The organism is Shigella sp. FJ200513 (genome assembly GCF_040495915.1).
Taxonomy (GTDB): Bacteria; Pseudomonadota; Gammaproteobacteria; order Enterobacterales; family Enterobacteriaceae; genus ECMA0423.
Genome location: NZ_JBDYCV010000007.1, coordinates 1 through 57,671 on the forward strand (window position 1 = coordinate 1; position 57,671 = coordinate 57,671).

Annotated in this window: 55 protein-coding genes and 2 pseudogenes (1 of these 57 running past the window's edge); 14 read left to right on the forward strand and 43 right to left on the reverse strand. The window is 52.2% G+C overall.

Features of this window, described 5'->3' with window-relative positions:
- The 4 genes and pseudogenes from ABZJ92_RS02820 to ABZJ92_RS02835 all read left to right on the forward strand — a co-directional run.
- Positions 1 to 62, forward strand: a 62-nt coding sequence (locus ABZJ92_RS02820; RefSeq protein ID WP_071528444.1) for an IS1 family transposase, incomplete at its 5' end; no start/stop codon positions are given.
- Positions 63 to 77: 15 nt separating this feature from the next.
- A pseudogene (locus ABZJ92_RS02825) lies at positions 78 to 308 on the forward strand (deubiquitinase); the annotation flags it as partial.
- A 416-nt stretch (positions 309 to 724) separates the two neighbouring features.
- Positions 725 to 1,342 (forward strand): annotated as a pseudogene (locus ABZJ92_RS02830) (zinc-binding metallopeptidase family protein).
- Between the two features lie 102 nt (positions 1,343 to 1,444).
- Entirely contained in the window at positions 1,445 to 1,768 is a 324-nt protein-coding gene (locus ABZJ92_RS02835; protein WP_000525371.1) for a DUF1877 family protein, read from the forward strand.
- 66 nt (positions 1,769 to 1,834) lie between these two features.
- On the opposite strand, the gene nuoN is transcribed toward ABZJ92_RS02835, so the two are convergent.
- The 14 genes from nuoN to lrhA all read right to left on the reverse strand — a co-directional run bounded on the left by nuoN (position 1,835) and on the right by lrhA (position 18,428).
- Positions 1,835 to 3,292, reverse strand: coding sequence for an NADH-quinone oxidoreductase subunit NuoN (gene nuoN, locus ABZJ92_RS02840; RefSeq protein ID WP_000156718.1), 1,458 nt, complete (start codon positions 3,290 to 3,292; stop codon positions 1,835 to 1,837).
- A 6-nt stretch (positions 3,293 to 3,298) separates the two neighbouring features.
- Positions 3,299 to 4,828 (reverse strand): NADH-quinone oxidoreductase subunit M, encoded by a 1,530-nt coding sequence (gene nuoM, locus ABZJ92_RS02845; protein ID WP_000926446.1) that lies wholly within the window; start codon positions 4,826 to 4,828, stop codon positions 3,299 to 3,301.
- A gap of 163 nt (positions 4,829 to 4,991) precedes the next feature.
- Positions 4,992 to 6,833: an NADH-quinone oxidoreductase subunit L gene (gene nuoL, locus ABZJ92_RS02850; RefSeq protein ID WP_001056596.1), complete on the reverse strand. Its 1,842-nt coding sequence runs from the start codon at positions 6,831 to 6,833 to the stop codon at positions 4,992 to 4,994.
- Positions 6,830 to 7,132, reverse strand: a complete 303-nt coding sequence (gene nuoK / locus ABZJ92_RS02855; protein WP_000612644.1) for an NADH-quinone oxidoreductase subunit NuoK — start codon at positions 7,130 to 7,132, stop codon at positions 6,830 to 6,832. The genes nuoL and nuoK overlap by 4 nt, the downstream gene beginning before the upstream one ends.
- The gene (nuoJ, locus tag ABZJ92_RS02860) at positions 7,129 to 7,683 is read right to left on the reverse strand and encodes an NADH-quinone oxidoreductase subunit J (protein WP_000393511.1); all 555 of its coding nucleotides are present in this window, start codon (positions 7,681 to 7,683) and stop codon (positions 7,129 to 7,131) included. Before nuoJ ends, nuoK begins: the two co-directional genes overlap by 4 nt.
- Before the next feature lie 11 nt (positions 7,684 to 7,694).
- Entirely contained in the window at positions 7,695 to 8,237 is a 543-nt protein-coding gene (gene nuoI, locus ABZJ92_RS02865; protein ID WP_000172749.1) for an NADH-quinone oxidoreductase subunit NuoI, read from the reverse strand.
- A 14-nt stretch (positions 8,238 to 8,251) separates the two neighbouring features.
- Positions 8,252 to 9,229 carry an NADH-quinone oxidoreductase subunit NuoH gene (gene nuoH / locus ABZJ92_RS02870; protein WP_000118509.1) on the reverse strand — a complete coding sequence of 326 codons (978 nt, stop codon included), beginning with the start codon at positions 9,227 to 9,229 and terminating at the stop codon, positions 8,252 to 8,254.
- On the reverse strand, positions 9,226 to 11,952 hold the full coding sequence (gene nuoG, locus ABZJ92_RS02875) for an NADH-quinone oxidoreductase subunit NuoG (RefSeq protein ID WP_005046953.1): 2,727 nt from the start codon (positions 11,950 to 11,952) through the stop codon (positions 9,226 to 9,228). Before nuoG ends, nuoH begins: the two co-directional genes overlap by 4 nt.
- A gap of 52 nt (positions 11,953 to 12,004) precedes the next feature.
- Positions 12,005 to 13,342, reverse strand: coding sequence for an NADH-quinone oxidoreductase subunit NuoF (gene nuoF / locus ABZJ92_RS02880; RefSeq protein ID WP_000789502.1), 1,338 nt, complete (start codon positions 13,340 to 13,342; stop codon positions 12,005 to 12,007).
- Complete coding sequence (nuoE, locus tag ABZJ92_RS02885; RefSeq protein WP_000545042.1) at positions 13,339 to 13,839, reverse strand: NADH-quinone oxidoreductase subunit NuoE; 501 nt, start codon at positions 13,837 to 13,839, stop codon at positions 13,339 to 13,341. The genes nuoF and nuoE overlap by 4 nt, the downstream gene beginning before the upstream one ends.
- A gap of 2 nt (positions 13,840 to 13,841) precedes the next feature.
- Positions 13,842 to 15,644, reverse strand: a complete 1,803-nt coding sequence (nuoC, locus tag ABZJ92_RS02890) for an NADH-quinone oxidoreductase subunit C/D (RefSeq protein WP_000247878.1) — start codon at positions 15,642 to 15,644, stop codon at positions 13,842 to 13,844.
- Positions 15,645 to 15,737: 93 nt separating this feature from the next.
- A complete protein-coding gene (gene nuoB, locus ABZJ92_RS02895) occupies positions 15,738 to 16,400 on the reverse strand; it encodes an NADH-quinone oxidoreductase subunit NuoB (protein ID WP_000386733.1) in 663 nt (220 codons plus the stop codon).
- Positions 16,401 to 16,415: 15 nt separating this feature from the next.
- Positions 16,416 to 16,859 (reverse strand): NADH-quinone oxidoreductase subunit NuoA, encoded by a 444-nt coding sequence (gene nuoA, locus ABZJ92_RS02900; RefSeq protein WP_000062997.1) that lies wholly within the window; start codon positions 16,857 to 16,859, stop codon positions 16,416 to 16,418.
- 630 nt (positions 16,860 to 17,489) lie between these two features.
- Positions 17,490 to 18,428 (reverse strand): transcriptional regulator LrhA, encoded by a 939-nt coding sequence (gene lrhA, locus ABZJ92_RS02905; RefSeq protein WP_000622289.1) that lies wholly within the window; start codon positions 18,426 to 18,428, stop codon positions 17,490 to 17,492.
- A 918-nt stretch (positions 18,429 to 19,346) separates the two neighbouring features.
- Between lrhA and alaA the strand changes: the two genes are divergently transcribed.
- Both alaA and yfbR read left to right on the forward strand, forming a co-directional pair.
- A complete protein-coding gene (alaA, locus tag ABZJ92_RS02910) occupies positions 19,347 to 20,564 on the forward strand; it encodes an alanine transaminase AlaA (RefSeq protein ID WP_000074527.1) in 1,218 nt (405 codons plus the stop codon).
- A gap of 83 nt (positions 20,565 to 20,647) precedes the next feature.
- Positions 20,648 to 21,247: a 5'-deoxynucleotidase gene (gene yfbR / locus ABZJ92_RS02915; RefSeq protein WP_000813851.1), complete on the forward strand. Its 600-nt coding sequence runs from the start codon at positions 20,648 to 20,650 to the stop codon at positions 21,245 to 21,247.
- A 58-nt stretch (positions 21,248 to 21,305) separates the two neighbouring features.
- Here the strand turns inward: yfbR and ABZJ92_RS02920 are convergent, their stop codons facing one another.
- The 4 genes from ABZJ92_RS02920 to yfbV form a co-directional block, all read right to left on the reverse strand.
- Positions 21,306 to 23,138 carry an SLC13 family permease gene (locus ABZJ92_RS02920; protein WP_001012912.1) on the reverse strand — a complete coding sequence of 611 codons (1,833 nt, stop codon included), beginning with the start codon at positions 23,136 to 23,138 and terminating at the stop codon, positions 21,306 to 21,308.
- A gap of 86 nt (positions 23,139 to 23,224) precedes the next feature.
- Complete coding sequence (gene hxpA / locus ABZJ92_RS02925; protein ID WP_001203399.1) at positions 23,225 to 23,875, reverse strand: hexitol phosphatase HxpA; 651 nt, start codon at positions 23,873 to 23,875, stop codon at positions 23,225 to 23,227.
- A gap of 10 nt (positions 23,876 to 23,885) precedes the next feature.
- A complete protein-coding gene (locus ABZJ92_RS02930) occupies positions 23,886 to 24,380 on the reverse strand; it encodes a YfbU family protein (protein ID WP_000426116.1) in 495 nt (164 codons plus the stop codon).
- An 82-nt stretch (positions 24,381 to 24,462) separates the two neighbouring features.
- Positions 24,463 to 24,918: a terminus macrodomain insulation protein YfbV gene (yfbV, locus tag ABZJ92_RS02935; protein ID WP_000106622.1), complete on the reverse strand. Its 456-nt coding sequence runs from the start codon at positions 24,916 to 24,918 to the stop codon at positions 24,463 to 24,465.
- 337 nt (positions 24,919 to 25,255) lie between these two features.
- Between yfbV and ackA the strand changes: the two genes are divergently transcribed.
- The 3 genes from ackA (at position 25,256) to yfcC (ending at position 30,387) form a co-directional block, all read left to right on the forward strand.
- On the forward strand, positions 25,256 to 26,458 hold the full coding sequence (gene ackA / locus ABZJ92_RS02940; RefSeq protein ID WP_000095706.1) for an acetate kinase: 1,203 nt from the start codon (positions 25,256 to 25,258) through the stop codon (positions 26,456 to 26,458).
- 74 nt (positions 26,459 to 26,532) lie between these two features.
- Positions 26,533 to 28,677 carry a phosphate acetyltransferase gene (gene pta, locus ABZJ92_RS02945; protein WP_000086722.1) on the forward strand — a complete coding sequence of 715 codons (2,145 nt, stop codon included), beginning with the start codon at positions 26,533 to 26,535 and terminating at the stop codon, positions 28,675 to 28,677.
- A 189-nt stretch (positions 28,678 to 28,866) separates the two neighbouring features.
- Complete coding sequence (gene yfcC / locus ABZJ92_RS02950; RefSeq protein ID WP_001274496.1) at positions 28,867 to 30,387, forward strand: putative basic amino acid antiporter YfcC; 1,521 nt, start codon at positions 28,867 to 28,869, stop codon at positions 30,385 to 30,387.
- 32 nt (positions 30,388 to 30,419) lie between these two features.
- On the opposite strand, the gene yfcD is transcribed toward yfcC, so the two are convergent.
- Genes yfcD through yfcF form a run of 3 tightly spaced genes read right to left on the reverse strand, consistent with a single transcriptional unit; the run spans position 30,420 to position 32,271 of the window.
- Positions 30,420 to 30,962 carry an NUDIX hydrolase YfcD gene (gene yfcD, locus ABZJ92_RS02955; RefSeq protein WP_000437938.1) on the reverse strand — a complete coding sequence of 181 codons (543 nt, stop codon included), beginning with the start codon at positions 30,960 to 30,962 and terminating at the stop codon, positions 30,420 to 30,422.
- 57 nt (positions 30,963 to 31,019) lie between these two features.
- A complete protein-coding gene (yfcE, locus tag ABZJ92_RS02960; RefSeq protein WP_005046975.1) occupies positions 31,020 to 31,571 on the reverse strand; it encodes a phosphodiesterase in 552 nt (183 codons plus the stop codon).
- Positions 31,572 to 31,626: 55 nt separating this feature from the next.
- Positions 31,627 to 32,271: a glutathione transferase gene (gene yfcF, locus ABZJ92_RS02965; RefSeq protein ID WP_000042440.1), complete on the reverse strand. Its 645-nt coding sequence runs from the start codon at positions 32,269 to 32,271 to the stop codon at positions 31,627 to 31,629.
- Between the two features lie 135 nt (positions 32,272 to 32,406).
- On the opposite strand from yfcF, the gene yfcG reads away from it, so the two are divergent.
- Genes yfcG through ABZJ92_RS02980 form a run of 3 tightly spaced genes read left to right on the forward strand, consistent with a single transcriptional unit; the run spans position 32,407 to position 34,387 of the window.
- The gene (gene yfcG / locus ABZJ92_RS02970) at positions 32,407 to 33,054 is read left to right on the forward strand and encodes a GSH-dependent disulfide bond oxidoreductase (protein WP_000566464.1); all 648 of its coding nucleotides are present in this window, start codon (positions 32,407 to 32,409) and stop codon (positions 33,052 to 33,054) included.
- A 56-nt stretch (positions 33,055 to 33,110) separates the two neighbouring features.
- A complete protein-coding gene (folX, locus tag ABZJ92_RS02975) occupies positions 33,111 to 33,473 on the forward strand; it encodes a dihydroneopterin triphosphate 2'-epimerase (RefSeq protein ID WP_000068457.1) in 363 nt (120 codons plus the stop codon).
- A 20-nt stretch (positions 33,474 to 33,493) separates the two neighbouring features.
- Positions 33,494 to 34,387 (forward strand): TIGR01777 family oxidoreductase, encoded by an 894-nt coding sequence (locus ABZJ92_RS02980; protein ID WP_001028345.1) that lies wholly within the window; start codon positions 33,494 to 33,496, stop codon positions 34,385 to 34,387.
- Positions 34,388 to 34,434: 47 nt separating this feature from the next.
- On the opposite strand, the gene rpnB is transcribed toward ABZJ92_RS02980, so the two are convergent.
- The 16 genes from rpnB to pdxB form a co-directional block, all read right to left on the reverse strand.
- Positions 34,435 to 35,325: a recombination-promoting nuclease RpnB gene (gene rpnB, locus ABZJ92_RS02985; protein ID WP_000156161.1), complete on the reverse strand. Its 891-nt coding sequence runs from the start codon at positions 35,323 to 35,325 to the stop codon at positions 34,435 to 34,437.
- A 196-nt stretch (positions 35,326 to 35,521) separates the two neighbouring features.
- Positions 35,522 to 36,295 (reverse strand): histidine ABC transporter ATP-binding protein HisP, encoded by a 774-nt coding sequence (gene hisP, locus ABZJ92_RS02990; RefSeq protein WP_001293612.1) that lies wholly within the window; start codon positions 36,293 to 36,295, stop codon positions 35,522 to 35,524.
- Positions 36,296 to 36,302: 7 nt separating this feature from the next.
- On the reverse strand, positions 36,303 to 37,019 hold the full coding sequence (locus ABZJ92_RS02995) for an ABC transporter permease (protein ID WP_000569958.1): 717 nt from the start codon (positions 37,017 to 37,019) through the stop codon (positions 36,303 to 36,305).
- Complete coding sequence (gene hisQ / locus ABZJ92_RS03000) at positions 37,016 to 37,702, reverse strand: histidine ABC transporter permease HisQ (RefSeq protein ID WP_000965510.1); 687 nt, start codon at positions 37,700 to 37,702, stop codon at positions 37,016 to 37,018. Before hisQ ends, ABZJ92_RS02995 begins: the two co-directional genes overlap by 4 nt.
- 89 nt (positions 37,703 to 37,791) lie before the next feature.
- A complete protein-coding gene (gene hisJ, locus ABZJ92_RS03005) occupies positions 37,792 to 38,574 on the reverse strand; it encodes a histidine ABC transporter substrate-binding protein HisJ (RefSeq protein WP_000737628.1) in 783 nt (260 codons plus the stop codon).
- 220 nt (positions 38,575 to 38,794) lie between these two features.
- Positions 38,795 to 39,577 (reverse strand): lysine/arginine/ornithine ABC transporter substrate-binding protein ArgT, encoded by a 783-nt coding sequence (argT, locus tag ABZJ92_RS03010; RefSeq protein WP_000748245.1) that lies wholly within the window; start codon positions 39,575 to 39,577, stop codon positions 38,795 to 38,797.
- 265 nt (positions 39,578 to 39,842) lie between these two features.
- On the reverse strand, positions 39,843 to 40,412 hold the full coding sequence (gene ubiX / locus ABZJ92_RS03015) for a flavin prenyltransferase UbiX (RefSeq protein WP_000825706.1): 570 nt from the start codon (positions 40,410 to 40,412) through the stop codon (positions 39,843 to 39,845).
- Positions 40,413 to 40,506: 94 nt separating this feature from the next.
- Positions 40,507 to 42,024, reverse strand: a complete 1,518-nt coding sequence (purF, locus tag ABZJ92_RS03020; protein WP_000334220.1) for an amidophosphoribosyltransferase — start codon at positions 42,022 to 42,024, stop codon at positions 40,507 to 40,509.
- A gap of 36 nt (positions 42,025 to 42,060) precedes the next feature.
- Positions 42,061 to 42,549: a colicin V production protein gene (gene cvpA, locus ABZJ92_RS03025; RefSeq protein WP_000262103.1), complete on the reverse strand. Its 489-nt coding sequence runs from the start codon at positions 42,547 to 42,549 to the stop codon at positions 42,061 to 42,063.
- 258 nt (positions 42,550 to 42,807) lie between these two features.
- Entirely contained in the window at positions 42,808 to 43,470 is a 663-nt protein-coding gene (gene dedD / locus ABZJ92_RS03030; RefSeq protein WP_000146998.1) for a cell division protein DedD, read from the reverse strand.
- Positions 43,460 to 44,728, reverse strand: a complete 1,269-nt coding sequence (gene folC / locus ABZJ92_RS03035) for a bifunctional tetrahydrofolate synthase/dihydrofolate synthase (RefSeq protein WP_000584565.1) — start codon at positions 44,726 to 44,728, stop codon at positions 43,460 to 43,462. Before folC ends, dedD begins: the two co-directional genes overlap by 11 nt.
- A 69-nt stretch (positions 44,729 to 44,797) precedes the next feature.
- Positions 44,798 to 45,712 carry an acetyl-CoA carboxylase, carboxyltransferase subunit beta gene (accD, locus tag ABZJ92_RS03040; protein ID WP_000118391.1) on the reverse strand — a complete coding sequence of 305 codons (915 nt, stop codon included), beginning with the start codon at positions 45,710 to 45,712 and terminating at the stop codon, positions 44,798 to 44,800.
- A 155-nt stretch (positions 45,713 to 45,867) separates the two neighbouring features.
- Positions 45,868 to 46,527 (reverse strand): DedA family protein, encoded by a 660-nt coding sequence (locus ABZJ92_RS03045; protein ID WP_000364322.1) that lies wholly within the window; start codon positions 46,525 to 46,527, stop codon positions 45,868 to 45,870.
- Positions 46,528 to 46,609: 82 nt separating this feature from the next.
- The gene (truA, locus tag ABZJ92_RS03050) at positions 46,610 to 47,422 is read right to left on the reverse strand and encodes a tRNA pseudouridine(38-40) synthase TruA (protein WP_001283581.1); all 813 of its coding nucleotides are present in this window, start codon (positions 47,420 to 47,422) and stop codon (positions 46,610 to 46,612) included.
- Positions 47,422 to 48,435, reverse strand: coding sequence for an aspartate-semialdehyde dehydrogenase (locus ABZJ92_RS03055; protein WP_001289145.1), 1,014 nt, complete (start codon positions 48,433 to 48,435; stop codon positions 47,422 to 47,424). The genes truA and ABZJ92_RS03055 overlap by 1 nt, the downstream gene beginning before the upstream one ends.
- Positions 48,436 to 48,500: 65 nt before the next feature.
- Positions 48,501 to 49,637 carry a 4-phosphoerythronate dehydrogenase PdxB gene (pdxB, locus tag ABZJ92_RS03060; protein WP_000699105.1) on the reverse strand — a complete coding sequence of 379 codons (1,137 nt, stop codon included), beginning with the start codon at positions 49,635 to 49,637 and terminating at the stop codon, positions 48,501 to 48,503.
- A gap of 98 nt (positions 49,638 to 49,735) precedes the next feature.
- Here pdxB and flk point away from each other — a divergent pair, with 98 nt between their 5' ends.
- Entirely contained in the window at positions 49,736 to 50,731 is a 996-nt protein-coding gene (flk, locus tag ABZJ92_RS03065; RefSeq protein WP_000615807.1) for a flagella biosynthesis regulator Flk, read from the forward strand.
- On the opposite strand, the gene ABZJ92_RS03070 is transcribed toward flk, so the two are convergent.
- Entirely contained in the window at positions 50,728 to 51,906 is a 1,179-nt protein-coding gene (locus tag ABZJ92_RS03070; RefSeq protein WP_000127805.1) for an MFS transporter, read from the reverse strand. The genes flk and ABZJ92_RS03070 overlap by 4 nt on opposite strands.
- A gap of 254 nt (positions 51,907 to 52,160) precedes the next feature.
- Positions 52,161 to 53,402, reverse strand: coding sequence for a beta-ketoacyl-ACP synthase I (gene fabB, locus ABZJ92_RS03075; protein WP_000817167.1), 1,242 nt, complete (start codon positions 53,400 to 53,402; stop codon positions 52,161 to 52,163).
- 158 nt (positions 53,403 to 53,560) lie between these two features.
- On the opposite strand from fabB, the gene mnmC reads away from it, so the two are divergent.
- Positions 53,561 to 55,567, forward strand: coding sequence for a bifunctional tRNA (5-methylaminomethyl-2-thiouridine)(34)-methyltransferase MnmD/FAD-dependent 5-carboxymethylaminomethyl-2-thiouridine(34) oxidoreductase MnmC (gene mnmC / locus ABZJ92_RS03080; RefSeq protein ID WP_000683785.1), 2,007 nt, complete (start codon positions 53,561 to 53,563; stop codon positions 55,565 to 55,567).
- A 120-nt stretch (positions 55,568 to 55,687) separates the two neighbouring features.
- Here the strand turns inward: mnmC and ABZJ92_RS03085 are convergent, their stop codons facing one another.
- The 4 genes in view from ABZJ92_RS03085 to mepA are tightly spaced (at most 33 nt apart) and all read right to left on the reverse strand, a layout consistent with a single transcriptional unit that may run on beyond the window.
- Positions 55,688 to 55,966, reverse strand: a complete 279-nt coding sequence (locus ABZJ92_RS03085) for a YfcL family protein (RefSeq protein WP_000559763.1) — start codon at positions 55,964 to 55,966, stop codon at positions 55,688 to 55,690.
- Positions 55,967 to 55,999: 33 nt separating this feature from the next.
- Positions 56,000 to 56,548 (reverse strand): elongation factor P hydroxylase, encoded by a 549-nt coding sequence (gene epmC, locus ABZJ92_RS03090; protein WP_001089233.1) that lies wholly within the window; start codon positions 56,546 to 56,548, stop codon positions 56,000 to 56,002.
- Entirely contained in the window at positions 56,548 to 57,357 is an 810-nt protein-coding gene (locus tag ABZJ92_RS03095) for a sulfite exporter TauE/SafE family protein (RefSeq protein ID WP_000447357.1), read from the reverse strand. The genes epmC and ABZJ92_RS03095 overlap by 1 nt, the downstream gene beginning before the upstream one ends.
- A protein-coding gene (gene mepA / locus ABZJ92_RS03100; protein ID WP_001043825.1) for a penicillin-insensitive murein endopeptidase crosses the window boundary here: on the reverse strand, positions 57,357 to 57,671 show its end. 510 nt of this gene lie beyond the right edge of the window; only the last 315 of its 825 coding nucleotides appear in the window; its start codon lies off the right edge, out of view; its stop codon occupies positions 57,357 to 57,359. Before mepA ends, ABZJ92_RS03095 begins: the two co-directional genes overlap by 1 nt.

Below are 57,671 nucleotides of genomic sequence, written 5' to 3' on the forward strand. Positions count from 1 at the left end.
AATCGGTGGAGCTGCATGACAAGGTCATCGGGCATTATCTGAACATAAAACACTATCAGTAAGTTGGAGTCATTACCAGGGAAAGCAATTCTGACAGCGCCCCCTATACGTTATTAAAAAACTATGCTGACAGATTTAAAAAATATTCAGCAGAAGAGCAGTACGAAATTGATTTTCAACATCGACTGGTAAACAGAAATTGTTATTTAGATAAATATGGCGATGCACGAATCAATGCTTCTTATACACAATTAGAAATAAAACACTCACAACCCAAAAATAGAGCATCCGGCAAAAGAGTGAGTTAACATCATTGTTAATCAATTCGACCAGTCAGTAAATATGCTGACTGGTCGAACATAATTTGCTAAAAAGTCATCACTGACTGATGTCAGTCCCACCATCTGCCAGTTCAATCTACGGGTATTTCCAGCATATCGCGGCACGCGATTGCTGGTCTGTTGATGTAGTGGATTGTAGTTGCTGACTTTTCTTACCCTCAGATTTCTGCCCCACTTGTCAATTCAATCTGCCAATAAATAACATAATTATATTTTTATTCCTCACAGAAATTCCTTTTTAAAAATAGCGAACCCACTGTAAAAAACACTTTTTGTATACCTCTACCAAGCGTAATAAAATAAACGCTCATAATTCATTATAAATAATAATGAAATGACGCCTTTTATTGATAATTTACATATGAAAAAATTTTCCTTTTGTTATATTATTTCTGTTTTCACTCCCTCTGATTATTTTTACCAACCCTGGGTCACTGCATTATCGCCAACGCCCCGACACGTAAGTCCTGAGCAATTAGAAAAAACAGTTCGTTATCTTACACAAACTGTGCATCCACGTAATGCCGGCAATATTGATAATCTGAATAGGTCCGCAGAGTATATAAAAGAGTTCTTTGTCAGTAGCGGTGCCAGAGTTACCGCGCAGGGCGTCCCCGATTGGCTATTACGACTCTGCGCCTGGAAGCCAGAATTACCCTTACCCGGCAATGTCCTGGCTTTATCCCGATCGGGGAGACTTTATTGCTGTGGTCGGCAGAATGCAGGATATCAACGCCGTTCGTCAGGTAAAAGCGGCATTGTTGTCATCCCGGGATTTATCTGTTTATTCTATGAATGCCCCAGGGTTTATTCCCGGTATTGATTTTTCTGATCACCTCAATTATTGGCAACACGATATTCCCGCCGTAATGATTACTGACACCGCTTTTTATCGTAATAAACAATACCACTTGCCCGGTGATACCGCAGACAGATTGAATTATCAGAAAATGGCTCAGGTGGTAGATGGTGTTATAACCTTGTTATACAACAGTAAATAATAAAAATTTCTCGAGGCGGGTCCAGAAACAGCGACATGTACATTTTATTTTCCCTCGTCTGTTTTAAGATGCGAAACATAAAATTCAATGGAGGAAAAATAAATGGGAATGATTGGCTATTTTGCAGAAATTGACTCAGAAAAGATTAACCAACTGCTTGAGTCTACTGAAAAACCTTTGATGGATAATATACATGACACGCTTTCAGGATTACGCCGACTGGAATCACTGGATCGAAGTGAGCTGCGTAAACAGTTTTCCATTAAGCGACTCAATGAAATGGAGATTTATCCGGGAGTGACCTTTTCAGAAGAGTTAGAGGGGCAACTCTTTGCCTCGATCATGCTTGATATGGAAAAGCTGATTAGCGCGTATCGACGTATGCTGCGACAAGGGAATCATGCGCTGACGGTTATTGTTGGGTGATGGTGTCAGAGCGCCAAAAAAAACCGCCGAACATGTCGGCGGCTTTCTGACTTACAAACTAACAGTTTACATCAGCGGCATTGCTAACCGCACAATACTAATCAGCGGTTGTGGCCATACACCCAGCACCAGTACCAACAGTGCAGAAATCAGCACCACGATACCGCCCGCGCTGTACTGCCAGTTTGACGGTGCATCGCGACCCGGTTGTTCCGGTGCGTGCAGGTACAGGCTCACCGCCACGCGCAGGTAGTAGTAGAGGCCGATTGCCGAACCGACAACCACGGCACCCACCAGCCACCACAAGTGTGCCTGGACACCGACCGCCAGCACGTAGAACTTACCGATAAAGCCCAGCGTCATCGGGATACCGGCCAGAGACAGCATCATCACCGTCATCACTGCCGCGAGGATCGGACGATGCCAGAACAGACCGCGGTAAGAGAACAGGGAATCAGCATCCGGGCCACGATACGGGCTGGACATCAGGCTGACCACGCCGAACGCGCCGAGGCTGCTGAACAGATAACCGGCCAGGTAAACCCCTACCGCTTCCATCGACATCTCGCCGGTTTGCAGCGCAATCAGCGCCACCAGCAGATAGCCGAGGTGAGAGATAGATGAGTAACCGAGCAGACGTTTGATGTTGGTCTGGCTCAACGCCATCAGGTTACCGAAGATGATGGAGGCAAAGGCGATAATCGCCAGTACTACGCGAATCGCTTCGCTGTCACCCACCGGTGCGTAGAGGAACAGACGCATCACCACACCGAAGATAGCGATTTTGCTCGCCGTCGCCAGGAAAGTGGAAACCGGCGCAGGCGCGCCCTGGTATACGTCTGGCGTCCACAGGTGGAACGGCACCAGAGAGAGTTTGAAGCCGAGGCCAACAATCATCATGCCGAAACCTGCCAGCAACAGCGGCTCGTTGAGCATACCGTCGCCGAGGTTTTTACCCAGCGCGACAAACGACAGGTCGCCAGACTGCGCATACACCAGCGCCATACCGAACAGCAGGAAAGAAGACGCTGCGGCAGAAAGGATGGTGTATTTGATACTGGCTTCCAGCGAACGTTTCTGGCGGAAAGCGTAACCGACCAGGCCAAACAGCGGCAAAGAGATCAGTTCAATACCGAGGAACAGAGACGCCAGATGGTTTGCATTCGCCAGCAGGATCCCGCCCAGCGCGGCAATTAACACCAACAGGTAGAACTCATCCTTGTTGTCGTTATAGCCTTCAAGCCACGGGTAGGCGAAAGTACAGGTGGCGAGGCTCGCCAACAATACCAGCCCGGTGTAAAGCATGGCGAAACCATCAACGCGCATCAGCGGCGTAACGTCCATAGCGCCCGCCTGGCCAACAAACCAGAGCGAAACCAGCGCCGCGTTAAGCCCAATAACCGAGAGCGTAGCGTTGAGGAAATGATTGCGTCGCCACGCAATGGAGAGCATCACAACCACCACCGTCAAGCCGACGATCAGCAACGGTAGCAGTGCGATCAGGTTTTGTGGAGTTATTGTCATGGCGATTTACGGCCTTGTAGTAGTAACGGAATTAACAAACCACTGCTGGATATTGCCAATCGCGGAGTGCGAGGTATCCAGAATCGGCTGCGGATAGAAGCCCAGCAGTACCAGCAGCACCACCAGCAACAGGATCATAAACAGCTCACGCAGCGACATCCCTGGCAGTTCCTGGCTGGCAATCTGGCTTTTCGCTTTACCGAAGTAAGCGCGATGCAACATCGCCAGCGAATAAACAGATGCAAAGACCAGCCCAAAGGTAGAGATAACGGTAATCACCGGGACAACCTGGAAGCTGCCGAACAGAATCATAAATTCGCCGACGAAGTTACCGGTGCCAGGCATCCCAAGCGTTGCCACCGCAAAGAACAGCGACAGTGCTGGCAGCCATTTCATCTTGCTCCACAGACCGCCCATCATGCGCATGTCGCGGGTATGGATACGTTCATAAAGCTGACCGCAGAGAATAAACAGACCCGCCGCCGACAAGCCGTGCGCAATCATCTGGATTACCGCGCCCTGGTAGGCCAACTGGCTGCCGGTGTAGATTGCAATCAGCACGAAGCCCATGTGGGAAACCGAGGTGTAGGCGATCAGACGTTTGATATCGGTCTGAGCGAAGGTCATCCACGCACCGTAGAAGATGCCGATAACACCCAGCCACATAGCGATTGGCGCGAACTCTGCCGACGCGTTCGGGAACAGCGGCAGGGAGAAACGCAACAAACCGTAAGCGGCGGTTTTCAGCAAGATCCCCGCGAGGTCCACGGAACCGGCGGTCGGAGCCTGGGAGTGCGCATCCGGCAGCCAGCCATGCAGCGGAACCACCGGCATTTTGACTGCGAAGGCGATGAAGAAGCCCAGCATCAACAGATATTCCACACCACTGGACATTGGCGTATTCAGCAGCTCTTCATAGTTGAAGGTCCAGACGCCGGTCGCATTGTAGTGAACAAAAACCAGCGCCAGGATGGCGATCAACATCACCAGACCACTCGCCTGGGTGTAAATGAAGAACTTGGTTGCCGCCGTGATACGCGTTTTACCGTCAGAGGCTTTATGCCCCCACAGTGCGATCAGGAAGTACATCGGCACCAGCATCATTTCCCAGAAGAAGAAGAACAGGAACATGTCGATGGCAAGGAACACGCCGATAACGCCGCCCAGGATCCACATCAGGTTGAGGTGGAAGAAGCCCTGATATTTTTCGATCTCTTTCCACGAACATAGTACCGCCAGCACACCGAGCAGACCGGTCAGCACGACCATCAGCAGCGACAGACCGTCAATGGCGAGATGAATAGAGATACCAAAACGCGGGATCCACGGCATGTCGAATTCAGACTGCCACTGCGGAATTCCGGCGGATTGCGTCAGTGAATAACCGCCCTGCAACCACAGTTGCAGCGACAGCGCCAGCGTCAATCCCATGGTGATCAGCGCGATCCAGCGTGGCACCTTGACGCCAAAGCGTTCGGTCTGCCAGCACAGGAAGCCGCCAATAAAGGGAATTAATATTAGCCAGGGTAGTAACATGGCGATCTTTATTCCTTGTAAAAGTCCCGTCAGGACCGGATTTTCAACGAATTCTCACGACAGAAAATTCTCTTCGGACTGGGGGTAGTGTCGGATGCGCCGCGAAGGCAGCTTATCCGACCTACGTTCTTATATGCCCAGGGGCAATCCCACAATCCTTAACTCAACGCAGTACCATCAACAGTGCCAGCACCACGACCGCACCGATGCTCATGGATGCCACATACCAGCGCAGATAACCGTTCTCGCTTAACAGCAGACCTTTACCTGCAAAGCGGGAAAGAACCGCCGGGATGTTCATCATTGAGTTCAGCGGATCGCGTTTCAGCAACCAGGCAATACCCAGGAACGGCTTGACGAACACTTTGTCGTACAGCCAGTCAAAGCCCCAAGCGTTGTACCACCAGGTACTCAGCAGGCGGCCCGGCGCACTGTTGGCGATGGAGGTCACCAGAGAACGTTTACCCAGCCACAGCCAGGCTGCCAGCAGAATGCCGACCACCGCGACCACGCCAGAGGTAATTTCCAGGGTCAACATGCTGCCGTGCGCCAGTTCCGTCGTTTGCGGAAGCACGCCCTGCAGCGGCGGTACAATCAGTGCGCCAACGAAGGTGGAAAGGATCAGCAGCACAATCAGCGGCAGGCTGTGAGTTACCCCTTTCACGGCGTGAGCGTGAATTTGTTCTTTTCCGTGGAAGACGATGAAAATCATACGGAAGGTGTAGAGCGAGGTCATAAACGCACCGACCAGACCTGCCACCATCAGATTGATATGACCATTCGCCATCGCACCCGCGAGGATCTCATCCTTACTGAAGAAGCCCGCAGTGACCAGCGGCAGTGCCGACAGTGCTGCGCCGCCCACCAGGAAGCAGAGATAAACCAGCGGAATAGATTTACGCAGACCGCCCATCTTGAAGATGTTCTGTTCGTGATGGCAGGCCAGAATGACGGAACCGGATGCCAGGAACAGCAGCGCTTTAAAGAACGCGTGAGTCATCAAGTGGAAAATCGCCGCATCCCATGCCTGCACGCCAAGCGCGAGGAACATGTAGCCAATCTGGCTCATGGTAGAGTAAGCGAGAACACGTTTGATGTCGGTCTGTACCAGCGCGGCAAAACCGGCCAGCAGCAGCGTAACCGCCCCGACAATACCCACCAGATGCAGAACTTCCGGCGTCATCAGGAACAGGCCGTGGGTACGGGCGATCAGGTAGACACCCGCGGTTACCATCGTTGCGGCGTGGATCAGCGCGGAGACAGGCGTCGGGCCCGCCATCGCGTCAGCAAGCCATGTCTGCAACGGCAACTGCGCAGATTTACCGACCGCACCGCCCAGCAGCATCAGCGTCGCCCACATCAGCATGTTATTGCCGTCAGCAAAGTGCGCTGGTGCCAGTTCCACCATATCGCGGAAGTTCAGGGTGCCCAGTTCGTTGTAAAGAATGAACAGTGCGAAAGCGAGGAAAACGTCACCCACACGGGTCACGACGAACGCTTTCATTGCTGCTGCGCCATTCTTCGGATCGGTGTAATAGAAACCGATCAGCAGATAGGAGCACAGGCCCACGCCTTCCCAGCCGAGGTACATCAGCAGCAGGTTATCGGCGAGAACCAGAACTACCATGCTGGCGATGAACAGGTTGGTGTAGGCGAAGAAGCGAGAGTAGCCCTCTTCACCGCGCATGTACCAGGAGGCGTACATGTGAATAAGGAAACCCACACCAGTGACCACCGAGAGCATGGTCAGCGACAGGCCGTCCAGCACCAGGTTAAAACCGATGTTAAAGTCGCCTACCGACATCCACGTCCACAGCGGCTGGCTGTATGCCTGCTCGCCGTTAGCGAAGAAATCAACGCCGATAAAGGCGGTTACCAGCGCCGCCAGGCCCACAGAGCCAACGCCGACGATCGCCGAAACGTTTTCAGACCAGCGCCCACGGGAGAACGCCAGCAGGACGAAGCCAATCAATGGCAAAATAATGGTTAAGGCAAGCATGTTCATCCGCGCATCTCACTTACTGAATCGATGTTCAGGTTCTGGCGACGACGGTGAAGTTGCAGCAGCAGCGCAAGGCCGATACTCGCTTCTGCCGCCGCGAGGCTGATGGCGAGAATGTACATCACCTGACCGTCGGTCTGACCCCAGTAGCTTCCGGCGACCACAAAGGCCAGCGCGGAGGCGTTAATCATGATTTCCAGACCAATCAGCATAAACAGCAGATTGCGACGGATAACCAGACCGGTTAAGCCAAGAACGAATAAGATTGCCGCGAGGATCAGTCCATGTTGTAAGGGGATCATGCGTGCTCCTCCGTTTTTCTTTTCGCGCTGTCGTCTTTACGATTGCTCAGCACTTCACCCGCACGCTCTTCACGACCGACGTGGAAGGCCACAACCAGACCCGCGAGCAGCAGCATAGAAGCCAGTTCCACCGCCAGTACGTAAGGCCCGAACAGCGTAATACCCACTGCTTTAGCACTGATTGGCGTACCGTCGATACCCTGATCGTTAACACCGAGGATGGCGTAAACAATCACCACCAGCATGATGGCCGACAAAATTGCCGGGCCAATCCACACCTGCGGTTTCAGCCACTGGCGTTCCTGTTCGATTTCTGAACCGCCCAGGTTGAGCATCATCACCACGAACACGAACAGCACCATAATGGCACCCGCGTAGACGATAATTTCCAGCGCACCGGCGAAGTAAGCGCCTAGTGAGAAGAACACCCCGGAAATCGCCAGCAGCGAAATAATCAGGTACAGCAGTGCGTGTACCGGATTGGTATGGGTGATCACTCGCAAGGTCGCAAGTATGGCTATCAGGCCACAGATATAAAAAGCGAACTCCATTGCCCCTCTCCTTACGGTAACAGGCTCTTGACGTCGATAGGCTTGGCTTCGTTCTCTGCTTCGCCCTTATCTTTGCCGTCGATTGCCATACCTGCCATCCGGTAGAAGTTATATTCCGGGTATTTGCCCGGACCGGAGATCAGCAGATCCTCTTTCTCGTAAACCAGATCCTGGCGCTTGTATTCCCCCATTTCGAAATCCGGGGTTAACTGAATCGCCGTGGTCGGACAGGCTTCTTCGCACAGACCACAGAAAATGCAGCGTGAGAAGTTAATGCGGAAAAATTCCGGATACCAGCGACCGTCTTTGGTTTCTGCTTTTTGCAGCGAGATACAGCCGACCGGGCAGGCTACCGCACAGAGGTTACAGGCTACGCAACGCTCTTCGCCGTCCGGGTCGCGGGTCAGAACGATACGACCACGATAACGGGGCGGCAGATAGACCGGCTCTTCCGGGTACATTCGCGTTTCGCGTTTGGCGAACGCGTGCAGGCCGATCATCCAGATACTACGAACCTGGGTGCCGAAACCTACTAACAATTCTTTTAAGGTCATGGTCTTATTGCCCCTTATTGCGCCTGCCAGAGAATGACAGCCGCCGTTACCAGCAAGTTGATCAGCGTCAGCGGCAGGCAGATTTTCCAGCCGAAGGACATTACCCGGTCATAACGCGGACGCGGTAACGACGCACGAATCAAAATGAACATCATCATAAAGAACGCGGTTTTCAGCGCGAACCAGATGAATGGCGGTAACAACGGGCCTTGCCAGCCACCGAAGAACAGCGTCACCATCAATGCAGAGATGGTCACAATCCCGATGTACTCACCCACGAAGAACAGACCGAACTTCATACCGGAATATTCAATGTGGTAACCATCCGCCAGTTCCTGCTCGGCTTCCGGCTGGTCAAACGGGTGACGGTGACACACCGCCACGCCCGCGATGGCAAAGGTAATAAAACCAAAGAATTGCGGGATGACGTTCCACACATGCGCCTGGCTGTTGACGATGTCGGTCATGTTGAATGAACCGGCCTGCGCCACCACGCCCATCAGGGAAAGCCCGAGGAACACTTCGTAGCTCAGGGTCTGCGCAGAAGCACGCATCGCACCCAGCAGCGAGTATTTGTTGTTACTTGACCAGCCCGCAAACAGCACCGCGTAAACCGCCAGACCTGCCATCATCAGGAAGAACAAAATCCCGATGTTCAGGTCGGCAACCACCCAACCCGGACTGACTGGCACAATTGCAAAGGCCAGCAGCAGCGAGGTAAAGGCAATCATCGGTGCCAGGGTAAAGATGACGCGATCCGAGAATTTCGGGATCCAGTCTTCTTTAAAGAACATTTTGATCATGTCCGCAACCAGCTGGAGCGAACCGCCCCAGCCAACACGGTTAGGTCCATAACGGTTCTGGAACAGACCCAGCAGGCGACGTTCGCCAAAGCTCATGAATGCCCCACAGGTGACAACCACCAGCAGGATCACCACCGCTTTGAGGATGGTCAGCAGGATCTCAATCAGTTCCGGTGATATCCAACTCATTGTTGTGCCTCCTTGAGATCCTCAAGATGCGCGCCAGCCAGCACCGGAGCAATGCCGGACATACCCATCGGCAAGCCCACCTGCCCTGCCGTCAGTCCTTCGGCGATTTCAACCGGCAGCGTGACCGTGTTGCCATCGTAACTAAAGGAGACGCGTGTACCTGCGTTCACACCCAACTTCGCGGCATCCGCTGGGTTGAGTTTGATGTACGGCTGCGGCATACGGCTCTGGAAGACCGGAGCACGCTGTGACAATTCATCGCTGCCAAACAGGTGGTAGTACGGCGCGATACGCCATTTCCCGTCCTGCGGCTGGAAGCGTGCCGGTACGCTGGTGAAGTAATCCAGACCGTTTTCGCTGGTTTCAAACAGACGCACGCCCGGATCGCCAAAGCGCAGTTTGCCGCCCACTTCGTCCTGGAATTTGTTCCACGCCTGCGGGGAGTTCCAGCCCGGCGCCCAGGCAAACGGCACTTGCGAACGGTGCGCGGTCGGCTGGTTGTTACCTTCCATCGAGAAGGTGAACATGGTGTCAATATCCTGCGGCTGACGCGGCTCATGAACGCTGATATTGGCGCGCATGGCGGTACGACCGCTGTAACGGTGCGGTTCACGGGCCAGTTTCTGCCCACGAATACGGAATGTCGCATCCGGCGCAGCATCTTTGATACCCGCCAGTTCTGGGATTTTCGCCACAACAGCGTCAATTACATGGTCGAGCTGCGTCCAGTCCACTTCACGGCTCAGCAAGGTGCTGTGCAGCGAGTGCAGCCAGCGCCAGCTTTCCAGCATGACAGTTTTGCTGTCGTAATAAGCCGGATCGTAAACCTGGAAGAAACGTTGGGCGCGACCTTCATTATTAATTACCGTACCGTCGCTTTCAGCAAAGCTGGCAGAGGAAAGCACCAGATGGGCGTTTTCCATGATCGCTGTGCGTTGATGATCAACCACCATCACCAGCGGCGCTTTAGCCAGCGCAGCATTCACGCGGGTAGCAGAAGCGTAACGATGCAGATCGTTTTCCAACACCACCACCGCGTCGGCGCGTCCGGTTTCCAGTTCGGTTAACGCTTCTTCAAGCGAACCGCCACCCATAATGCCCAGCCCCATGCTGTTGACGGAACGGGCAATCATGGTGATACCAACGTCAGCGCCGCGACCTTTCAGGGCTTTCGCGACGTTAGCCGCAGCCTGAATCACCTCTATGCTACCGGCGTTCGTCCCGGAGATAATCAACGGTTTCTTCGCACCTGCCAGTGCCTGCACGATGACGTCGATTTTGTTTTGCAGCTCAGGTTCGATACCGTCAACCGCTGGTGCGGAGTTATCCAGCGCATGGGCGATGGCAAAACCTAAACGCGCCTGATCTTCAACCGGTGCGCGGTAAGTCCACGCCGCGATATCATCCAGACGAGTGTCATCAACGTTGGTAACAAACAGCGGATGCTTCGCACGTTGACCGATGTTGAGGATTGCCGCAATCTGCCAGTCAGCCACTTTCTGTGCTGCAGCCATTTCGCGCGCTTTACCTTTCACCGCCTGACGCACTGCCAGTGCGACGCGCGCGCCGGTCTGGGTAACGTCTTCGCCCAGCACCAGTACCGCATCGTAAGATTCGATTTCGCGCAGAGCCGGAGTATAAATGCCGCCTTCACGCAGCACTTTCAGCGCCAGTTGCAGACGTTCCTGCTCACCGTGAGCGATACCGGTGTAGAAGTTTTCTTCGCCCACCAGTTCACGCAGCGCAAAGTTGCTTTCCACGCTGGCACGCGGAGAACCAATACCGATCACTTTCTTCGACTGACGCAGAATATCTGCCGCGCCCTGCATTGCCTGTTCGGCGTTGAGGGTAATGAAATCATCGCCACGACGCTGTACTGGCTGACGCGGACGATCCTTCAGGTTGACGTAACCGTAACCGAAACGACCACGGTCGCAGAGGAAGTAGTGGTTTACCGTACCGTTGTAACGGTTTTCGATACGACGCAGTTCGCCGTAACGTTCACCGGGGCTGATGTTACAGCCGATGGAACATTGCTGGCAGATGCTCGGCGCAAACTGCATATCCCATTTACGGTTGTAACGCTCGGAGTGCGTTTTGTCGGTAAATACGCCGGTCGGGCAAATTTCGACCAGGTTACCGGAAAATTCGCTTTCCAGCGTGCCGTCTTCCGGGCGACCGAAGTAGACGTTGTCGTGCGCGCCATAAACGCCCAGATCTGTACCGTCAGCGTAATCTTTGTAGTAACGCACACAGCGGTAGCAGGCGATGCAGCGGTTCATTTCGTGAGAGATGAATGGCCCCAAATCCTGATTACGGTGGGTACGTTTGGTGAAACGGTAGCGACGGAAGCTGTGTCCGGTCATCACGGTCATATCCTGAAGATGGCAGTTACCGCCTTCTTCACATACCGGACAGTCGTGCGGGTGGTTGGTCATTAACCACTCGACCACACTTTCACGGAACTGTTTCGCTTCTTCGTCGTCAATGGAAATAAAGGTGCCATCGGAAGCCGGTGTCATACAGGACATCACCAGGCGACCACGCGTGTCTTCCGCGTTTTGGTATTGCTTCACCGCACACTGGCGGCAAGCACCGACGCTTCCCAGCGCCGGATGCCAGCAAAAGTAAGGAATATCAAGGCCCAGAGACAGACAAGCTTCCAGCAGGTTGTCCGCTCCGTTGACCTCGTATTCTTTGCCGTCTACATGAATTGTAGCCATTAGCATGCTTCCAGTTTTCTCGGTCAGGGACCGAGCGTTAATCGAAATTCGGTTACCAGCGCTCTTTCAGCAGGTTCGGCTGAATCCCATTAATCAAATGGGTATTGCTGAACGGCTGTTTGATTCCCGCCTCAAATTCTTCGCGGAAATATTTGATGGCGCTCTGTAACGGCTCCACTGCACCAGGTGCGTGGGCACAGAAAGTTTTACCCGGGCCTAAGAATCGACACAGTTGCTCAAGTGTTTCGATATCGCCCGGCTGGCCTTCGCCACGCTCCAGCGCACGCAGAATTTTCACGCTCCACGGCAGACCGTCGCGGCACGGCGTACACCAGCCGCAGGACTCACGGGCGAAAAACTCTTCCAGGTTACGCACCAGCGACACCATGTTGATCTCATGGTCAACCGCCATCGCCAGCGCCGTACCCAGACGGCTGCCCGCTTTACCGATACTTTCGAATTCCATCGGCAGATCAAGGTGCGCTTCGGTCAGGAAGTCAGTCCCCGCGCCGCCTGGCTGCCAGGCTTTAAATTTCAGACCATCACGCATACCACCGGCGTAATCTTCGAGGATCTCGCGTGCGGTGGTGCCGAACGGCAGTTCCCACAGTCCCGGATTTTTCACCCGACCGGAGAAGCCCATCAGCTTGGTGCCAGCATCTTTACTTTTCGAGATGTTCTGATACCACTCCACGCCGTTAGCGAGGATCGCCGGAACGTTACACAGGGTTTCGACGTTGTTGACACAGGTCGGTTTGCCCCATACGCCGGAGGTTGCCGGGAAGGGGGGTTTCGAGCGTGGGTTAGCACGACGCCCTTCCAGGGAGTTGATTAACGCTGTTTCTTCCCCGCAGATGTAGCGCCCTGCCCCGGTATGGACGAACAGTTCGAAGTCGAAACCTGTTCCCATAATGTTTTTGCCAAGCAAGCCCGCTTCAGTGGCTTCGGCAATGGCGCGGCGCAGATTTACTGCCGCTTCGATATATTCGCCACGCAGGAAGATGTAGCCACGGTAAGCTTTCAGCGCAAACGCGGAGATGAGCATACCTTCCACCAGCAGGTGCGGCAGTTGCTCCATCAACAGGCGGTCTTTATAGGTGCCCGGCTCCATTTCATCGGCGTTACACAGCAGGTAACGGATGTTCATGGATTCGTCTTTCGGCATCAGGCTCCACTTCAGGCCAGTCGAAAAGCCCGCGCCGCCGCGCCCTTTCAGACCAGCGTCTTTTACCTGATTAACGATTTCGTCCGGAGACAGCCCGGTCAGCGCCTTACGCGCCCCTTCGTAACCGTTTTTGCTGCGGTATTCGTCCAGCCACACTGGCTGTTTGTCATCGCGCAGACGCCAGGTCAGCGGATGCGTTTCGGGAGTACGGATAATGTTTTTCATTTATACCGCTCCAGCAGTTCAGGGATCGCTTCCGGGGTCAGATGCGCGTGAGTGTCCTCATCGATCATCATGTTTGGCCCTTTATCACAGTTCCCCAGGCAGCAAGTTGGCAGCAGCGTAAAGCGGCCATCAAATGTCGTTTGCCCTGGTTTGATGTTCAGCTTTTTCTCGAGCGCCGCCTGAATACCCTGATACCCGTTGATATGACAGACCACGCTGTCGCAATAACGGATCACATGGCGACCAACCGGCTGGCGGAAGATCTGACTGTAGAACGTTGCCACACCTTCGACGTCGCTTGCCGGAATACCCAGCACATCGGCGATCGCGTGGATCGCACCATCCGGCACCCAGCCACGCTGCTTCTGAACGATTTTCAGCGCTTCAATGGACGCCGCACGCGGGTCTTCGTAGTGGTGCATCTCGTGCTCAATCGCTTCACGCTCTGCCGCACTCAGCTCAAAAGCCTCGGTTTGTGGTTGTTGATTCTCGTGCATAATTAGCGGTCCACATCTGACATAACAAAATCGATACTGCCCAGATAAACAATCAGGTCAGACACCAGGCTGCCGCGGATCGCCGCCGGAATTTGCTGCAAATGCGCATAACTCGGCGTGCGGATACGAGTGCGATAACTCATGGTGCTACCGTCGCTGGTCAGGTAGTAACTGTTGATCCCCTTGGTCGCCTCAATCATCTGGAAAGATTCATTGGCAGGCATCACCGGCCCCCACGACACTTGCAGGAAGTGGGTGATCAGGGTTTCGATATGTTGCAGCGTGCGCTCTTTCGGCGGCGGCGTGGTCAGCGGGTGATCCGCTTTGAACGGGCCTTCCGGCATGTTGTTGAGGCACTGCTCAAGAATGCGCAGACTCTGGCGCAGCTCTTCCACTTTCAGCATTACGCGGGTGTAGCAGTCAGAAACACCACCACCAACCGGGATTTCAAAGTCGAAGTTTTCATAGCCAGAATAAGGACGCGCCTTACGCACGTCGAAGTCGATCCCGGTAGCACGCAGGCCCGCGCCAGTGGTGCCCCACTCCAGCGCCTCTTTCGCGCCATAGGCGGCAACGCCCTGGGAACGACCTTTCAGAATGGTATTTTGCAGCGCCGCTTTCTCGTAAGACGCCAGACGTTTCGGCATCCAGTCGAGGAACTCACGCAGCAGACGATCCCAGCCGCGCGGCAGGTCGTGCGCTACGCCGCCAATACGGAACCACGCCGGGTGCATACGGAAACCCGTGATCGCTTCCACCAGATCGTAAATTTTCTGACGATCGGTAAAGGCGAAGAACACGGGCGTCATTGCGCCGACGTCCTGAATAAAGGTCGAGATGTACAGCAGGTGGCTGTTGATACGGAACAGTTCGGAGAGCATAACGCGAATGACGTTAACGCGATCCGGCACGGTGATCCCGGCCAGTTTCTCTACCGCCAGCACGTAAGGCATTTCGTTAACGCAGCCGCCGAGGTATTCAATACGGTCGGTATACGGAATGTAGCTGTGCCAGGACTGGCGCTCGCCCATTTTCTCCGCACCACGGTGGTGGTAGCCGATGTCTGGTACGCAGTCGACAATCTCTTCGCCGTCGAGTTGTAAAACGATACGGAAAGCCCCGTGCGCCGACGGGTGGTTCGGACCGAGGTTGAGGAACATGAAGTCCTCATTTTCGGTGCCGCGCTTCATCCCCCACTCTTCCGGTTTGAAGGTCAGGGCTTCCATCTCCAGATCCTGTTTGGCTTTGGTCAGCTCAAACGGCGAGAATTCGGTAGCGCGTGCCGGGTAATCTTTACGCAGCGGGTGACCTTTCCAGGTTTGCGGCATCATGATGCGGCGCAGGTTCGGGTGACCGTCGAAAGTAATGCCAAACAGATCCCAGGTTTCACGCTCATACCAGTTAGCGTTCGGGAACAGTTTGGTGAAGGTCGGTACGTGCAGGTCGTTTTCTGCCAGCGCCACCTTCAGCATGATGTCGCGGTTACGATCGATAGAAATCAGATGGTAGAAAACGGAAAAATCCGCGGCAGGTAACCCTTCGCGGTGTGTGCGCAGACGTTCGTCCATGCCGTGTAAGTCAAACAGCATGACGTAAGGTTTCGGCAGTTTCTTTAAGAAATCGCCAACTTCCAGTAATTGTTCACGCTTGATCCACACAACGGGAACCCCGGTGCGAGTCGCCTGAACAGTAAAGGCATCCGGCCCAAAACGGTTGCGCAGTTCGCCAATTACCGGATCATCAAGATGATCGCGGGTCTGCCAGGCGGGTTCTTGCGCGGTTAAGTCGGTCATATTGTTCACCATTGCAAATGGTCCGTGGTGACTGTCGGCGCAGTAAGCTTCGCGAAATAGATTTAGGAATAAGCGAAGAAAAATCCCTTTGCCGACAGGCGCAAATTAAATCTCGTCAGGTGTACGCAGGTTGGTTACGGCAATGCGTTCACCGCGCTTGCGTTCGCGCTCTGATTGCATATTGGCGCGATAAACGCCCTGATCGCCAACCACCCAGGAGAGCGGACGACGTTCTTTGCCGATAGATTCCTGCAACAGCATCAGTGCCTGCATGTACGCTTCAGGACGCGGCGGGCAGCCCGGGATATACACATCAACCGGGATGAATTTATCGACGCCCTGCACAACGGAATAAATATCGTACATACCACCAGAGTTGGCACAGGCACCCATTGAGATAACCCATTTTGGTTCCAGCATCTGGTCATACAGACGCTGAATAACCGGTGCCATTTTGGTAAAGCAGGTTCCTGCAACCACCATCAGGTCAGCCTGACGCGGCGAAGCACGCAATACTTCTGCGCCAAAACGCGCCACGTCATGCACCGCGGTAAACGAAGTCACCATCTCAACGTAACAGCAGGAAAGACCGAAGTTATACGGCCAAATTGAGTTTTTACGACCCCAGTTAACCATGTCATTGAGCTTGCCCATAAACACGTTTTTGTTAACTTCTTGCTCCAGAGGGTCGGTTACGATCTCCTGCTTTTGCAGGGGGTAACGGTCGTTCTCACCGTTGGGATCTATGCGGGTGAGCGTATAATCCATCTTAATGCCTCGCGGTTAGCGTTGACGATTAGCGATACTGTTCGTTTCCGGGTTCATACGCTCGCGGCGTGAACGCGCGGGCGTCCAGTCCAGCGCGCCAATACGCACCAGATAAACCAGACCTGCCAGTAACACAAAAATAAAAATTGCAGCTTCCACAAAGCCTACCCAGCCGCTTTCGCGGATAGAGGTTGACCATGCGAACAGATACAGCGCTTCAACGTCGAAGATAACGAAGAACATGGCCACCAGATAAAACTTGGCGGACAGGCGTAAGCGGGCGGAGCCGACCGAGTCGATACCGGATTCAAACGGCACGTTTTTCGACCTCGCGCGTGCGCGACCGCCTAAAAACCAACCGCCTACCAGCATCAGGCAACACAGGCCAATGGCAACGATAAGAAAGATAGCGAATGCCCAGTGATGAGCGATGACTTCAGTGGATGTTGACATACTCATTGCTTACTCATCAAAAGTAGCGCCAGATTCACTGCTCTTCACGGCAGATGGACGCCACATCGATTCATGGGGAGGAATAAAAAAAACCTTACAATAACTGTAGAAATTCTTTTATACAGCTAATTGATGTGGTCTTTTACTCCTTTCTATAACCTTTTGTCAACTTTAACAAAAGCTTCTTCACATTAGTTTACATAATATCAACACCATTAGCATTTAATGCCCTTTCACCCCAGATCCTTGACGACTCCAGGATAATTAGATGTTGTTGAATCGTGTCCGTTGTGAAGCAATGGAAAAAATACGGGTCTATTTTGACAGGAATTTGTGTCGATTCCTCCCCCCAAAAGAGAGTATTTTCTTGATCTGTGACACGCTTTTGTTATTCCATAACAAAAACGCAGCAACAAATTTACGTATTTTTTAACATCATTGTAGCAGGTGATTTTTTTCAGGCGATTATTTGTGCATTCGGGACGTGAATCTCTGGTGATTGAAAAATAAACAGTTTTGTACGTTCTGCACTATGCGAGGAAGGATTTTTACTAAAAAAAAGCCGCTGGGGTTTAAAACACCCCCAGCGGCTCGTTTTTTACACTATTGTCTCAGGAATTATCTATCGTCCGTCGATTACTCGATATCCCTTTCAATCAACAATGAATCATCCCCTTCCGGAGCAGACATTGGGCTGTATTGCCACGGATTATGGTAGCTCTCCATCGCCTGATAGATCACCTGGGCCAGCTCATTATTACTGGACGGGTCATAGCACAGCAAATATTCGGTATCAGGTAGCGGCGGTAAGCCATCTACTCCACTCAGCACACGCAGGTCCGGGCTCATCATCTCAACCGGCCTTGCCGTCACGCCAAGACCGGCTTTCACTGCCGCACGAACGGCCGGAAGCGTCGAGGCGACATAAGCCAGTCGCCATGGAATATCTACTTTATTAAGCGTCGCCAGCACCATATCGCGAAACGGACTTGGATCATCCAGCAATACAAGAGGGATCGGCTCGCCTTTTTGCAATACGTATTCCGCTGCGCAGTACCAGTGTGTTGGCGAGGTACGCAGGTTCAATGCCTTAAACGCTGAAGGACGATGGGTGGTTACCATCAAATCCACTTCCTGGGATTCCAGCATTTCTGCCATATAGGCATTACGTTTAACGCGGACATCCAGCGCTAATTTCGGATAAACCGAACTCACGCGATTTAACAGGAAAGGTAAGATCGTATCGGCAGATTCATCTGAAGCACCGATAGTTAACACGCCCTGAAGATTACTGAACATTAATGATGAGCAGGCCTCATCATTAAAACGCAGGATTTTCCTGGCGTAACCAAGAAGTTGAATGCCATGTTCAGTTAACAGTTTGTTGCGACCGTGACGAGCGAACAGTTCTTTCCCAACGAGTTGTTCCAGACGCTGCATTTGCTGACTTACGGCGGACTGAGTACGACACACAGCGGCAGCTGCGGCAGCAAAAGTGTTCAGATCGGCAACAGCAACAAATGTTCTCAGCAGATCGAGGTCGAGGTTAATTATCGGACGATTTGCACTTATCATATATTATCACTTACTGGCGGCTCATACTGAGCTGGTTAATGCTGTGCACACACAAACAAGCAATTCCATTTGTAATGTGCCTCCCTGGCAGTTTCATCCGGAACCCGGACGAAAGTAAAAATGCATATGAGTTGCACTAAAAAAGCGACTCACATTGTTCCGTTATAATGCCTGAAGTAGATCACAGAATATATCTTCAGGGATCGCATATCTATTAAGTTACTCACTCTTTTCTATTTATGACATGCGCGTGTTTGTATAAATGTAAATGTGAGTCCTTGTTCCACTCTCGTGCAGCATCGCTGGTCATACGCGAACACGTACAAACAGCAATGGTGAAGCGGCATCAAGAGCAGGGATCCGTCATTTATGCGAGCATTTTACCCCAAAAACCTTTTATTTATAAGGGTCATTGCGAATTATCTGATGCAAAGTTATGTTATGTTAGGCAAAGTAATCTTCTATTATTAATAAGCACATCAAAACCTTTTTGAATATTAAATAATAATTAATTAGCATCATCCTCATTCATTAATTCCGCTTAACAATAGTTTCACACCTTACCCCCATTGCGACACCTCGGAAATCATCACGCTGTTAAACTCTCCGTAATGCGGAAATATCATCATCGCGTTTCATTAGTGAATTCTTAAATGAGGCATTTTCACACAATTATCTTACAGATAAAAAAACCAGACTTGCAATTAAGAATTAGAACAATTCACTATATAACATTGCATGTAAAGCATATAAGCCTCATTATTTGTCATTATTAAGTTATTAGCAGCACAATCGAGCCTTCCCCTCTGGCAAAATCTTATTCTGCAGACCTTCAAAACACCGTCCTGGGGGAGTACATTGTTCTAAGCTGACTTCCACGGCAGGGAGTGGCGATAACAGCAAAAAAGGTCAAGATTCATGTCCCCCATTGAAAAATCCAGCAAATTAGAGAATGTCTGTTATGACATCCGTGGTCCGGTGCTGAAAGAAGCAAAACGCCTGGAAGAAGAAGGTAACAAGGTACTGAAACTGAACATCGGCAACCCAGCCCCATTCGGTTTTGACGCGCCAGATGAAATCCTCGTTGACGTGATACGCAACCTGCCTACCGCTCAAGGGTATTGCGATTCCAAAGGGCTTTACTCCGCGCGTAAAGCCATCATGCAGCACTACCAGGCTCGTGGCATGCGTGATGTTACCGTGGAAGATATTTACATCGGCAATGGTGTATCGGAGCTTATCGTTCAGGCAATGCAGGCATTGCTGAACAGCGGGGACGAAATGTTGGTTCCTGCACCAGATTACCCACTCTGGACCGCGGCGGTTTCGCTTTCCAGCGGTAAAGCGGTGCATTATCTTTGCGATGAATCCTCTGACTGGTTCCCGGACCTCGATGATATTCGCGCTAAAATTACGCCTCGTACGCGTGGGATTGTTATTATCAACCCAAATAACCCAACCGGCGCGGTATATTCCAAAGAGCTTTTAATGGAGATTGTGGAGATTGCACGTCAGCATAATCTCATTATCTTCGCCGATGAAATTTATGACAAAATTCTCTACGACGATGCTGAGCATCACTCAATTGCGCCGCTGGCACCTGACCTGCTGACCATTACCTTTAACGGACTGTCGAAAACGTACCGCGTTGCAGGCTTCCGTCAGGGGTGGATGGTGTTGAACGGGCCGAAAAAACACGCCAAAGGCTACATCGAAGGTCTGGAAATGCTGGCTTCAATGCGCCTGTGTGCTAACGTTCCTGCGCAACACGCCATTCAGACCGCGCTGGGTGGTTATCAGAGCATCAGTGAATTTATTACCCCTGGCGGTCGTCTTTATGAGCAGCGTAACCGCGCGTGGGAACTGATCAACGATATTCCGGGCGTTTCCTGCGTGAAACCTCGTGGTGCGCTGTATATGTTCCCGAAAATCGACGCCAAACGCTTTAACATTCATGACGATCAGAAAATGGTGCTGGATTTCCTGTTGCAGGAAAAAGTTCTGTTGGTGCAAGGGACGGCATTCAACTGGCCGTGGCCGGATCACTTCCGCATTGTCACGCTACCGCGTGTCGATGATATCGAGCTGTCTTTGAGCAAGTTCGCGCGTTTCCTTTCTGGTTATCATCAGCTGTAATCTTAATTTCACTGCCGGAGATTGCATCCGGCAGTGTTATCCCGCCACAATGACCTGATGATGTCATCATACGTAAGGTCACTATGAAACAGAGCCATTTTTTTGCCCATCTCTCCCGCCTGAAACTCATTAACCGCTGGCCGCTAATGCGCAACGTGCGGACGGAAAATGTGTCCGAACACAGTTTGCAGGTAGCGATGGTCGCCCATGCGCTGGCAGCTATCAAAAATCGGAAATTTGGCGGTAATGTCAACGCCGAACGTATCGCTTTACTGGCGATGTACCACGATGCCTCAGAAGTGCTCACCGGCGATCTCCCTACTCCGGTGAAATACTTCAATGCGCAAATCGCTCAGGAGTACAAGGCTATTGAAAAAATCGCTCAGCAGAAACTGGTCGATATGGTTCCGGAAGAACTGCGGGATATCTTTGCGCCGTTAATTGACGAGCATGCATATAGCGATGAAGAAAAATCGCTGGTGAAACAGGCAGATGCACTGTGTGCATATCTGAAATGTCTGGAAGAACTCGCGGCCGGAAATAATGAATTCTTGCTGGCAAAAACGCGACTGGAAGCGACGCTTGAAGCGCGTCGCAGCCAGGAGATGGACTACTTCATGGAAGTATTTGTTCCCAGCTTCCATCTTTCGCTCGATGAGATTAGCCAGGATTCACCGCTGTAAGCAGCCGGAGTCTGCGTCGCATCAGTCAATAAGCGCCGGATGCGACATCAGGCTCTTGTCAAAACGGAAACAGCATCGGGATCATCACCACACAAACCGCCATCACGATAATGGTGAACGGTACCCCCAACTTCACAAAGTCACTGAAGCTGTAATTTCCCGGACCTAAAACCAGGGTGTTAACAGGTGAAGACACCGGTGTCATAAAGGCGGCGGATGCTGCCATCGCCACGACCATCGCAAATGGATAAGGCGACACTCCCATCGTTTTGGCAGCAGCCAGCGCAATCGGAGCCATCAACACCGCCGTCGCGGTATTAGAGATAAACAGCCCAATAACCGCCGACAAGACAAACAAACACCCCAGCATCATATGTGGCCCATAACCGCCGCCAATATCCATCAGCCCTTTCACCGCCAGCGCGACACCTCCCGTTTTCTGTAATGCCACAGCAAACGGCATCATCCCAACGATCAAAATAATGCTCGGCCAGTGAATGGATTTATAGGCGCTTTCAGCATCTATACAGCGGAATTTCCCCATCAGCAGGCAGGCGATGATAGCGGCAACAGGATTAGGAATTTCATTTGTCAGCATTAACGCCACCATTAGCACCAGACAGAAAATGGCATGGGGTGCCTGGCTGTGCGCGGGCGATGCTTCACTCACCTCTTCCGGTAAGTTCAGCGCTACGAAGTCGCGGCCCTGTTTGGCCAGCATACCGATCAGTTTCCAGTTACCCACAACCAGGATGATATCGCCCAGCAGCAGAGGCTCATCCGCCAGCGAACCTTCCAGCGCCACGCCATTGCGCTTGAGCCCCACCACATTCAGTCCGTAGCGGGTACGAAAACCAATTTCGCGCACCGATTTACCAATCAGTTCTGACTCAGGAATTAATGAAATCTCTGCCATGCCCACATCAAGGGCCTGGTCAGAAAAATACTCGCCGCGCAGTACCATCGGCTCCAGCAATTGCTCACTACAAAATTGCCGGAGATCGACATCAGCCGCAGACATATCAATAAGCAAAACGTCACGCGCGCGAAATTCAGAAACCCCATTAACGTTCACGATAACGCGACGAAAACGCCGCCAGCGTTCAACACCGATGACGTTAGCGCCATAACGCTCACGTAATTTGAGATCATCCAGCCGTTGACCTATCATTGGCGATCCGGGGCGAATAGCCAGACGTCGCGCACGCCCGGTCAGTCGATATTCACGGATAAGATCGCGAAAGGTTCGACGCGTCCAGCCTTCGCGCTGCGGGGTCTGGGTATCCCCTTTCAGCATGAAACGCATCACTAACATATACAAAATACCCAGCACCAGCACGACCAGGCCAATAGGTGTTACGCTAAAGAAACTGAAGCCGTGATAGCCTTCACGCAGCAATTCACTGTTGACTACCAGGTTCGGCGGCGTCGCCACCAGCGTCATCATGCCGCTAATCAGCCCGGCAAAACTTAACGGCATCATCAGACGTGACGGCGAAGTTTGCATACGCATGGCAACGCTTAACACCACGGGAATAAAGATAGCGACAACGCTGGTTGAACTCATAAACGCGCCAAGCCCCGCGACGGTCAGCATCAACAAAACCAACATTTTGATTTCACTGTTGCCCGCCACTTTGACCAGCCATGTTCCCATTACGGTGGCAACACCGGTACGGACCAAACCATCGCCAATAATAAACAAGGCGGCAATCAGGACAACGTTAGGATCAGAAAAGCCGGAAAATACTTCGGGGACCGTCAGCGTTCCGCTTAATGCAAACGCGACAATAACAAACAAAGCGACCGCATCCATACGCACTCTGCCCGTCGCAAACAAGACGATGGCAACGGCCAGTAATGAAAGAACCCAAATCAATTCACCGTTCACAACTTATCCTTGTTAATTGAGGGGGATGACTTGATTCTGCCATAAAAAAGCCCCGACGAGACGGGGCTAAATCATGATCAGGTGTTTCACTGAATAATAACATCGCCATTTGGCTGTTTGGTCACAGTAATTTGCTCCAGACTGTGGAGGACCAAATCGACCTCATTCAGGCGCGGGGTATCTGCCGGAGCGTTAACCGCAATGACATGGCAACCCGCCGCCAGGCCAGAAAGCACGCCAGCGGGAGCATCTTCCACCACCACACACTCCTGCGGCGCAAGCCCCAGCAGCTGCGCACCTAACAGATACGCATCAGGTTCTGGTTTTCCGCGCTTCACTCGCTCAGCGGTTACAAACACCTCTGGTGCGGGAAGCCCCGCTATTTTATGGCGCGCTCGCGCTACCGGCATGGAGCCAGAAGTCACAATGGCCCACGGAATACCTGCTTTATTCAAATGATTGAGTAAGGCGATTGCCCCAGGAAGCGCGGTAATACCTTCGGTTTCCGTGGCCTCGATTTGCTCCAGACGCGTAAACTCGGCGGCAATATCAGCCTCGGATTTGCCCGCCATAAAATGGCGCAAAGAGGTGATCGCCTGTTTACCGTGAATGAAAGCCAGCACCTCTTCCGGCGCTAACCCATGACGTCTGGCCCAGTTGCTCCACGCCCGTTCTACCGCAGGCAGGGAATCCACCAGCGTTCCATCAAGATCAAACAGAAAACCTTTGCACCGCACGCGGGCCTCCTCAGGCGTTGATAATTTGATTAATTTCGTTGGCGCTCAAATGGTACTGACGCGGGCAGGCATGCCACACATTAAGCATGCGCTGATATTTTTCCCACATTGGCGTCTGGGCGTTAAAACCATGAGTCCCAGCGTCAAAATGGGTATAGCGCCCTTCCACATTAACCATAAAGCGGACATAACCGAGGTAACGTGCTTCAGTGGCGGCGTCAAAGCCGAGGAAGGTGACACGACGTTCATCGATGGATTGCTGGTCCTGCAAATTAGACCAAGAAACATACAACGCATGATACATATCCATAATGTCGATGATAGTGCGGCAGGTTTCTTCTTTCAGCTCGCCAAACTCGCGATCCAATTCACGCATCTGTAATCCGTAACCACGCTCAATAATTGTTTGCAGGCGACGGTAACGTTCAGCATTTGCCGGATCGAGCATAGTCATCATCTTGTACTGATTAGACAAAATAAGACGTTGCGCGTTGGTCATTTCCATTGTTGACTCCTGTATCACTCTACTACGGTGAAAAAAAAGAAGGCTGAGTATGCCTTCTTTTATATGCGTAATCAGGGGTCAATTACAAATCATCAAGGAAAGTTTTATCCAGTTGTTTGAAGGCGCGCTTAAGCGTGTCAGCTAATGCCTGGTAATCAGGCTTGCCTTCAACGGGTGCCAACACCTGTCCAGACTCCTGCAATTTACCGCGAACTTCATAAAACCAGTTAAGGATTGCAGGGGGTAATGGCGTTACAGAACGCTTGCCCAGCCACCACAATCCCTGCATGGGTAAACTTAAGGCGAACAGTGCAGTGGCAACTGCCGGCCCAAGCAGACCGCCCAGGGCAATCTGCCAGCAGAGAGTAAATACGGCGATCGGCGGCATAAAACGGATCGCATAACGCGTCATCTTGATAACGCGATTTTCGACAAAGACCGGAGCAAGGCGTTTTTCCAGTGGCCACGTCTTTGAGTAATGCTGTCCGCGGCGAAACAAGCTAAAAAAATTAACAGAACGATTATCCGGCGTTGACATGCTTCACCTCAACTTCACATATAAAGATTCAAAAATTTGTGCAAATTCACAACTCAGCGGGACAACGTTCAAAACATTTTGTCTTCCATACCCACTATCAGGTATCCTTTAGCAGCCTGAAGGCCTAAGTAGTACATATTCATTGAGTCGTCAAATTCATATACATTATGCCATTGGCTGAAAATTACGCAAAATGGCATAGACTCAAGATATTTCTTCCATCATGCAAAAAAAATTTGCAGTGCATGATGTTAATCATAAATGTCGGTGTCATCATGCGCTACGCTCTATGGCTCCCTGACGTTTTTTTAGCCACGTATCAATTATAGGTACTTCCATGTCGAGTAAGTTAGTACTGGTTCTGAACTGCGGTAGTTCTTCACTGAAATTTGCCATCATCGATGCAGTAAATGGTGAAGAGTACCTTTCTGGTTTAGCCGAATGTTTCCACCTGCCCGAAGCACGTATCAAATGGAAAATGGACGGCAATAAACAGGAAGCGGCTTTAGGTGCAGGCGCCGCTCACAGCGAAGCGCTCAACTTTATCGTTAATACTATTCTGGCACAAAAACCAGAACTGTCTGCGCAGCTGACTGCTATCGGTCACCGTATCGTACACGGCGGCGAAAAGTATACCAGCTCCGTAGTGATCGATGAGTCTGTTATTCAGGGTATCAAAGATGCAGCTTCTTTTGCACCGCTGCACAACCCGGCTCACCTGATCGGTATCGAAGAAGCTCTGAAATCTTTCCCACAGCTGAAAGACAAAAACGTTGCTGTATTTGACACCGCGTTCCACCAGACTATGCCGGAAGAGTCTTACCTCTACGCCCTGCCGTACAACCTGTACAAAGAGCACGGCATCCGTCGTTACGGCGCGCACGGCACCAGCCACTTCTATGTAACCCAGGAAGCGGCAAAAATGCTGAACAAACCGGTAGAAGAACTGAACATCATCACCTGCCACCTGGGCAACGGTGGTTCCGTTTCTGCTATCCGCAACGGTAAATGCGTTGACACCTCTATGGGTCTGACCCCGCTGGAAGGTCTGGTCATGGGTACCCGTTCTGGTGATATCGATCCGGCGATCATCTTCCACCTGCACGACACCCTGGGCATGAGCGTTGACGCAATCAACAAACTGCTGACCAAAGAGTCTGGCCTGCTGGGTCTGACCGAAGTGACCAGCGACTGCCGCTATGTTGAAGACAACTACGCGACGAAAGAAGACGCGAAGCGCGCAATGGACGTTTACTGCCACCGCCTGGCGAAATACATCGGTGCCTACACTGCGCTGATGGATGGTCGTCTGGACGCTGTTGCATTCACTGGTGGTATCGGTGAAAATGCCGCGATGGTTCGTGAACTGTCTCTGGGCAAACTGGGCGTGCTGGGCTTTGAAGTTGATCATGAACGCAACCTGGCTGCACGTTTCGGCAAATCTGGTTTCATCAACAAAGAAGGTACCCGTCCTGCGGTGGTTATCCCAACCAACGAAGAACTGGTTATCGCGCAAGACGCGAGCCGCCTGACTGCCTGATTTCACACCGCCAGCTCAGCTGGCGGTGCTGTTTTGTAACCCGCCAAATCGGCGGTAACGAAAGAGGATAAACCGTGTCCCGTATTATTATGCTGATCCCTACCGGAACCAGCGTCGGTCTGACCAGCGTCAGCCTTGGCGTGATCCGTGCAATGGAACGCAAAGGCGTTCGTCTGAGCGTTTTCAAACCTATCGCTCAGCCGCGTACCGGTGGCGATGCGCCCGATCAGACTACGACTATCGTGCGTGCGAACTCTTCCACCACGACGGCCGCTGAACCGCTGAAAATGAGCTACGTTGAAGGTCTGCTTTCCAGCAATCAGAAAGATGTGCTGATGGAAGAGATCGTCGCAAACTACCACGCTAACACCAAAGACGCTGAAGTCGTTCTGGTTGAAGGTCTGGTCCCGACACGTAAGCACCAGTTTGCCCAGTCTCTGAACTACGAAATCGCTAAAACGCTGAATGCGGAAATCGTCTTCGTTATGTCTCAGGGCACTGACACCCCGGAACAGCTGAAAGAGCGTATCGAACTGACCCGCAACAGCTTCGGTGGTGCCAAAAACACCAACATCACCGGCGTTATCGTTAACAAACTGAACGCACCGGTTGATGAACAGGGTCGTACTCGCCCGGATCTGTCCGAGATTTTCGACGACTCTTCCAAAGCTAAAGTAAACAATGTTGATCCGGCGAAGCTGCAAGAATCTAGCCCGCTGCCGGTTCTCGGCGCTGTGCCGTGGAGCTTTGACCTGATCGCGACTCGTGCGATCGATATGGCTCGCCACCTGAATGCGACCATCATCAACGAAGGCGACATCAATACTCGCCGCGTTAAATCCGTCACTTTCTGCGCACGCAGCATTCCGCACATGCTGGAGCACTTCCGTGCCGGTTCTCTGCTGGTGACTTCCGCAGACCGTCCTGACGTGCTGGTGGCCGCTTGCCTGGCAGCCATGAACGGCGTAGAAATCGGTGCCCTGCTGCTGACTGGCGGCTACGAAATGGACGCGCGCATTTCTAAACTGTGCGAACGTGCTTTCGCTACCGGCCTGCCGGTATTTATGGTGAACACCAACACCTGGCAGACCTCTCTGAGCCTGCAGAGCTTCAACCTGGAAGTTCCGGTTGACGATCACGAACGTATCGAGAAAGTTCAGGAATACGTTGCTAACTACATCAACGCTGACTGGATCGAATCTCTGACTGCCACTTCTGAGCGCAGCCGTCGTCTGTCTCCGCCAGCGTTCCGTTATCAGCTGACTGAACTGGCGCGCAAAGCGGGCAAACGTATCGTTCTGCCGGAAGGTGACGAACCGCGTACCGTTAAAGCAGCCGCTATCTGTGCTGAACGTGGTATCGCAACTTGCGTACTGCTGGGTAATCCGGCAGAGATCAACCGTGTTGCAGCGTCTCAGGGTGTAGAACTAGGTGCAGGCATTGAAATCGTTGATCCAGAAGTGGTTCGCGAAAGCTATGTTGGTCGTCTGGTCGAGCTGCGTAAGAACAAAGGCATGACCGAAACCGTTGCCCGCGAACAGCTGGAAGACAACGTGGTGCTCGGTACGCTGATGCTGGAACAGGATGAAGTTGATGGTCTGGTTTCCGGTGCTGTTCACACTACCGCAAACACCATCCGTCCGCCGCTGCAGCTGATCAAAACTGCACCGGGCAGCTCCCTGGTATCTTCCGTGTTCTTCATGCTGCTGCCGGAACAGGTTTACGTTTACGGTGACTGTGCGATCAACCCGGATCCGACCGCTGAACAGCTGGCAGAAATCGCGATTCAGTCCGCTGATTCCGCTGCGGCCTTCGGTATCGAACCGCGCGTTGCTATGCTCTCCTACTCCACCGGTACTTCTGGTGCAGGTAGCGACGTAGAAAAAGTTCGCGAAGCAACTCGTCTGGCGCAGGAAAAACGTCCTGACCTGATGATCGACGGTCCGCTGCAGTACGACGCTGCGGTAATGGCTGACGTTGCGAAATCCAAAGCGCCGAACTCTCCGGTTGCAGGTCGCGCTACCGTGTTCATCTTCCCGGATCTGAACACCGGTAACACCACCTACAAAGCGGTACAGCGTTCTGCCGACCTGATCTCCATCGGGCCGATGCTGCAGGGTATGCGCAAACCGGTTAACGACCTGTCCCGTGGCGCACTGGTTGACGATATCGTCTACACCATCGCGCTGACTGCGATTCAGTCTGCACAGCAGCAGTAATCTCGTCATCATCCACAGCTTTGCGCTGCGGATATCTGAACCGGAAATAATCACTATTTCCGGTTTTTTATTCTCTTAATTTGCATTAATCCTTTCTGATTATCTTGCTTAACTGCGCTGCATCAATGAATTGCGCCATCTCACTTTGCATACTTACCACTTTGTTTTGTGCAAGGGAATATTTGCGCTATGTCCGCAATCACTGAATCCAAACCAACAAGAAGATGGGCAATGCCCGATACGTTGGTGATTATCTTTTTTGTTGCTATTTTAACCAGTCTTGCCACCTGGGTAGTTCCGGTGGGGATGTTTGACAGTCAGGAAGTGCAGTATCAGGTTGATGGTCAAACAAAAACACGCAAAGTCGTAGATCCACACTCATTTCGCATTCTGACTAACGAAGCAGGCGAACCTGAGTATCACCGCGTACAGCTGTTCACGACGGGCGATGAACGCCCGGGCCTGATGAACTTCCCGTTTGAAGGGTTAACCTCAGGATCGAAATACGGGACAGCCGTTGGCATCATCATGTTTATGCTGGTGATTGGCGGCGCGTTTGGCATTGTGATGCGTACAGGAACCATTGATAACGGTATCCTGGCGCTTATTCGCCATACCCGCGGGAATGAAATTCTCTTTATTCCTGCGCTGTTTATTCTGTTTTCACTTGGCGGCGCGGTATTTGGTATGGGAGAAGAGGCCGTCGCCTTTGCCATTATCATCGCACCGCTAATGGTCCGGCTGGGCTATGACAGTATTACCACCGTCCTGGTGACTTATATTGCCACGCAAATCGGTTTTGCCAGTTCGTGGATGAACCCGTTTTGTGTGGTTGTTGCTCAGGGGATTGCCGGCGTTCCGGTGCTTTCTGGCTCCGGGTTGCGCATCGTGGTGTGGGTTATCGCCACTCTGATTGGCCTGATCTTTACCATGGTGTACGCCTCACGAGTGAAAAAGAATCCTCTTCTGTCACGCGTGCATGAGTCCGACCGCTTCTTTCGTGAAAAGCAGGCGGATGTTGAACAACGTCCGTTTACCTTTGGTGACTGGCTGGTATTGATTGTCCTGACAGCCGTAATGGTCTGGGTGATTTGGGGCGTGATCGTTAATGCCTGGTTTATTCCAGAAATTGCCAGCCAGTTCTTCACCATGGGTCTGGTGATTGGCATCATCGGCGTTGTTTTCCGCCTTAACGGCATGACGGTTAATACCATGGCTTCATCCTTTACCGAAGGGGCGCGAATGATGATCGCCCCTGCCCTGCTGGTGGGTTTCGCCAAAGGGATTTTGCTGCTGGTTGGTAATGGTGAAGCAGGTAATGCCAGCGTGTTAAATACTATCCTCAACAGCATTGCCAATGCCATTAGCGGTCTGGACAACGCGGTCGCGGCCTGGTTTATGTTGCTCTTCCAGGCTGTATTTAATTTCTTCGTGACGTCCGGTTCTGGTCAGGCGGCATTAACTATGCCGTTACTGGCACCGCTTGGCGATCTGGTCGGTGTTAACCGTCAGGTTACCGTGCTGGCGTTCCAGTTTGGTGATGGCTTCAGCCACATCATTTACCCAACCTCAGCTTCGTTAATGGCAACGCTCGGTGTGTGCCGGGTGGACTTCCGTAACTGGCTGAAGGTGGGCGCGACCCTGCTTGGACTGCTGTTTATTATGTCCAGCGTCGTAGTGATCGGCGCTCAGTTGATGGGCTACCACTAAAAATGTTAAGAGCCGCAATTGCGGCTCTTTTTTCATTCTGCCGTTTCAGTCTCTACGGCTTCATTTTTGGCATTGCGCTTCATCCACAACGCCAGCGCTTTCAGCGAGTCTGGAGTGAACTCATCGCAGCGTGCGGTGATTTCTTCCGGCGTCAGCCAGCAAACTCCACTGACTTCATCTTCCTGTAGGGCGAAGGGACCGTGAGAGACGCAACTGAACAACGCGCCCCAGACACGGCAATTTTTATCTTCGAAATAGAACTGCCCGTGCTCGGCAAAGGGGACACCGGCAATGCCCAACTCTTCTTCCGCTTCGCGACGCGCGGATTCCAGCAGTTGCTCATCGGCCTGAACTACACCGCCTGCGGTCGCATCTAACATGCCGGGTAAAAAGTCTTTTGTCTCGGTACGACGCTGGACCAGAATTTTGCCCATGCCATCATGCACGACGATGTAAGTTGCACGATGACGCAGACACTGTGCCCGCATTTGTTCCCGGCTGGCTTGTGCAATGACTTCGTTCTCTTCATTGACAATATCCACCCATTCAGTACTTGCCAAACGACGCTGTTCCATTATCAGGAAACCTTCTTTTTCTGGCGCTCTTACGGCGCATTTTGAGTTGTGGGTAAATTACGGATTAATCGCGACCTGCGCAATGATACTTTGATCATTGAGTGCGATTACACTAAGTACGTCATTATCCAGCATGCCATAACCCGCCGGATTACCGCCTTTCGGAATACTCACCGAGCCGGGGTTGAAGTGGAAAATCTCCCCCCGCTGTTCTGCCACTGGCAGATGGGTATGACCGTACACCAGCACATCGTTCTGGTTTAAAGCAGGTAGATTTTCCGGGCCAAAAAGATGACCATGCGTCAAAAACAGACGTTGTTTTTCCAGTAATACCTGTTGCCACGGCGCGGTTATCGGGAAATGCAGCATCATTTGATCCACTTCGCTGTCGCAGTTGCCACGCACAGCGATAACCTTATGTGCCACTTCATTAAGCCGTTCAGCGACTTTGGCTGGCGCGTAACCCTCCGGTAAAGCATTACGCGGGCCGTGATTCAACACGTCGCCAAGGATCACCAGCCACTGGGCACCGCTTTGGACAAACAACTCCACAACACGTTCCGTCGCCGGTAACGACCCATGAATGTCCGATGCAAACATCAGTTTCATCACTCACTCCTCGTCGAAAAAACGTAAGCTATGATACTGGATTCTGTCGTTGCTATCAGCCAGATTGCTTCGCCGAAAGTGCAATAAAACGCTGGACAGACGCTCGCTGCCACTGGAATGTCGCATAATCCACCAGGCGTTCTGGCACCTCATCGCCATGTAGTACCAGGCGGTTAATCATTAGCGCCAGATCAGTATCAGCAATGCACCATTCACCAAATAAATTCGGCTGACCCAGTGCTAACAAATGTTCTGCCATCGCGAACAGTTTCTCTGCACTGGCTTTTCCCTCGGCCGTTAGTGGCGCTTTTTTCGCCCCCGCAAAGACAACATCCGTCGGACGCTCTTCGCGGATGGGCATCAGATCGCTGCGCAGCCAGGCCTGAATCTGTCGTGCACGCGCACGATTTTCTAAATCAAGCGGATAAATACGTTCCCAGGTCGGTGGCGCAAATCGATCTTCCAGATACTCCGCAATGGCAGAAGATTCACTCAACTCAAAATCATCGATTTGTAATAACGGCACACGGCGTGTCTGACCGTAACCTTGCCACGTCGGCTGCAAATGTTCACCGCTGTCGAGGTCGATGGTCTTGATATGAAACGACAGGCCTTTTTCCTGCAACGCCACCCAGGCGGATAACACATAAGGGGAGAAAAAGTGGGCATCTGACCAAAGCGTGATAGCGGGTTTACTCATTATGTCCTCGGCAATAAAGGGGGCTGGCTATCAAACTATAGAGCCTTTTTGTCACTGTCACGTGACGAATACTCACGTAAGTCGCCGCGCTTTCTATACTTGTGGTGTTCAGATGATTAAACAACCGGAGCTGCAATGATCGATCTCTATTTCGCCCCGACACCCAATGGTCACAAAATTACGCTGTTTCTCGAAGAAGCAGAGCTTGATTATCGCTTGATTAAGGTAGACTTGGGGAAAGGCGGTCAGTTTCGTCCGGAATTTTTGCGCATTTCGCCCAACAACAAAATTCCGGCAATTGTTGATCATTCTCCTGCCGATGGCGGCGAACCGTTAAGCCTCTTTGAGGCTGCTGCCATTTTGTTGTATCTGGCTGAGAAAACAGGACTCTTTTTGAGTCATGAAACGCGTGAGCGCGCCGCCACATTACAGTGGTTATTCTGGCAGGTAGGCGGACTGGGGCCGATGCTTGGGCAAAATCATCATTTTAATCACGCAGCCCCCCAAACCATTCCTTACGCTATTGAACGTTATCAGGTTGAAACTCAGCGTCTTTACCATGTACTAAACAAGCGGCTGGAAAACTCGCCCTGGCTGGGAGGCGAGAACTACAGCATTGCGGATATTGCCTGCTGGCCGTGGGTTAATGCCTGGACTCGCCTGCGAATTGACCTCGCAATGTATCCGGCAGTCAAGAACTGGCATGAGCGGATCCGTTCGCGCCCTGCCACCGGGCAGGCACTGCTAAAAGCACAACTCGGTGATGAGCGTTCGGATAGTTAACAGAAACAGGTTCTCGTGTATTATTTCATCCTAAGTAAAACAACGGAGAACCTGCAATGGCACAACCTGCCGCTATTATTCGTATAAAGAACCTTCGTTTGCGTACGTTTATCGGAATTAAGGAAGAAGAAATTAACAACCGTCAGGATATTGTTATCAATGTGACGATCCACTACCCCGCCGATAAAGCGCGCACTAGCGAAGATATCAACGATGCGCTGAATTATCGCACCGTAACGAAAAACATTATTCAGCATGTAGAGAATAACCGTTTCTCTTTGCTGGAAAAATTAACTCAGGATGTGCTCGATATCGCACGTGAACATCACTGGGTGACGTATGCTGAAGTGGAGATCGATAAACTGCACGCGCTGCGCTACGCCGATTCGGTATCCATGACCTTAAGCTGGCAGCGTTAATCGCCATATCGGGAGGCTGCATGAACATAGTGATCACCGGAGGGACGGGATTAATTGGTCGCCATTTGATTCCGCGTTTGCTGGAGCTGGGCCATCAAATTACGGTAGTGACGCGTAACCCGCAGAAAGCCAGTTCCGTTCTCGGCCCTCGGGTGACACTATGGCAAGGGCTTGCCGATCAAAGCAACCTCAACGGCGTTGATGCGGTAATCAACCTGGCCGGAGAACCGATTGCTGATAAACGCTGGACTCACAAGCAAAAAGAGCGTCTCTGCCAAAGCCGCTGGAATATCACGCAAAAACTGGTCGATTTGATTAATGCTAGCGACACGCCGCCGTCGGTACTCATTTCCGGCTCGGCAACGGGCTATTATGGCGACTTAGGTGAAGTGGTGGTTACCGAAGAGGAACCGCCGCATAACGAATTTACTCATAAACTCTGCGCCCGCTGGGAAGAGATTGCCTGCCGGGCGCAAAGTGACAAAACGCGAGTGTGCCTGCTGCGAACCGGCGTGGTACTGGCACCGGACGGCGGTATTCTCGGTAAAATGCTGCCACCGTTTCGTCTTGGCCTGGGCGGGCCGATTGGTTCCGGTCGGCAGTATCTGGCCTGGATTCATATTGATGATATGGTCAACGGCATTCTCTGGCTGCTGGATAACGAGCTGCGCGGGCCATTTAATATGGTTTCGCCCTACCCGGTACGCAATGAACAATTTGCCCATGCGCTCGGTCATGCGCTGCATCGCCCGGCTATTTTGCGCGTCCCCACAACCGCCATTCGGCTGTTAATGGGCGAATCTTCAGTACTGGTATTAGGTGGACAACGCGCGCTGCCTAAACGGCTGGAAGAAGCGGGTTTTGCGTTTCGCTGGTACGATTTAGAAGAGGCGCTGGCGGATGTCGTTCGCTGATGTGGTTTACAGCAAACATCCGCCAGTTAACTCCCTGTGTTACAGGATTAGTGGCTTTGCGCGATAAGATCGTCTGGTGAAAGTCGGGTCACCATCATAACTAACTCTCTGTCTAAACCTCTATCCAGCATCTCCTGAGCAATACGCAGGGCTTCTTCGTGTTTGCCCTGCATTGCGCCTTCTTCACGTAATCTGTCAGCAATGGTCATCAGTTTCTCCTTTTCTTGTGGTGCGCGTTCTGTTATCTCACCAATAAATGCACGGAAACGCTGGGCATCCCCTGTTTGTAATACGTAATTAAACAGGGCTTTTAGCTGTCTGTCATTAGTGTTCCCTGTAACTAGCAGCGAAACAATTTGGTCGACTAATCCCAACAGATCGCGCTGACGAATATGTTTCTGAATTAACTCCAACAGCGCCATTTTGCGGTGTTGCATAATCTCGTCATCCGGCACCACGGTAATATCCACCAACGGAAACGCTGATGAATATATTTTGCGGGCTATAGCAGGCTCGGCAAATTCATCAAGCCAGCAGAGTGAATAAGGATAAGGACTTCTGCAACCATGATAAAACAGCATCGGGATCACCAATGGAAGCTCTTTATAGCCCGCATCAAGATGGTTTTGCATTGCCGCAATGGAATAACGCATCATGCGAAAAGCCATTAATTCTTCCGGCTTACTTTGGTGCTCTATCACTACATAAATATAACCCACTCCCTCCTGCGTTTTCACAGACCACAAGAGGTCGGAATAATATTGCCGCAGGTCTTCATCAATAAAACTGTTTGGTTCTAGTTTAAGCGTCGTTAAATCACACAGTTTGCGCAGCGGCGCGGGAAGATGAATATTAATAAAATTCCGCGCGGTGTCTGGATGGCGTAAAAAAGATTTAAATACCGCATCATGCGGCGTGGAAGTTGTCGATATTGTCATGGCGTTCCGTCACCCCTCAAATTTAAGATGACGCGACAATAACCACGATTAACACCCAATGCAGCAGGCAGTTTTTATCTTTGGACAGCGAATTCAGAAGTATTTTTAGCGGACTGCAACTTTTACATTTCAGCGGAAGCTGACTCGCAAATTCCCCTTGAAAATACTCCGGCAGCGTTAGCCACCGGAGAGGAAATTATTTCAGCGATCCCTTAAGGAACTGTTGCAGACGAGGGCTTTGCGGGTTGCCAAATAACTGCTCCGGCGCGCCCTCTTCTTCTATTTTCCCCTGATGGAGGAAAATGACGTGAGTAGAAACATGGCGAGCAAAGCCCATTTCGTGAGTCACTACCACCATGGTTTTCCCCTCTTCTGCCAGTTGCTGCATAATACGTAACACTTCGCCTACCAGTTCAGGATCGAGCGCCGAGGTAGGTTCATCAAACAGTAAAACTTCTGGTTCCATCGCCAGCGCCCGCGCGATAGAAACACGCTGTTGCTGACCGCCGGAAAGATGCACCGGATATTTCCCCTGCGCACGTTCGTCTATCCCGACTTTCGCCAGATACTTCACCGCCCGCTCGCGCGCTTCCTGCTTGCTCAGGCCCAACACCTGAATCGGCGCTTCCATGACGTTTTCCAACACCGTCATATGGCTCCAGAGATTGAAGTGCTGGAATACCATCGTCAGGCGTGTGCGCAGTAAGCGCAGTTGATTTTTATCGGCGACTTTGAGTTGACCGTCTTTGTCGCGCACCAGATTGATCGTCTGGCCATTGACCACGATCGATCCTTCACTCGGTTTTTCGAGGAAGTTAATGCAGCGCAGAAAGGTACTTTTCCCCGATCCCGACGATCCGATGATGCTTATTACATCTCCGGCATTCGCTTGCAGTGAGACCCCTTTCAGCACTTCGTGTTCGCCATAGCGTTTGTGCAAATCGATAACGTTTAATTTATTCTCGGACATCGTATTCTCAGTGCGTTGAAGAAGGTTTCACATGCTGCAACCAGCGTTTTTCCGCTCTGCGAAAGAGGCTGATCAGGACATAAGAGATGATTAAATAGAGCACCGCGGCAATGCCGAAGGCGGTAAAAGGTTGATACGTGGCGGCGTTAATATCGCGGGCTATTTTCAGCAGATCCGGCACAGTGGCCGTAAACGCCAGCGCAGTAGAGTGCAGCATCAGGATCACTTCGTTGCTGTATGCCGGTAACGCAATACGCAGCGCAGAAGGCAAAATAATGCAGCGATACATTTTAAAGGTCGAGAAGCCATAGGCTCTGGCGGCTTCAATTTCCCCATGCGGAACCGAACGGATTGCCCCAGCAAAAATCTCGGTAGTGTAAGCGCAGGTGTTAAGCGTCAGCGCCAGCACGGTACAGTTCAGGCCACTGCGGAAGAAAGCGTTAAGGAATTCGGTTCCCTTAACAATCTCAAGCGTGTACATGCCGGAATAGAACACCAGCAACTGAACATACAGCGGCGTACCGCGAAAAATATAGGTAAATAACCAGATTGGAAACTGGATGTATTTATTACTGGAGACACGACCAATCGCCAGAAACAGCGCCAGGACTCCGCCTATCACTACCGACAAAATAAGCAGCCACAGAGTGATCGCCACACCAGTAAAGCGATAACCGTCGGTCCACAGCAGCGGTTTCCAGTATTCATGTAAGATTTCGATCACAGGTCAGCCCTCTTCACACCCACGGAGTAGCGGCGCTCAAGGAACAGCAGCACACCATTGGAAACGGTGGTGAAAACCAGGTAAATCACGCCACAGACGATGGCGAAATAGAACGGTTCCCAGGTACTTTTGCCTGCCAGCTGCGTGGCTTTGACCACATCTTCCAGGCCGAGTAACGAAACCAGTGCGGTAGATTTGAGGATCACCTGCCAGTTGTTGCCAATGCCTGGCAGGGCGTAACGCATCATCGCCGGAAACATGATCCGCCGAAACACTTGCCCGCGAGTAAAACCGAACGCCGTCGCCGCCTCTATATGCCCTTTCGGCACTGCCATAAACGCGCCACGGAACGTTTCGGTAAAATAAGCACCGTAGATAAAACCGAGAGTGATAATACCAGCGACCATCGGATCGATATCAATCTGCCCGACGCCCATCGCCTCCGTCACCATGTTTAGCGCAATCTGCAAACCATAGAAAATCAGCAGCATCAACACCAAGTCCGGCACGCCTCGAATCAGCGTGGTGTACCCTTCGAAAATCAGCCCCGAAAGCCGATTTTGCGAGAGCTTACCGCCAGCGCCAATTAAACCGATGATTACAGCGAGCACTACAGAGCTGATAGCCAGCTCCAGCGTGACGAGCGCACCCTGTAAAATAACACCTGAAAACCCATACAACATGCTGCCTGTCCTGTCGTGTGTGGTGAATTACCGCCTCTTGTCTCCCTCCGGTTACCCGAAGGGAGCGGGCTTTCTTTCACCGATGGCGATTAACCACCATAAACATCAAAATCGAAGTACTTTTTCGCTAATTTCTCGTAAGTACCGTCAGCGCGCATTTCGGCAAAGGCTTTGTTCAGTGCCTCGCGCAGTTCGTTATCTTCTTTACGCAGGCCCATGCCGGTCCCTACGCCAAACAGTTTTTCATCTTTAACAGACGGACCACCGAATTTGTAATCTTTACCGACGGGTTGTTTGAGGAAACCTTCGCTGGCAGCGACCTCATCCTGGAACGCGGCATCAATACGTCCGGCAGTCAGGTCAGAATAAATGTTGTCCTGCCCCTGATACGAGACGATTTCAATGCCTTTTGGTGCCCAGTGTTCATTACCGAACGTCTCCTGGGTGGTGCCCTGCAATACGCCTACCCGTTTGCCTTTCAGCGACTCGACTGTCGGCTGAATGTCAGAATTTTTCGCCACCACCAGACGAGAATCGGCAGCGTACAGTTTGTCGGTGAAGGCAATTTCTTGCTGACGTTTTTCCGTAATGGAAAGCGATGACATGATGGCGTCAATCTTCTTCGCTTTTAAGGACGGGATTAACGCATCCAGCGGGTTTTCGACAAACGTACATTGCGTATTGATGCGCTTGCACAACTCCTTCGCCAGCTCGATATCGAAACCAACCAGTTCGCCTTGTGAATTTTTTGATTCAAATGGCGCATAGGTCGGGTCGGTACCGATGCGGATGTTTTGCGGAATTGCAGCAAGTGCCGCAGTTGCGCTGGAGAAGGCCAGAACCAGAGAGAGCGATAGCACCAGTTTTTTCATAATGTCCTCAACTGACAGTCTTTTTATAGGGAATATTTACAGGTTTGTTACACTTATCGTGCCATAAAATTGACCATCAAGGCAAAATATCCCGCCCCGTTAGACGTATTATTTTTCATTAAAAATGCTTAAGTATGCATTTCAATGCACCACGATAGTGCAACAAACCTGGCGTGCACCATGATGATCATTCCATCAGGTACAGCTTCCCAGCGACGTATCAGTCACCGTAGACATTAAAGTCGAAATACTTTTTCGCCATCTTGTCGTAGGTGCCGTCCTGACGCAGCTCGCCAAGCGCCTTATTGAAGGCAGCCGTCAGTTCAGCATAATCTTTACGTAGCCCTACACCGGTGCCATCACCGAAGTATTTTTTGTCTTTTACTGATGAGCCAGCAAAAGCGAAATCTTTACCAGCAGGTTGCTTGAGGAATCCTTCGCTGGCAGCAACTTCATCTTGTAACGCAGCATCCAGACGTCCTGCAGCCAGATCGGAATAGACCAAATCCTGGTTGGCATAGGCCACCACATCCACGCCTTTACTACGCCAGGTCTCGTTAGCGTAAGCTTCCTGGGTTGATCCCTGCAGCACACCAACATGTTTACCTTTCAGTGAATCCAGCGTTGGCTGAATCGGTGAACCTTTGGCAGCAATCAAACGAGAATCTGCGGCGTACAGCTTGTCGGAGAAGGCAATCTCCTGCTGACGTTTATCGGTAATGGAAAGCGACGAAATAATAGCGTCGATTTTTTTCGCTTTCAGTGAGGGGATCAGCGCGTCAAAGTCACTGGCAACCCAGGTACATTTCACCTGCATCCGTTTGCACATCTCGTTACCGAGATCGATATCAAAGCCAACAAAATCACCTTTAGCATCTTTCGACGAGAACAGCGCATAGGTGGTATCGGTTCCGATACGTACCGTCTCCGGTAGCGCCGCATAGCTGGAAGCCGCTGCGGAGAGACCGACTAATAAAGACAGAGCGAGAATCGACTTCTTCATACATAACCCTCAAGTGAAAATGGCTTTTTTATGTTGTGTATTGTGTTGTGTGTTTGCAGGCTCTTTCATGCAGGTCTTATGCCATCTTGACGACAACAGTAACATTCAACGTTAAATATGTTAATAAGACATTGCATTATTGTCCTGAAGTTGAAGATAGCAGGTATAGCGGTTGAATCGCAGCGTTTCGATTGAATGGCAGAAACAAAATGTCGAGGATTTGATCGCGGTTGCAAAATTGCCCTGAAACAGGGCAACAGCGGAGTTATGCGCCCTGCCAGCGGGCAAAGAGATCTTCAGGAAGGGTTATTGCAAACTGGTCAAGAACACGATTAACCGTCTGATTTATCACATCATCAAGGGATTGCGGGCGATGATAAAACGCCGGAACGGGAGGCATAATCACCGCACCGATTTCTGCCGCCTGAGTCATTAAACGCAGATGGCCTAAGTGCAATGGTGTTTCACGCACGCAGAGCACCAACGGGCGACGCTCTTTCAGCACCACATCTGCCGCACGGGTCAGTAAGCCATCAGTATAGCTATGGACAATGCCGGACAGGGTTTTGATTGAACAGGGTAAAATCACCATCCCCAGCGTCTGGAAAGAACCGGAAGAGATGCTGGCGGAAATATCGCGCGCATCGAGCGTGACATCAGCTAATGCCTGCACTTCGCGCAGGGAAAAATCCGTTTCGAGGGATAAGGTCTGGCGCGCCGCCTGGCTCATCACCAGATGCGTTTCGATATCTGTGACATCGCGCAGAACCTGTAATAAGCGCACGCCATAAATCGCGCCGCTGGCACCGCTGATGCCTACAATGAGTCGTTTCATAAATAGTTGCCCTGTCAGACTTGCAGGCAGACTTTGCAGTATTTCGGCGGGAGTTGCAAGTCAGGGTGCCAGACCGGCACCCTCAGCGAAGGCATCATCCTTCGTTATGCATTTCGAGATTTTCCACTTCGTTCTGACGTTGCACTGCTTTGGCGTCATCATTACGTAACGTATCGAGGAAATCGAGGTAGCCCTGATCAACATCTTTGGTGACGTAGACGCCGTTGAACACCGAGCATTCAAACTGCTGGATATCCGGATTTTCAGCGCGAACGGCGTCGATCAGATCGTTCAGATCCTGGAAAATCAACCCGTCAGCACCGATGATCTGGCGAATTTCATCAACTTCGCGACCGTGAGCGATCAGTTCCGTGGCGCTCGGCATATCAATACCATAAACGTTCGGGAAGCGAATTTCCGGTGCCGCAGAAGCGAGGTACACTTTCTTCGCTCCGGCTTCGCGTGCCATCTCGATAATCTGCTCAGAAGTGGTGCCACGGACGATGGAGTCGTCGACCAGCAGGACGTTTTTATCGCGGAACTCGGCGCGGTTGGCATTCAGTTTACGGCGCACGGACTTACGACGCAGCTGCTGGCCCGGCATGATAAAGGTGCGGCCAACATAGCGGTTTTTAACGAAGCCCTGGCGGTACGGTTTGCCCAGAATACGAGCAATTTCCAGCGCGATATCACACGAGGTTTCTGGGATCGGGATCACCACGTCGATATCCAGATCTTCCCATTCGCGGGCAATTTTCTCGCCCAGTTTCGTGCCCATATTCACACGCGCGCTGTAAACGGAAATTTTGTCGATAAACGAGTCCGGGCGGGCAAAGTATACATACTCAAACAGGCACGGATTGCTGACCGGATTGTCAGCACATTGACGGGTAAACAACTGCCCTTCTTCAGTGATGTAAATCGCTTCGCCCGGCGCGACGTCACGCAGGAAATCAAAGCCCAGCGTATCGAGCGCTACGCTTTCGGAAGCGACCATATATTCTGTACGGTTCTCGTCAATATCACGTTTTCCCAGTACCAGCGGACGAATCCCGTTTGGATCGCGGAAAGCAACCATACCGTGGCCGATAATCATCGCCACACAGGCATACGCGCCGCGGATTAAGCGGTTTGTGGCAGCAATGGCAGCGAAAATATTGTCGGCTTCCAGCGGGTAGTGGCGGAAGTTGTCCAGCTCGCTGGCGAAGATATTAAGCAGAATTTCCGAGTCGGAAGTGGTGTTGATGTGGCGGCGTTTTTCTTCAAACAGTTTTTTACGCAACTCGTGAGCGTTGGTCAGATTGCCGTTGTGGGCAAGCGTAATGCCATACGGGGAGTTAACGTAAAACGGCTGCGCTTCAGAGGCGCTGGAGCTGCCAGCCGTAGGGTAACGCACATGACCAATGCCCATATTGCCCTGCAAACGCTGCATATGGCGAGCTTCAAATACATCGCTCACCAGCCCGTTCGCTTTACGCAAACGGAAGCAGTTATTGGCATCTATGGTGATGATGCCGGCGGCATCCTGACCGCGATGCTGAAGCACCGTTAAGGCATCATAAATCGACTGGTTAACCGGCATAACACCGGCGATACCGACAATACCGCACATACGTCTTTTTCCTCGTTAAGCCACATCTCAGAGCACTTACGCTCTGGGCAAGAAACTTGACGAGCTTTGCAGATAATCAAAAAACCATCTGATGATAAAACTGAATTGCGGGATCAGCTGTGATTTGCTCCAGTCTTCACTTTTCGACACCCCGGTAAAGGAGTCGAGAAAGAAGAGAATGGCGGCAACAATCAACACACCGCGCAACGCACCGAAACAGACGCCCAGCACCCGATCGGTGCCTGACAACCCCGTTTTCTCCACCAACTGGCCTATCACGAAGTTCACGATAGCACCAACGATCAGGGTAGCGATAAACAGTACCGCGATGGCAATCCCATTTCGAACCAGTTCGTCTTCAAAGCCCGTAAACCAGACTGACAGGTAAGTGTAGTAATGACTGGCAACAAAGAAAGCACAACCCCATGTCACCAGCGATAACGCTTCACGAACAAAGCCGTGGATCAGGCTAACCAGAGAGGAAAAAGCAATCACCGCGATTATGGCGTAATCAATCCAGACCATATGTGTCCCACGATTTTACGCCCTGTCATCCTGTTCGGGGCGCATTCTAACAGAAAAAGAAAACGTTTGCGTAGGGATTTCCTTCCCGCGCATCAATAAAAATGGCGCTGAAAAAATATTCAACGCCATCGACTTTTTATGCCTTTGCGGCATCGTGCAATGCGTGTCGGATGCGGCGTAAACGCCTTATCCGACCTACGGTTCTAACACTGCCCAAGCCTGATAAGACGCGCCAGCGTCGCATCAGGCAAGACTGTATTAATTCGGCGTATAGCCCATTACCACGCCACTTAAGCCAGAAAGTTGCTTCAACTCACCCAGCGAACCTTTCAGCTTATCTTTCGAGGCATCCGGCCCAACCAGAATACGGGTAATTTTACCCTGCACTGGCGTGGATGGCGACGTATAAACCCGATAACCGGCACCGCGCAGCTTACCGACAATCTCATTCACTTTATCGGCATTTTTCAGCGCACCCAGTTGCACAACATAGGCTTTACCCGTTGGCGCTGCTTTTTCTTCCACGACCGGCTTCGGTTCTGGCTTCGGCGCAGGTGGTACTTCAACCTTTGGTTTAGGCGGCTCCACCGGTTTCGGCTTCGGTGGGGCGACCGGTGCAGGTTCCGGTTCAAACTCGGTGTTATTGGCTGCAATAGTGGCCGGATCGAGCGACGGTGCTGCGGCATCACCTGCCCGCACCTCTTCCGCTGCGCCTTCCGGCGGCTGCGTCGGCAACGCCTGGGTGGCGGCTGGCATCATATCAGGCTCATCACGATCGCCCGCTTTCGGCACCAGCGGGATAGCCGCGAACTCATCCTGATAATGTTTTTTCTGCCCGTCCAGCAGCCCTGGAAGTACAATCACCCCCAGCGCCACCAGCACGATCGTGCCCACTAACCGATTCTGAAACTTACTTGCCACCGCTTCTCCTCGCGTCAATCACTTCCATGACATGTGCGACCGTGTGGAAAGAACCACACACCAGCACGGTGTCTTCCGCTTTAGCGTCCGCCATTGCGGCATCCCATGCCTGCGCAACGCTATCAAATGATTTGCCGTTACCCAAATGCTCAAGCAGTTGTTCTGCCGTGGCACCGCGCGGCCCTTCCAGTGGCGCACAATACCAGTCATCAACCACGCTTTTCAACCAGGCCAGAGTTCCGGCAATATCTTTATCATGTAGCATACCGATAACCGCCAGCACGCGCCCGTTTTTCGGTAGCGCTTTCATACGCCCGGTGAGATATTCCGCCGCATGTGGATTATGCGCGACATCAAAAATAACGCGTGGCGACTCGCTCACAATCTGGAAACGTCCCGGCAAAATTGCGCTGGCAATCCCGTCGCGAATGGCATTTTCACTGACTTCCAGCCCGCTGGCACGCAGTGCCGCCAGCGCCGTTGCGGCATTCGGTTGCGGGACAAGCGGCAACGGCAGATTTTCCAGCGTGCCGTGAGCATCGCTAAACGCCCAGTCATGATCGGTGACGGAATAGTTCCACTCAACGCCCCGACGTTGTAACAGTGCACCTTTTTCCTGCGCCACATCAGCAATGGTAGAAGGCATTTCCGGCTCACCGACAATTGCCGGTTTTTCGCTGCGGAAGATGCCTGCTTTCTCGAGACCAATACTTTCGCGATCTGGACCCAGCCAGTCGGTATGATCCAGCGCAATACTGGTTACTACCGCGACATCGGCATCGACAATATTGGTTGCGTCCAGACGACCGCCCAGCCCTACTTCCAGAATCACCACGTCAAGTTGTGCCTGCTTGAACAGCCACAACGCCGACAGCGTACCGTACTCGAAATAGGTCAGGGAAATATCACCGCGTGCCGATTCAATCTCCGCAAAAGAGGCGGTGTGGGCCGATTCCGGCAATTCCTGGCCCTGCACACGTACGCGCTCGGTATAACGCACCAGATGAGGCGAACTGTAGACGCCCACTTTGTACCCTGCCGCCATCAGAATCGACTCCAGCGTACGGCAGGTGGTGCCTTTGCCATTCGTACCCGCAACGGTAAACACAAATGGCGCTGGTTTCAGGACGCCAAGACGCGCCGCGACCTGGCTCACGCGCTCAAGGCCGAGATCGATAGTTTTACTGTGCAGGTTTTCCAGATAAGAAAGCCACGAAGCCAGAGGCGACGCGGCTTGAGGAGTGCGTTTGATAATCATGGTATCCGCTGATTCGTTACGGTGAGAATAGCAAAAGGGCAGAGCCAGTGGCCCTGCCCTTATCAGTTATCAGGCCTCAGGTTCCTGATCCGGTACCGGGGGTACCACTACGCCTTCACGCGGCGCTTCAGGATTCGGCGCTGGCAGATTCATCAACTTCGCCAGAATGCTCGCCAGTTTCAGGCGCATTTCCGGACGACGGACGATCATGTCGATCGCGCCTTTCTCGATCAGGAATTCACTGCGCTGGAATCTAGGCGGCAGTTTTTCGCGAACGGTCTGTTCGATAACACGCGGACCGGCAAAGCCGATTAACGCTTTAGGTTCAGCGATGTTGAGATCGCCCAGCATGGCGAAACTTGCAGAAACACCGCCCATCGTCGGGTCGGTCAGCACGGAGATGTACGGCAAGCCGCGCTCCTGCATTTTTGCCAGTGCCGCAGAGGTTTTCGCCATCTGCATCAGCGACATCAGTGCTTCCTGCATACGTGCGCCACCAGAGGCGGAGAAGCAGATCAGCGGGCAGTTATCTTCCTGCGCCTGCTCAACGGCACGCACGAAACGTGCACCCACAACAGACCCCATTGAACCGCCCATAAAGGCGAACTCGAATGCCGCAGCGACAACCGGCATTCCATACAGAGTGCCTTTCATCACCACCAGCGCATCTTTTTCGCCGGTTTCTTTCTGCGCAGATGCCAGACGGTCTTTATACTTCTTGGAGTCACGAAACTTCAGCTCATCTTTCGGCTCAAGCTCGCTACCCAGCTCCACAAGGCTTCCTTCATCTAACAGGCTATGCAGGCGATTACGCGCTGTCATACGCATGTGATGGTCACACTTCGGACAGACCTCAAGATTACGTTCCAGCTCAGCGCGGTATAAAACCTGACCGCAGCTATCACACTTAGTCCACACCCCTTCAGGAATGCTCGCCTTGCGGGTGGGAGTAATGTTGCTTTTAATTCGTTCAATCCAGCTCATTAGGGACCTTTCTGTCTGAACCTGGTTCGATGCCAGTTTTATCTTTGGGGACGCATAATGCCATTTTTGCCCCCAACAGACCATGAATGTTGCACATTAAAACATAACAGCCCGAAACTTTGGATAAAAAAGTGGTCGAACCGCGGAGTTACTTTTTATTTTGCGGCGCGTGCCGCAGCGCGTTTGTGACGGATTATTTCGATGACGCCCGGCAAAATAGAAACCACAATAATCCCGACGATCAGCAGCTTAAGGTTATCCTGAACCATCGGGATTGTACCGAAGAAATAGCCTGCGTAGGTAAAAAGCAGTACCCACAACAGTGCGCCGATCACGTTATAAGCAGCGAAATGACGGTACGACATGTGGCCCATTCCCGCAACAAACGGGGCGAACGTTCTGACGATCGGCACAAAACGGGCGAGAATAATCGTTTTGCCGCCATGTTTCTCATAAAACTGATGGGTTTTGTCGAGATAACTGCGACGGAAAATTTTCGAATTGGGATTACTGAATAACTTTTCACCGAACAACCGCCCGATAGTGTAATTGACCGCGTCACCCACAATCGCGGCGATCAGCATCAGCACTACCATCATATGGACGTTGAGATCGTTGGTTTCCAGTGATGCCAACGCTCCGGCAACAAACAGCAATGAATCACCCGGTAAAAACGGCATTACCACCAGACCGGTTTCACAGAACAAAATTAAGAACAAAATGGCATAAACCCAGACGCCGTACTCCGCGACTAGCTCTGCCAGATGCACGTCAATGTGCAGGATAAAATCGATGAGGAAATAAATCAGGTCCATATTTGCCTATGCCTTGTACTCGTCATCTTTCAGGCTGTAACTACGTTGGCTACAGCCTGAAATGTTCCGAGCATTATTCTCGTTAGTCCGCCAGAAATAGCGGGCCCATTGGCGGTTTTGGAAGATCATACCGGTCAGGGTAATCCACCGCGACCAGATACAGCCCTTCCGCTTTTGCCGTTGCTGCCGCCAGCGTTCTGTCCTTTGCCGCCAGCAACTCTGCTATCCAGCTCTCCGGCTGGTTGTGGGCACCGACTTCCATCAGGCTGCCGACAATATTCCTGACCATATGATGTACAAAGGCATTCGCTTTGATATCAACCACCACATAAGGACCGTGACGCGTGACATTAATATGCATAACGTTGCGCCACGGGGTTCGGGACTGGCACTGCACCGCACGGAACGAGGTGAAATCATTCTCGCCCAGCAAGCATTGCGCAGCCCGATGCATCCGTTCAGCGTCCAGCGGTTCGTAAAAATGGGTTACCCCTTTACTCAGTACCGCCGGGCGCAGCCGATGATTGTAGATGATGTAGCGATAACGGCGAGCCGTGGCGCTAAATCGGGCATGAAAATCATCAGGTACAGCTTTAACCCAACGCACGGCGATGTCACCAGGTAAATTCGCATTTACGCCCAAGGTCCACGCCGCGTCTTTGCGCTGCGCGGTTGTTTCGAAATGCACCACTTGCCCGGTACCGTGTACCCCTGCGTCAGTACGCCCGGCGCAGAAGACGGTGATGGGTTCGTTCGCCACCTGGGAGAGCGCCTTTTCCAGCTTCTCCTGCACACTGCGGACTTCATTCTGCCGTTGCCAGCCGTAATACTTACTGCCGTCGTACTCAATGCCCAGCGCAATTTTATAAACTGGCAGTTGTTGCTGGTCGGACATTAGTACAGATACTCCTGCACCAGTTTCTCGGCGATTTTTACTGCCATCAGCGCGCCGCCAAAGCGAACGTTATCGGCCACCGACCAGAACTGGACTTGCTCCGGCATACCGTAGTCATTACGCACGCAGCCAACAGAAAGATGCGGCGTACCCGAAGCATCCCCTACCTGAGTCGGGAATTCGTTCTCTTCAGAGAGCACAATATCTTCGCCCTGAGCAAACGCATCACGCGCTTCTTCTGCCGCCAGCGGACGCAGTGCTTCAAAGTTGACCATCTGGGCATGACCGTAGAATACCGGTGCCTGGACGACGCTTGCCGAAATCATCAGCCCTTCGTCCTGCAGGATTTTGCGTACTTCGTCAACGATACGACGTTCTTCACGCACGCTACCTTCGCTATCCGGCAACAACGGCAGCATATTGAACGCCAGTTGACGACCGAAGAAATCTTCTTCGTCAATCGGAATGCCGTTGAGCAATTTCGCACTCTGCCCCGCTAACGCATCGACCGCTTTTTTGCCCTGGGCGGAGGCTGAAATCAGGCTGGTAACACTGATACGCGACAAACCGCCCTGATCGATTAACGGTTTCAGTGCCGCCAGCAGCTGGCTGGTCAGACTGTCTGGTACGGCGATGACATTCCGGTTGCGGTAATCGGTCAGTACAAACGGGTTTACTTCCGGCACCACCAGCGGTACGTCGGGTTCGAGAGCAAACAGTCCGCTGCTGTCGATCACCAGGCAACCTGAGTTGGTCGCTTCTTCAACCCAGGCAGCGGTAGCTTCTTTGCCTGCGACAAAAAATGCCAGCTGCGCCTGCGTCCAGTCGAATTCAGCGGCATCCTGCACGGTGATTGTTTTACCACCAAAGCGCAGTTGTTCGCCTGCGCTTTCGTTACGTGCCAGTGCATAAATTTCCCCAACCGGGAACTGACGTTCAGCCAGCGTTTCAAGCAGGGCTTCGCCCATAGCGCCAGTTGCGCCCAGGACGGCAATGTTCCAGCCTTCAGACATGGTGGTTTACTCCAGAAATAGCAAAGCTCCCTGCCAATGTTACAGCAGAGAGCATGAAGAAGAGATTAACGTGCCGGATGATGAACGGCGTTAAAACCCAGTTTACACAGCAATGATGCCGCACTGGCGTCATCACAAATTACATACAGAGATGACCATTCACGGCGCTCAAGATAGTTTTTGCGCAGTTTATCGAACTCACCCGGTATCCCGGCGACTTTACGCAGCGGTGCGTCATCGCGGCGCACATCATACACCAAATGCACCAGCCTTTTCAGCGTCGGTTGATCGAGCGGACCATGCAGCGTAATGCGGCCAAACTCAGGCGCGGGCAGCAACGTATCCAGCGCAACGTGTTGTTCATGCCCAATAAACTTGCTATAGGCTTCAAACACTTGCGTCGTGCCACGCGCTTTACCCTCCAGGGTATAGCCTGCGATATGCGGCGTGCCGATATCCACTTTTGTCAGCAATTCCACATTAAGTTCCGGCTCGCCTTCCCAGACATCCAGCACCACGCTTAACTTCTGGCCTTCATTCAGGCAGGTCAGCAGCGCGGTATTATCGACGACTGCGCCACGGCAGGCGTTAATCAGAATCGCTCCGGGCTTCAGGCTACGGATCAGTTTTTCATCCGCCAGATGTAGCGTTTTGTACGGACCATCTTTAAAGAGTGGCGTATGGAAAGTCAGAATATCCGCGCGCTGGACTAACTCATCCAGCGAGCGGAAATCACCCTCATCCCCACGGTCGGCGCGAGGCGGATCGCAAAGTAAGGTTTTAATCCCTAACGCTTCCAGTCGCGCCTGCAATCGACGTCCAACGTTACCAACGCCCACGATCCCCACCGTACGGTCGTGCAGTGAAAATCCATCGCGTTCGGCAAGCATCAGCAGGGAGGAGAAAACATATTCCACCACCGCAATCGCATTACAGCCAGGTGCAGCGGAAAAACCAATTCCCGCCTGCTTCAACCATGCTTCATCGACATGGTCGGTCCCCGCAGTGGCAGTTCCAACAAATTTAATGGGTTTTCCTGCCAGCAAAGATTCATTCACTTTCGTGACCGAACGCACCATCAGCGCATCCGCGTCTGCCAGTTGAGCGACGGGGATTGGACGCCCGGGAACCGCGATCACCTCACCCAAACGGCTAAATAAGTCGCGGGCATAAGGCATATTTTCATCAACAAGGATTTTCACGTTTGTGTTACCTGTATGAGACGAGAGTTAACCGGACAAGTATGCCATAATCTCGCGGCCAGGCATACTTGCGAAGATTTCAGGTATAAGGATACGTAATGATACAACCTATTTCCGGCCCTCCTCCTGGGCAGCCACCAGGTCAGGGAGATAACCTGCCGTCTGGCGCGGGCAATCAGCCTTTATCCAGTCAGCAACGTACTTCGCTGGAAAGCTTAATGACGAAAGTGACCTCACTGACGCAACAACAAAGAGCAGAACTGTGGGCGGGTATCAGGCACGATATTGGTCTGTCGGGAGATTCACCGCTGCTTTCGCGTCACTTCCCTGCCGCTGAGCATAATCTGGCGCAACGTCTGCTGGCCGCGCAAAAAAGCCATTCTGCCCGCCAGCTTTTAGCGCAATTAGGGGAGTATTTACGTCTGGGGAATCATCGTCAGGCGGTCACGGATTATATCCGTCATAACTTTGGTCAGACGCCGCTGAATCAGCTCTCACCGGAGCAATTAAAAACCATTCTCACCCTGTTGCAGGAAGGGAAGATGGTTATTCCGCAACCACAGCAGCGCGAGGCGACCGACCGTCCTTTATTACCGGCGGAGCACAATGCGCTAAAACAGCTGGTGACCAAACTTACGGCGGCAACGGGGGAACCCAGCAAACAGATCTGGCAATCGATGCTGGAACTTTCCGGGGTGAAAGATGGCGAGTTAATTCCAGCGAAACTGTTTAACCATCTGGTGACCTGGCTACAGGCGCGTCAGACGCTAAGCCAGCAAAATACGCCGACGCTGGAATCACTACAGATGGCGCTAAAACAACCTTTAGATGCCAGTGAACTGGCGGCGTTATCGGCATATATCCAGCAAAAATATGGCCTTTCTGCGCAATCATCGCTTTCTTCTGCCCAGGCCGAGGATATTCTTAATCAGCTTTATCAACGGCGGGTTAAAGGGATTGATCCGCGTGATATGCAACCGCTGCTTAATCCTTTTCCACCGATGATGGACACGTTGCAAAATATGGCAACGCGTCCCGCGCTGTGGATACTGTTAGTCGCGATTATCCTGATGCTGGTCTGGCTGGTTCGTTAACCCCGACGAAATGACAGTATCGTGACAATAATACCCAGCACCGCAGAGATCGCCCCGGCAAGAAATACCGAAGAGTAACCAAACGTGGTCGCCAGCATTCCCGCCAGCGGCCCGGAGACGCCGAGGGCGATATCCTGAAACGCGGCGTAACCGCCCAGTGCGGTGCCGCGAACTTGTGAGGGGACGCGTTTAACCACCTCCACGCCCAGCGCAGGAAAGATAAGCGAACATCCGGCTCCGGTTAACGCCGCGCCCGCTAATGCGACCCATGCACCTGGGGCTTGCCAGAGCAGCAACAAGCCCACCGTTTCTACAAGCAGAGAGACAATCGCCACTTTCACGCCGCCAAAACGGTCCGGCATCCAGCCAAACATGACGCGCATCACGACAAATGCGCCGCCAAACGCGGTAAGAGTAAAGCCCGCCATCGCCCATCCTTTGCTGGCAAAGTAGAGCGAAACGAAAGTCCCGATAACCGCAAAACCAACGCCTTGTAGTGCCAGCCCTAACCCTGGTTTCCAGATAAGCCCGACAACGCTCCACAGCGATGGACGTTCTCCCGCCAGGGCCGGTACTTTGCGCACTGTGCCGTTACAGGCCCACGCCAGTAAGGGTAATACCATTGTGGTGATCGCCAGTGCGGCAAAACCGTAATGGCTATGAATCAACAGGCCAAGCGGCGCACCAACAGCGAGGGCACCGTAAATCGCCATTCCGTTCCATGACATCACTTTGCCAGAGTGTTTTGGCCCTACGATGCCTAACCCCCAGGTCAGAGCGCCTGTCAGTAACTGGCTTTCACCAAACCCAAGAATCAAACGCCCGATGACCAACAGGGCAAATTTGAACGGTGCGGAGACAGGCAAAATCGCCGCCAGCAGCAACGCGCCGCCAGCCAGACCACAAGCTAACATCCCCTGAAGCGCCGAACGTTTTGCGCCATATTGATCGGCCAGTCGCCCGGCGTAACCACGCGTCAGCACCGTAGCCAGAAACTGAATCCCGACGGCAATGCCGACCATGGTATTGCCATAGCCCAGATCATGATGAACAAACAGCGGGATAACCGGCAACGGCAACCCTACGGTCATGTAGGTGAGAAAAACCGCAAAAGAGATGCGGAAGAGCGAAAAACTGGCAGAAGATCGTGTTTCGGTTTGGCTTACAGCAGTCATGCATTACTCCAGAATGCAGCGCAAGGCGAGGAGTATCCCCGTCTCATCTCTCTGGTTTCAGGGTTACGGTGCGTTGGCAGGATTTAACGCGTACGTCTTTTCAGAAGGAAATCGACAAAGCGGGAAGTTTGCCTAGAACTGGTGGCGATTGTCAATGATGTGAAAAAGGGAACCATCAGGTTCCCTTTTGCGTTAGTGCCGGAGGCCGCATTGGCGCGTAACGTCGGATGCGACGCTGGCGCGTCTTATCCGACCTACTCCGGCCTACTGCGAATTAATCTTTTCAGCTTGCGCATTACCAGCGTGGCGTTGGTGCCGCCGAAGCCGAAGCTGTTAGACATAACAGTGGTCAGTTCGCGATCGGTCGTTTCGGTCACGATGTTCAGACCCGCAGCCTGCTCGTCCAGCTCTTCAATGTTGATGCTCGGGGCGATAAAGCCGTGTTCCAGCATCAGCAGAGAGTAGATAGCTTCCTGCACACCCGCAGCGCCCAGTGAGTGACCGGTCATGGCTTTGGTTGCAGAAATCGCCGGGCTCTTATCGCCGAACACTTCACGGATAGCTGCCAGCTCTTTCACGTCGCCAACCGGAGTCGAAGTACCGTGAGAGTTCAGGTAATCGATTGGGGTATCAACGCCATGCATCGCCATCTGCATACAACGTACTGCGCCTTCGCCAGACGGAGCAACCATGTCTGCACCATCAGAGGTTGCGCCGTAGCCAACGATTTCAGCATAGATGTAAGCACCACGCGCCAGCGCGTGTTCCAGCTCTTCAACCACTACCATACCGCCGCCGCCAGCGATAACGAAACCGTCACGGTGAGCGTCGTAAGTACGGGAGGCTTTTTCCGGGGTGTCGTTGTATTTAGTAGATAGCGCACCCATCGCGTCGAATTCGCAGGCCATTTCCCAGCACAGCTCTTCGCCGCCGCCAGCAAACACGATGTCCTGTTTGCCCAGTTGGATCTGCTCTACTGCGTTACCGATACAGTGTGCGGAAGTCGCACACGCGGAGCTGATGGAGTAGTTAACGCCATGAATTTTAAACGGCGTGGCGAGACAGGCAGAAACGCCGGATGCCATCGCTTTAGTGACCACATACGGGCCAACCGCTTTCAGGCCGCGCGGGCCGCGCATTGCGTCAGCGCCGAACACCTGGAAACGCGGGGAACCGCCGCCGGAACCTGCAATCAGGCCAACGCGCGGGTTATTCTGGTAAGCTTCCGGAGAGAGGCCCGCATCAGCGATTGCCTGCTCCATAGAAAGGAATGCATAAATGGATGCGTCGCTCATAAAGCGCACAACTTTGCGGTCAATGAGGCCAGTGGTATCCAGTTTTATGTTGCCCCAGACGTGGCTACGCATGCCGGAATCCTTCAGCTCCTGAGAGAAAGTGATCCCTGAACGTCCTTCACGCAGAGATGCCAGGACTTCCTGCTGGTTATTACCGATGCTGGAAACAATGCCCAGGCCAGTAATCACTGCACGTTTCATTCAATACCTCTGTAAGTCGCACATAGAGTAAGTTTCGAATGCACAATAGCGTACACTTGTACGCCGAACAAGTCCGATCAGCCATTTAATAGAGATATTTGCGCAGCCTTACACACATCGCTAAGATCGAGCCACCGCCTGTAAGACGAGTAACTTACGTGAAACACTACTCCATACAACCTGCCAACCTCGAATTTAATGCTGAGGGTACACCTGTTTCCCGAGATTTTGACGATGTCTATTTTTCCAACGATAACGGGCTGGAAGAGACGCGTTATGTTTTTCTGGGAGGTAACCAATTAGAGGTACGCTTTCCTGAGCATCCACATCCTCTGTTTGTGATAGCAGAGAGCGGCTTCGGCACCGGATTAAACTTCCTGACGCTATGGAAGGCATTTGATCAGTTTCGCGAAGCGCATCCGCAAGCGCAATTACAACGCTTACATTTCATTAGTTTTGAGAAATTTCCCCTCACCCGTGCGGATTTAGCCTTAGCGCATCAACACTGGCCGGAACTGGCTCCGTGGGCAGAACAACTTCAGGCGCAGTGGCCAATGCCCTTGCCCGGTTGCCATCGTTTATTGCTCGATGAAAGCCGCGTGACGCTGGATTTATGGTTTGGCGATATTAACGAACTGACCAGCCAACTGGACGATTCGCTAAATCAAAAAGTAGATGCCTGGTTTCTGGACGGCTTTGCGCCAGCTAAAAACCCGGATATGTGGACGCAAAATCTGTTTAACGCCATGGCAAGGTTGGCGCGTCCAGGCGGCACGCTGGCGACATTTACGTCTGCCGGTTTTGTCCGCCGCGGTTTGCAGGAAGCCGGATTCACGATGCAAAAACGTAAGGGCTTTGGGCGCAAACGGGAAATGCTTTGTGGGGTGATGGAACAGACATTACCACTCCCCTGCTCCACGCCGTGGTTTAATCGTACGGGCAGCAGCAAACGGGAAGTAGCGATTATCGGCGGTGGTATTGCCAGCGCGTTGTTGTCGCTGGCGTTATTACGGCGCGGCTGGCAGGTAGCGCTTTATTGCGCGGATGAAGCCCCCGCGCTGGGTGCTTCCGGCAATCGCCAGGGGGCGCTGTATCCGTTATTAAGCAAACACGATGAGGCGCTAAACCGCTTTTTCTCTAATGCGTTTACTTTTGCTCGTCGGTTTTACGACCAATTACCCGTTAAATTTGATCATGACTGGTGCGGCGTCACGCAGTTAGGCTGGGATGAGAAAAGCCAGCATAAAATCGCACAGATGTTGTCAATGGATTTACCCGCAGAACTGGCTGTAGCCGTTGAGGCAAATGCGGTTGAACAAATTACGGGCGTTGCGACAAATTGCAGCGGCATTACTTATCCGCAAGGTGGTTGGCTGTGCCCAGCAGAACTGACCCGTAATGTGCTGGAACTGGCGCAACAGCAGGGTTTGCAGATTTATTATCAATATCAGTTACAGAATTTATCCCGTAAGGATGACTGTTGGTTGTTGAATTTTGCAGGAGATCAGCAAGCAACACACAGCGTAGTGGTACTGGCGAACGGGCATCAAATCAGCCGTTTCAGCCAAACGTCGACTCTCCCGGTGTATTCGGTTGCCGGGCAGGTCAGCCATATTCCGACAACGCCGGAACTGGCAGAGCTGAAGCAGGTGCTGTGCTATGACGGTTATCTCACGCCACAAAATCCGGCGAATCAACATCATTGTATTGGTGCCAGTTATCATCGCGGCAGCGAAGATACGGCGTACAGTGAGGACGATCAGCAGCAGAATCGCCAGCGGTTGATTGATTGTTTCCCGCAGGCACAGTGGGCAAAAGAGGTTGATGTCAGTGATAAAGAGGCGCGCTGCGGTGTGCGTTGTGCCACCCGCGATCATCTGCCAATGGTAGGCAATGTTCCCGATTATGAGGCAACACTCGTGGAATATGCGTCGTTGGCGGAGCAAAAAGATGAGGCGGTAAGCGCGCCGGTTTTTGACGATCTCTTTATGTTTGCGGCTTTAGGTTCTCGCGGTTTGTGTTCTGCCCCGCTGTGTGCCGAGATTCTGGCGGCGCAGATGAGCGACGAACCGATTCCGATGGATGCCAGTACGCTGGCGGCGTTAAACCCGAATCGGTTATGGGTGCGGAAATTGTTGAAGGGTAAAGCGGTTAAGGCGGGGTAATCTGCTCTCGCAGTGTTTGCCGGATGCGGCGTGAACGCCTTATCCAACCTACGTGTGACGTGTAGGCCTGATAAGACGCGATAAGCGTCGCATCAGGCATGGTGCTCCAGACGCCGCAACTTACAGCTGTGACGCCTGCTGAAACAGGTTTTCCCACATATCGGTCACCAGCGCCTGGTCACGCGGCGACAATTCACCGGCACCAATGGCTTTTTCCAGACTCTGGCTAACGGTCGTATGCACCGCCTGAGCGGAGTGGTCATCACCACTTTCCAGTTCTGCGATGGCTAATGTCAGGTGGCCACGCAAATACCCACTGGCAAACAACTCATCATCACTGGCATGGTCAACCATGCCGTCGATTAATGCCAGAATGCGTGATTCAAACTCCGCGATCATCTTCTTTCCTCATTGTAAAACGTGGCGCTGGCTTCAGTTGAGCGCTTCCGGCCACGGGAACTGTTCCGCCGTAAGTTCCGGCGTGTGATAATAATTTTGTAGTGCTTTAATGAAGCGTGCCGGGCGTTCCGGAATGCCATTTGTCAGATAATCCATCACCTGCGCATGTACCCGCCGTTGAAACACCACACGATCCGGTTCGAAATCCCCTTCCAGATTGTCGCAACTGACGTTAAACGGATATCCAGCCGCCACGCAGAATAACCAGTCGAACGCCTGCGGCTTCACTTCAACATCTTCAAACTGGCTTTGCGTCTGGGCATCGCGTCCGTCCGGGCAATACCAGTAGCCGAAATCAACCAGCTCACGGCGCGCTTTTCCGGCAATACACCAGTGCGAAATCTCATGAATTGCGCTGGCATAAAAGCCATGAGCAAAGACGATTCGGTTATACGGTACTTCCGCATCAGCAGGAAGATAGATCGGTTCGTCGTCGCCTTTAATCAGACGGGTATTAAATTCATCGGCAAAGCAGCTATTAAAAATTTCAATCAACTGCTCGTAGTGGTGTGTACTGTTCATTAGTTCATCCCCAACCAGTGGAGGATCTCCTGTCCGTGGCTATCGTAAAGTAATTTGGCACTCATCACCGCCGAGACGATAACAATCATCGGGCGGATCAGCTTTTGTCCTTTGCTCAACACCAACCGTGAACCCATGCGCGCGCCGAGGAACTGCCCCACCAGCATGACAAAGCCCGTCGCCCAAATCACTTTGCCGCCGAGAATAAACAGCAGCAGACCGCCAATGTTTGACGTTGCGTTGAGTAATTTGGCGTGAGCCGTGGCTTTGGCGAGGTTGAATCCGCACAGCATAACGAAGGCCAGCGCGTAAAACGATCCGGCAGCCGGGCCAAAGAATCCGTCATAAAAACCGACGCAGCCACCGGCAATTAACGCGAAGGGTAAACCGTACATCCGGCGCTGGCGATCTTCTTCACCCAGCTTTGGCATCAGCAAGAAATAGAGGCCGATACAAATCACCAGAATGGGCAAAATCTGCCGTAAGACATCAGCCTGAACGTACTGTACCAACAGTGCGCCGCTCATTGAGCCGACAAAGGTCATGGCAATATTGAGTTTCTGATCGCTTAAACTAACCACTTTGCGGCGAATAAAGTAGATAGTGGCGGAAATAGAGCCGCCGCAGGCTTGCAGTTTATTGGTTGCCAGCGCGTTAGCGGGAGACATTCCCGCAGCCATCAATGCCGGAATGGTGAGTAACCCACCGCCACCGGCAATCGAGTCGATAAATCCCGCCAGCATGGCGACAAAAAAGAGAACTCCCAGCAACAGCGGAGAAACCATAAACAGGCTATTAAACGTTTCCATTAGATCACGTGCTCATCCAGTAGCGCCTGGCAGGAAGGCGGCAACGGAGGCGGTGTCTTCTTCTCAGGCTTTGTTGTTCCCGGTTTTGGAGGTTCAAACCAGCTTTGCAGTTCTGCCCCGCAACCATCGCCTGATGGCGGTAAAGGTTGATCTTCACACTCCAGACTATCGGCAGGGCAACGTAATCGTACATGCATATGCGCGCGATGCTGGAACCAGGGTCGCACTTTGCGCAACCAGTCGCGATCGGTGCCCGCATCAAGGCAAAGTTGTTGTTTAATCGCCGGATTAACAAAAATGCGCGTGACGTCTTT

Bases quoted from the DNA above. Each gene is read 5' to 3' on its own strand.
- hisP (WP_001293612.1), bottom strand. From the start codon at position 36,295: ATGTCCGAGAATAAATTAAACGTTATCGATTTGCACAAACGCTATGGC.
- ABZJ92_RS03070 (WP_000127805.1), bottom strand. From the start codon at position 51,906: ATGACTGCTGTAAGCCAAACCGAAACACGATCTTCTGCCAGTTTTTCG.
- nuoN (WP_000156718.1), bottom strand. From the start codon at position 3,292: ATGACAATAACTCCACAAAACCTGATCGCACTGCTACCGTTGCTGATC.
- hisJ (WP_000737628.1), bottom strand. From the start codon at position 38,574: ATGAAAAAACTGGTGCTATCGCTCTCTCTGGTTCTGGCCTTCTCCAGC.
- yfcG (WP_000566464.1), top strand. From the start codon at position 32,407: ATGATCGATCTCTATTTCGCCCCGACACCCAATGGTCACAAAATTACG.
- nuoA (WP_000062997.1), bottom strand. From the start codon at position 16,859: ATGAGTATGTCAACATCCACTGAAGTCATCGCTCATCACTGGGCATTC.
- ABZJ92_RS02980 (WP_001028345.1), top strand. From the start codon at position 33,494: ATGAACATAGTGATCACCGGAGGGACGGGATTAATTGGTCGCCATTTG.
- purF (WP_000334220.1), bottom strand. From the start codon at position 42,024: ATGTGCGGTATTGTCGGTATCGCCGGTGTTATGCCGGTTAACCAGTCG.
- folC (WP_000584565.1), bottom strand. From the start codon at position 44,728: ATGATTATCAAACGCACTCCTCAAGCCGCGTCGCCTCTGGCTTCGTGG.
- lrhA (WP_000622289.1), bottom strand. From the start codon at position 18,428: ATGATAAGTGCAAATCGTCCGATAATTAACCTCGACCTCGATCTGCTG.
- nuoC (WP_000247878.1), bottom strand. From the start codon at position 15,644: ATGGTGAACAATATGACCGACTTAACCGCGCAAGAACCCGCCTGGCAG.
- nuoE (WP_000545042.1), bottom strand. From the start codon at position 13,839: ATGCACGAGAATCAACAACCACAAACCGAGGCTTTTGAGCTGAGTGCG.
- nuoK (WP_000612644.1), bottom strand. From the start codon at position 7,132: ATGATCCCCTTACAACATGGACTGATCCTCGCGGCAATCTTATTCGTT.
- ABZJ92_RS03085 (WP_000559763.1), bottom strand. From the start codon at position 55,966: ATGATCGCGGAGTTTGAATCACGCATTCTGGCATTAATCGACGGCATG.
- nuoI (WP_000172749.1), bottom strand. From the start codon at position 8,237: ATGACCTTAAAAGAATTGTTAGTAGGTTTCGGCACCCAGGTTCGTAGT.
- nuoJ (WP_000393511.1), bottom strand. From the start codon at position 7,683: ATGGAGTTCGCTTTTTATATCTGTGGCCTGATAGCCATACTTGCGACC.
- yfcE (WP_005046975.1), bottom strand. From the start codon at position 31,571: ATGAAACTGATGTTTGCATCGGACATTCATGGGTCGTTACCGGCGACG.
- nuoH (WP_000118509.1), bottom strand. From the start codon at position 9,229: ATGAGTTGGATATCACCGGAACTGATTGAGATCCTGCTGACCATCCTC.
- argT (WP_000748245.1), bottom strand. From the start codon at position 39,577: ATGAAGAAGTCGATTCTCGCTCTGTCTTTATTAGTCGGTCTCTCCGCA.
- nuoL (WP_001056596.1), bottom strand. From the start codon at position 6,833: ATGAACATGCTTGCCTTAACCATTATTTTGCCATTGATTGGCTTCGTC.
- ABZJ92_RS03045 (WP_000364322.1), bottom strand. From the start codon at position 46,527: ATGGACCTGATTTATTTCCTCATCGATTTTATCCTGCACATTGACGTG.
- folX (WP_000068457.1), top strand. From the start codon at position 33,111: ATGGCACAACCTGCCGCTATTATTCGTATAAAGAACCTTCGTTTGCGT.
- yfcF (WP_000042440.1), bottom strand. From the start codon at position 32,271: ATGAGTAAACCCGCTATCACGCTTTGGTCAGATGCCCACTTTTTCTCC.
- ABZJ92_RS03055 (WP_001289145.1), bottom strand. From the start codon at position 48,435: ATGTCTGAAGGCTGGAACATTGCCGTCCTGGGCGCAACTGGCGCTATG.
- fabB (WP_000817167.1), bottom strand. From the start codon at position 53,402: ATGAAACGTGCAGTGATTACTGGCCTGGGCATTGTTTCCAGCATCGGT.
- yfbV (WP_000106622.1), bottom strand. From the start codon at position 24,918: ATGTCAACGCCGGATAATCGTTCTGTTAATTTTTTTAGCTTGTTTCGC.
- ackA (WP_000095706.1), top strand. From the start codon at position 25,256: ATGTCGAGTAAGTTAGTACTGGTTCTGAACTGCGGTAGTTCTTCACTG.
- yfbR (WP_000813851.1), top strand. From the start codon at position 20,648: ATGAAACAGAGCCATTTTTTTGCCCATCTCTCCCGCCTGAAACTCATT.
- alaA (WP_000074527.1), top strand. From the start codon at position 19,347: ATGTCCCCCATTGAAAAATCCAGCAAATTAGAGAATGTCTGTTATGAC.
- cvpA (WP_000262103.1), bottom strand. From the start codon at position 42,549: ATGGTCTGGATTGATTACGCCATAATCGCGGTGATTGCTTTTTCCTCT.
- flk (WP_000615807.1), top strand. From the start codon at position 49,736: ATGATACAACCTATTTCCGGCCCTCCTCCTGGGCAGCCACCAGGTCAG.
- accD (WP_000118391.1), bottom strand. From the start codon at position 45,712: ATGAGCTGGATTGAACGAATTAAAAGCAACATTACTCCCACCCGCAAG.
- hisQ (WP_000965510.1), bottom strand. From the start codon at position 37,702: ATGTTGTATGGGTTTTCAGGTGTTATTTTACAGGGTGCGCTCGTCACG.
- ABZJ92_RS03095 (WP_000447357.1), bottom strand. From the start codon at position 57,357: ATGGAAACGTTTAATAGCCTGTTTATGGTTTCTCCGCTGTTGCTGGGA.
- ubiX (WP_000825706.1), bottom strand. From the start codon at position 40,412: ATGAAACGACTCATTGTAGGCATCAGCGGTGCCAGCGGCGCGATTTAT.
- nuoF (WP_000789502.1), bottom strand. From the start codon at position 13,342: ATGAAAAACATTATCCGTACTCCCGAAACGCATCCGCTGACCTGGCGT.
- truA (WP_001283581.1), bottom strand. From the start codon at position 47,422: ATGTCCGACCAGCAACAACTGCCAGTTTATAAAATTGCGCTGGGCATT.
- yfcC (WP_001274496.1), top strand. From the start codon at position 28,867: ATGTCCGCAATCACTGAATCCAAACCAACAAGAAGATGGGCAATGCCC.
- nuoB (WP_000386733.1), bottom strand. From the start codon at position 16,400: ATGGATTATACGCTCACCCGCATAGATCCCAACGGTGAGAACGACCGT.
- ABZJ92_RS02835 (WP_000525371.1), top strand. From the start codon at position 1,445: ATGGGAATGATTGGCTATTTTGCAGAAATTGACTCAGAAAAGATTAAC.
- ABZJ92_RS02930 (WP_000426116.1), bottom strand. From the start codon at position 24,380: ATGGAAATGACCAACGCGCAACGTCTTATTTTGTCTAATCAGTACAAG.
- nuoM (WP_000926446.1), bottom strand. From the start codon at position 4,828: ATGTTACTACCCTGGCTAATATTAATTCCCTTTATTGGCGGCTTCCTG.
- rpnB (WP_000156161.1), bottom strand. From the start codon at position 35,325: ATGACAATATCGACAACTTCCACGCCGCATGATGCGGTATTTAAATCT.
- yfcD (WP_000437938.1), bottom strand. From the start codon at position 30,962: ATGGAACAGCGTCGTTTGGCAAGTACTGAATGGGTGGATATTGTCAAT.
- nuoG (WP_005046953.1), bottom strand. From the start codon at position 11,952: ATGGCTACAATTCATGTAGACGGCAAAGAATACGAGGTCAACGGAGCG.
- epmC (WP_001089233.1), bottom strand. From the start codon at position 56,548: ATGAACAGTACACACCACTACGAGCAGTTGATTGAAATTTTTAATAGC.